Below are 57,194 nucleotides of genomic sequence, written 5' to 3'. Positions count from 1 at the left end.
GTTACGCACGATACCAGCGTTGATGTTAAACAGATCAGAACGATCCATGCCTGGTTTACGCGCAACACCAGCAGAAATCAGTACTACGTCTGCATCTACCAGCGCAGGCGTTGGATCTTCACCGGCAAAACCTTTGATTTCAACAGCAGTCGGGATGTGGCTCAAGTCAACCGCAACACCCGGAGTAACCGGTGCGATATCATATAGAGACAGCTTTGAGCCCGCAGGCAGTTGAGTTTTTAACAGTAAGGCAAGAGCCTGGCCGATACCGCCAGCAGCACCAAGTACAGCAACTTTCATAATGAACTCCGTTATTTCTCGGATATGTGTGACATGGATCTAATTTGCGTGTGCGTCACATTACTGGAATGTCGCAACAATTTCAATTATCCCTTAGTCGTGGAACAAAAGAATTTCGAAATAACTGATAGCTCACAAAAGAACAATGACTCGATTGCACATTTTAAGCCGATGATAATGACACTGAGTCTACTGCTTAGTGAATGTTTATTCAGCCAATTTGATTGTATGTTGACAATTTGTTTAAAAATATTCAAAATGGGCCTGTTTTTTTGAATAAAGAATAATAATATTATGCAGACGACCAAGAATCAGGATGACCTTGTTAGAGTTTTTAAGTCGATTTTAAAAGAAGAGCGCTTTGGCTCTCAAAGTGAAATCGTCATCGCCTTGCAAGCTGAAGGCTTTGGTAATATTAACCAATCAAAAGTATCACGCATGCTCAGCAAGTTCGGCGCCGTTCGGACTCGCAACGCTAAACAAGAGATGGTGTATTGCTTACCCGCCGAATTAGGCGTGCCAACCGCAGGCAGCCCATTAAAAAACTTAGTGCTGGATGTTGACCATAACCAAGCCATGATTGTAGTGCGAACCAGCCCTGGCGCAGCACAACTGATTGCCCGCTTATTGGATTCTATCGGTAAGCCAGAAGGGATTTTGGGAACGATTGCAGGTGATGATACGATTTTTATTTGCCCATCAAGCATCCAAGATATCGCCGACACCTTAGAAACCATCAAATCTTTATTCAATTATGCCGAATAAATAAAGCACTTAATGCCTTGGCATTAAGTGCTTTATCAAAATGTAACTCTTACAACTCAACTTGGTCAGTCACAACAATTTACTCATCGAACTGCAGCATGAAATCTAAAGCGGGTACGAAGAAAGATGAACCCGTTAATGCCTTAGTAAAATGCATTAAATGATCATGATTACCTTCGCCATCACCAAATATCATACTGTGTAGCATTTTTTCAAAATGTTCGGGTGTACGACAGCAAGCAATAAACATCAACCCCTGCTCTTTAAGCGATCCGTAGGGCATGCTCTGACGTAGGATTTCCATTGAGTTTCCGTCAGCATCTTTAAGATTCACCCGTTTTATATGGCTGGTGAGTGGCTTATCCTTGGATTCATATTCGATATTATCTTGTTTAGTGCGCGCGAATATATCTTCTTGTTTTTTAATCGGTAAGCGGTTCCACTTACTTAAGTTATGGGCATATTTTTGTACGTGAACATAACTGCCGCCCTTAAATCCAGCATCCTCATCACCCACCAGTGTGACTTCTTGACGATGGCGTCCCTTTGGGTTTTCAGTACCATCGACAAAACCTGTCAGATCGCGACTATCCATAAATCTAAAGCCGCGTTCTTCGTCCACTAATTCCACCAAATCTTCAAACATTTGGCTAATTTCATTGGCGACTAAATGCAGAATATCGTAACGGTCACAGCGAATATGTACATACAAATCATATTCGATTGCAGGTGCATCAAGACTCCCAGCTTGTATCGCAGGAAAAGGCCTTAACATTTTAGGGCGGGCATCGGTATAGAGGCTATCCCAGTAATTAGCGCCGATACCGACAAAACCATTAAATGCACTGTCAGAATACTGATCTGTCAGTTCGTAAATATACTGCGCTACGTTGGCAAGGCAGGGACGTAACTGCGACTCCACATTATCATTTGCATTAAACATCAAGTAGATACTATGTAAGTTTCCCTCTGCACACACACCTAACTGTTCACGCGGCATATTTTGAATATCCATTTGGTTGTGACCTTGTTCTAAATTCATTTTCGGTAATATTATCCGCAACTTTCCCTAAAAATGACATTAACTAACGCACACTTTACTCGAGTTTATTAATGATAATGCTCATAACTAAGCGTTGTTGTGCTCAAGCTCATTGAAAAATGATGCAGCGCATAAATTTCGCTAGCGAGTCTACCCCAATACAGCAAGCAAAGCTCACTAACGCCATGATATTTATTTAAACTAATATCCTGCAGCATGACCATCTTTACGACTCTCGGATGCGCCGCGGTAAACACCGGTTTCTGCATTAAAGCCAATCGCTTGATAACCACCGAAATCCCCTAAAGTATCACGCAATACATGCCCTTTTTTAATGAGTTCACGGCGCGTTTCAACAGGAAAGCCTGACTCTAGGCTCACATAACCGCCATCGGTCATCACCTCACCGGTAGGCTCAGTAGAACCAGTATGCAAAATCCGAGGCGCATCGCCCGCTTCTTGTAGGTTCATTTTAAAATCAATGAGATTTATTAAAATTTGTGCATGCATTTGTGGCTGCGTTGCACCGCCCATAACCCCAAAACTAAGCCAAGGCTTACCTGCTTTAGTCACAAACGCGGGAATAATCGTTTGAAAAGGTCGCTTACCTGGCGCATAGGTATTGAACCGCCCCTCGGTTAAATCAAACATTTGCCCACGGTCTTGCAGTACAAAACCAAGGTCGGCTGGCGTCATTCCCGAGCCCATACCGCGGTAATTACTCTGGATAAGTGACACCATATTGCCGTCTTTATCTGCCGTGGTGAGGTAAACCGTATCTCCGTGCTGTAGGGCTGGATTACCTGCATCAACACTTTTGGCGGCTTTATTCGTGTCGATTAATTTAGCTCGCTCATAGTTGTAGTGTTGTGATATCAACTCGGTAACAGGGACTCTATTAAAGGCCATATCAGCATAGAATTTAGCTCTGTCGGCAAAAGCCAGTTTTTTAGCCTCTACAAATAAGTGCACATATTCAGGGCTGTTAAAGCCCATAGCAGCGACATCAAAGGGTTCCATGGTTTTTAAAATTTGCAGGGCGGCAATACCTTGTCCATTGGGGGGTAATTCCCACACATCATAACCACGATAATTAACCGAAACAGGCTCAACCCATTCACTGGTGTGACTGGCTAAATCTTCATAGCTTAAATAGCCCCCTTGTGACGCCATATATTTATCAATACTTTTAGCGATATCACCTTTATAAAATGCATCACGCCCACCCTTAGCAATTTTCTCATAGGTGTTTGCTAACGCGGGATTTTTAAAGATTTCACCTACCGCTGGCATCTTACCCGTTGGCATATAGGTTTCTTTAAATCCTGGGAATTTAGCCAGCTTTTTAGCACTGCTATCAAGATAATAAGCAATGAGCTCTGATACCGGAAAACCATTGCGGGCGTAACCAATCGCGGGGGCAAGATTATCCGCCATAGGTAATTTACCAAACTTATTATGCAACTCATACCAACCATCAACCGCACCGGGAACCGACACAGGCAAAGGGCCAAGTGGCGGTAAATAGTCGAGCCCGAGGGATTTAAGCTTTTCTAAGCTCAATGATTTGGGGCTACGACCTGAAGCATTAAGACCATAAAGACGTTTATCTTTCGCACTCCAAACGATGGCAAATAAGTCACCACCTACACCCGAGCCTGTGGGCTCAACCAAGCCTAACATGGCATTAGCTGCAATCGCAGCATCTACCGCGCTGCCACCTTGCTTGAGTATATCAATCGCCACTTGAGTCGCTAATGGCTGGCTCGTCGCCGCCATTCCATGTGTGGCATACACTTCTGATCGGGTTGCAAATGCTTTACCCGTAATCCTATCCATGGCCATTACTCCTGAAGATGATACCGCTGTTGCCACGATAACGAGGGTATAAATTGAATTTATTATTTTTAACATAACACCTCCTAAATAAGAGGATTAAAGTAACAAGGCTGAGCAAAAATATCATCAAGCAATAGCACTTAAACTCAAGTTAAACGTAAGTAAAAATGTCTCACTCTCGCTCACGTATCCGATGCTGGAGCGGTCTATAGCCTTGCCTAACATAGGTTAAATTGCGGCTGGGCTCTGCATTTTAAGCAAGTTTGCGTATACAATAGCGTAATATTTTGAACCCTTAGCCACAGGATGCCCCATGCCTTGGATCCAACTCCGTGTAAATACCAATAGCGATGATGCTGAAACCATTAGTGATTTACTGATGGAAGCCGGCTCAGTCTCTATTACCTTTGAAGATGGTAAAGACACACCGATTTTTGAACCTAAACTGGGTGAAACCCCGCTATGGCGTGATACCGTGGTTGTGGCGTTATTCGATGCAGAAACTGACCTAACACCAACCATAGCCATGCTAAAAACCTTACCTTTCCTCGGTGAAAACTTCAGCCACAAGGTAGAGCAAATCGAAGATAAAGACTGGGTACGCGAATGGATGGATAACTTCCACCCTATTCTCTTCGGCACACGTTTATGGATCTGCCCAAGCTGGCGCGAAATCCCTGATCCAACCGCAGTAAATGTGATCCTCGATCCCGGTCTTGCCTTTGGCACTGGCACACACCCCACTACGGCACTGTGTTTAGAGTGGTTAGATAGCTTAGATTTACGTGATGAAGAAGTCATCGATTTTGGCTGTGGCTCTGGCATTTTAGCCGTAGCGGCACTAAAACTGGGCGCGAAAAAAGTTACCGGTATTGATATCGACTATCAAGCCATTGACGCCTCACGCGCCAATGCTGAGCGTAATGATGTCGCAGACAAGCTGGCACTCTACTTACCAGAAGATCAGCCCGCTGATCTTAAGGCCGATGTGCTAGTCGCGAACATACTGGCAGGCCCACTGCGCGAATTGGCGCCTTTAATCGCCGAACGCGTTAAAAGTGGTGGTAAATTGGCCCTTTCTGGTCTGCTAAAAGAACAAGCCCAAGAAGTCTCTGACTTTTATAGCCAATGGTTCGATATGGACGAAGCGGCTCACAAAGAAGATTGGAGTCGCTTGACAGGCACGCGCAAATAGCGCTAAAGGGTGGCGCAACGTGCGCCACCGTTGACTTCCCACAATATAGCCTCTGACTTCTTGACGATTAAATGTCAAGAAATAAAATTGCCTCTAGGTCATTTATTGACCTTTGCATCGCCAACAAAAAGGGCTACTATAGCGCCCCTTTGAAGAGCAAGGTGAAACATAAAATGCAGATTGGACCCTATCAACTGAAAAATCAGCTGATCGTGGCACCAATGGCAGGTGTCACCGACCAAGCCTTTCGTAATCTTTGTCTTCGTTATGGCGCTGCCTTAGCGGTTTCTGAGATGCTTTCATCCAATCCCGATGTTTGGGATACGGATAAAAGCCGCCAGCGCATGACGCATTCTGGTGAAGAAGGTATTCGCTCAGTGCAAATAGCCGGAGCCGATCCTGATTTAATGGCGCAAGCTGCGTTGTTCAATGTTGAACAAGGCGCTCACATCATTGATATCAATATGGGTTGCCCCGCAAAAAAAGTGAATAAAAAGCTGGCTGGCTCAGCGCTGATGCAAAACCCGCCGCTGGTAAAAGAAATTTTACAAGCCGTGGTCGCCGCAGTGAATGTACCCGTCACGTTAAAGATTCGCACCGGTTGGGAGCCAGAACACAAGAATGGTGTTCAAATCGCCCAGATTGCAGAGGATTGTGGCATCGCTTCGCTCGCCGTTCACGGCCGCACGAGGCAATGTATGTACAGAGGCAATGCCGAGTACGACACCATTAAAGCAATTAAACAGAATGTCTCGATTCCTGTCGTCGCCAATGGGGATATCGACAGTCCGGAAAAAGCCCGCTTTGTGCTGGAATACACCGGTGCCGATGCCTTGATGATAGGACGGGGTGCTCAAGGACGACCTTGGATTTTCAGAGAAATCCAGCACTACTTGGAAACGGGTAATAAGCTAGCGCCCATTGAGGTTGCCGAACAGCGTCAAGTGATGCTGGAACACCTCACCAAACTGTATGATTTGTATGGTGAATATAAGGGTATCCGCTTCGCCAGAAAACATATGGGATGGTACCTAGACCAAGAAGTTCAGCGCCAATTTAGGGCTGACTTTAATCGGCTGGAAACCGCTGCAGAACAGTATTCCCTCGTGGAATGTTATTTTGATGAATTAGTACAGAATTAATAAAGAGCAGAATAGAATGTTTGATCAGACAACTAACACAGAAGTTCACCAGCTTACCGTTGGCAAAATTGAAACCGCAAACGGCACTATCAAGCCCCAGTTATTACGTGATGCGGTCAAACGTGCCGTAACTAACTTCTTCGCACAGTTGGACGGTCAGGAAGCACAAGAAGTTTATGAAATGGTATTAAGCGAAGTGGAAGCACCTCTGCTAGACATCATCATGCAACACACTCGTGGCAACCAAACCCGCGCAGCAAACATGCTAGGTATCAACCGTGGTACTCTGCGTAAAAAATTAAAGAAATACGGCATGAATTAATCCGCAAGGATTAAGCTGTTGTATTGAAGAAGAAAAAGCCTGAAGTAATTCAGGCTTTTTTGCTATTTGATACGCACATATTTACACAACTATTTACACCGTCATCTACATCAGCAATGCCCTGCTCAATTACGCCATAAGCTATACCGCCAATAACACTCACTAGATTAAGCCGTTAGCTACGCCATCAAAATATCGCTTTTAAATAGAGTTAAATACCACTGTTACCGTGCCACTGAAAAGAGGCCCATCAACTCATCTACAAATAGCGATTACCTCACGATTGTTACAACACCTAACTGATGGTGGCTAAGTATTAAATTGCGACGTAATTAACACTTTATAGAGATAGAAATACGCTTTGCTTGCTTACCCATTAAGATGCAAATAACATGCATGTAAATAAATTGCCGTGTTGGAGCGTTTCTATGTCATCTGCTAATGCATCATCTGAGTTGTTCGTCTATGAAGAATCATCTAAATCTCAATCTTGGTTAGATAGAAAAGTCGGAGAACTAGTCGTCGAAGATTTCCGTCGTGCCCATGTATTTAGTCAATTTGGTATCGATTTTTGTTGCGGCGGTGGCAAATTATTATCTGTCGCCTGTGAACGCGCTGGCGCTGATACTAAAGCCGTTATAGCAGCATTAAACTCTGCATCCCTTACTAACGGTAAAGAAGATGAGTCGAATCATTTGCCGCTTGCAGAATTGATTGATTTTATCGAATCAACCCATCATCAATACATACGCGCCAAAGGGCCTTTGTTGATTGAATACTCAGAAAAAATGGTGAGAGCTCATGGTAAAGAGCATGACGAAATTATTCCTTTCGCAGGTTTAGTACGCGCGTTAATTGAAGACTTAATGCCGCATTTAATGAAGGAAGAAAAAATATTATTTCCTGCCATTCGCGCACTCAGCCAAGGTGAGCAAGTGAACGGCTGTTTTGGGCATATCAGCAATCCAATTAATGCTATGCAGCATGAGCATGAGGAAGCTGGGGCCATTTTGGAACAACTACATCAATTAACCAACGACTTTACGCCACCACCACACGCCTGCACTACATGGCGCGTTTGTTATGCCACACTTGCAGAGTTTGAGGCTGACTTACACAGGCATATTCATTTAGAAAGTAATATTTTATTCCCTAAAGCACTCGTTCTAGCGCAATAAAATTGATAACGAGAAATGGATAAGCACATTTTTGTGGTTATCCATACTCTCAACTTTGCTTTAGATAACCACTACAGGATAATTATCGATACGGCTCCTTCTGATCTATAGCCGTAATTCACAGTTCTAATACATAAAATAAATGATGTTTGAAGCACTTAATGTAAAAGAAAAAAATACACTACTAAGAAAAAAGAACTGAGAGCTCCGATAACAACGGGATAAATAAGATAGGCATCCTGTGACCTTGCTGCACGTATATAACATAATTGAGCAAGAAAATAATTGTAGGTAAACATCATCATTAAAATAATAACGCCATTACTAAAACGTAGTGTATTCATATTAAGAGAGATGACAGCAAGTAACAGCAAATTCAGCAGAATAAGATAAAGAAAGACTTTTTGCAGTTTATCTGAGCCGTTACGATTAACAGATGCAGCCATTACATGCCCCTATGTTTTCGCCCGTAATTTAATCGCATCGACCAATCGTTGGACATCAATATTGTTATCTGATATCCAGCGAGCGCCTAAAAACTTTAATAGCCCCTTAACCGGTTGTTCTCGAGTCACTTCACATAACACACGAATATCATCAAGTTCGATATAGAATGTCATTCCAATCGTGAGAGCTTCATTGCTCAAAATACCTACACCACTAATACTCACGTCTTTTATATTAGCGGTGCCAAATGAAGTAAAAACGAACCAACGAGTCGTAGATAAATTAACGGTTAAACCGTCACAAGCTAATGCCAATGGCGACCTTTTATTATGCCTCAGACTAAATCGCTGGTGAATTCGACGATTATCAAATTCAATATGTTGGTAGTCTGCAGCAAATTCATCCTCACCATTTGAATGCAAAAACTCTTCATGCAGATTCATAGTCATCCCTAACAAATGAGTTTAACTAATTTAACGAGTTAATCACTGCCTGCTGCGTAATTTCATTTACTGTAATACTCTTTTGGGTCGCATGCTCTGGCGGGCCAATCATACCTCTTAATAGCTGCTCTGCGGAAGAGGTTAAAATTAACGCTTCTATACGACGATTTGCCGCTGCTGCAGTATCAGTCGTGATATAAGGGATTTGATCTGCCATTCCGGTGACTTGAATGACTTGGTCGCGTTTTACACCACCACGTTCAAGTACTCTACGCGCCAATAAAGCCCTTTCACTCGACAACTCCCAATTGGTAAACAAATCTCCCGCATAGGGCGTCGAATCAGTATGCCCAGAAATAACCATACTATTAGTAATCAGCTTTAAAAGAGGCCCCAAAGATAACAGTAATTCCTCAAAATAAGGCTGCATTTTTGCACTACCGCGGGTAAACATAAATTGGTTAACATTGTCATGAATTAAAATACGGATCCCTTGGGGGACAACAGTCACAGCGATATTATCGGCCATACTTGAGCTTTGTACGACTTTATCTAGCTCTCGAGCTAATACCGTTAATTGTGCTTGAGTATCAAACTGTCCAGAGATCAATGCCCCTTCTTCGTGCCCTTCAGACTCCCCGCCTCGAAATGTAGGTTGAGAAGGAATGATAGGCGGCGCTAGGGACGTAGTATTACTCTCTAAATCAATCATAGAAGATGACTGACTTAGTTCGAATGGATTGATTGGCCCCGAAGGATTCATATCGCCACGCAGATACTGCACTATCATAGTACGTTCTTTTTGGTCAGCAATCTGCATAATCCACAGCACCATAAACAATGCCATCATTGCAAGAGTAAAGTCAGCAAAAGCGACTTTCCACGCGCCACCATGACCATGATTACGCTTGCCGCGTTTACGCCGCTTAATAATAACTGGCTCATTGTTGTGGAGCATCAGCTTTTTTGTCCTTCCATCCAACGTTCCAGTTCAATAAATGAAGGACGGTTTTCACTTTGTATTTGTTTTCGTCCCGCATCAATCGCCATCATTGGAGGCTTACCTTTTGAAAAGGTCACTAATATTGCTGCAATACAACGTAGTTGGGCCGACTTGCGGTCAACTAAATGCTCTAGTGCCTTTGACATGGGATCAAAAAAACAATAACAGGCAAAAATACCAATAAATGTTCCCACTAATGCTGCGGCAACTTTAACGCCAATCATAGTAATTGGACCGTCGATATTAGACATAGTAATAATAATACCGAGCACTGCGGCTAAAATACCAAAACCAGGCATCGCTTCGCCCACTTTACTAAATGCTTCAGATGGCCGTAATCGGTCCTCCTCAATACGATGGATTTCCTCTTCTAATATGTGCTCTAAATCATGGGGAGATATTTTACCTATCGATTGCACGCGCAAATTATCGATTAAGAATTGTAGAACATGTGGCTGAGCAAGCATTGCTGGATACATGAGAAAAATAGAACTCTGTGTCGGGTTCTCTAAATGTTCATCAAGCACTTTTAGACCCTGTGATTGGATCTGCGCCATTAATATTCCCATTAAAGGAAATAGTTGGGGATAGAATTCGGGATCTTCCTTACCTTTCTGAAACAATTCTTTTAATTGCTCAAACATTTCTTTCAAAACAGATTGTGGATTAGCAATAATTAATGCCCCCACGCCAGCACCCGCAATGATTAAAATCTCAGCAGGTTGCCATAATGCAGCTAAAGCACCGCCAGCCCAAACATATCCACCAAATACAGATGCTAAAATAATTAACAGCCCAACTAGTTTACTCATTACGATCTTCTCACTTTTAAACTTTAGCGCTGCAATATTGTTTTTAACTGTGAAATAGCTGATTTATGCAATTGGCAAATACGCGTTTCTGTTAATCCCAATGCCATCGCAATTTCTTTTAAATTCAGTTCATGATGATAGTAAAGCGACAGAATTAGCTGTTCTCTTTCATTTAATTTCGAAATAACTTTCATCAGGGTTTTTTTGATGAGTAATTGTTCAACATCATTACTTCTATCTACGGGCTGCTCACCGCCCAACAACAGCTCGTCCAAACTTTTCATCGACTCAGACTGTGTTGAATATAAGCGTTCTCGATATTCTTCGGCGCCCAGCCCTAACGCGCTAGCAACCTCAGCATCACTGGGTTCACGCCCCATTTCTCGGCTCAAACGTCTAACAACATCATTGAGCTCGTGGGCTTGTTGCCTTACGGGCCTTGGACGCCAATCTTGGCGCCTCAACTCATCCAATATCGCACCGCGAATACGCTGCCCGGCAAAAGAAATAAATCCATTATCCAGCTCGCCAGGGTAACGACGAGACGACTCCAGCAAGGCCATCATGCCTATTTGCTCCATATCCTCGAGCGCCAACATAACGCCGCAATGGCTGCGCATTTGCGATACGACACGTTTAATCAATGGTAAATATTGCCGAATAATCTGTTGTTCAGATTGGCGTTCATCGACTGGATAGTCAGAGGCTTGTTGGTATGCCAGTTGGCCTGCTGTCGTCATAATGGTTACTGAATAACCATACGGGTAAAAAGCACTTCGTCGATATCCGATGGCAACTGATTATCTGATAGCACTTTTATCATTAATATCAATGCCTCGGCCTGCAGACTATCGAGTTGATCGAGACTATTTAACTCCGCAAATGTTTTGCGTGAAAACATTTTCATCATTGCGTTACGCAGCAATGCATCTGAGTCAACTAAAACCGTTTGCATACCGGGATTACGGCTTTTTAATGACATTTCTAACAACATATAATGCGGATATTTATCCCCAGGGATCGAGATAACAAACTTTTCTAGTGGGTAATATTTCGGCACAGGTACAGGCTCGACTTCCGGTTCAGAAGCGAACAATTTTGTTAACGTCCAATCCGCATTATTACTTCCAACCCAAAAGGCGCCCGCGGTAGAACTAATCAGTACCAGTACAGCAACGATAATTTTTACTAACTGAGATTTTGCAATTGCCATGAAACGACTCCGGCGTTAAGCCAACAAATCTAATTGAGATTTCTCTCTATGTGCTGTATCCACTACTTGTTCAGCTGTAGTTTCTGCTGCAATTGATGAGGAAAATAGCGCAGTTTCCTGCTGCTTTTGTTGTGCATCCCCTTGGCCAATATCAACGTCTATTTGGCCGCCATGGTCCATCGCTAAATCAACTCTAAGGCGTTCTAATCCGTTGAGTAAAGCATCACGAATGGCTGGGTTTACCGCATGCATTTGTACCTGTAAACGGTCGCCCTCTAAGCGAATATTAAGCTCTATCTTCCCTAACTCGGGCGGATCTAGTCTTAATTCAGCCCGTTTAATATGCTGATCGACTTGAAAACGAAGGTGTTCTCTTAAGGGAGTTAGGATCTCCTGCGTTTGCTGTGCCAAGGGAGCTGCAGGCGTTAACGATACCGGCCCCCATTGCGTTGTACTTGCCGCTTGCGGCGCCGCAGCTTGGGGTAATCCAATGGCATTAATATCCTTCACTTCATGTCCTCTAAATTCGGAGAAAACACGTTGAAATAACGAGGGATCTGATTTAAGCAGCGGTGCATCGTCATTAAAAGAAGCCAACATAAAGTCGGGTGAAAATGTGCTACTGGTTTTTGATGACTCTGTATTAATGCTCGTAGTCTGAGGAATTCCTCCCGCTAGCATTGTCGATGAAGTCATTGCAGATGCTTGCCCTAAAGCAAATCCTGCACCTAAGGCTTCTCTTGGAGTCTCAGTGCTCGTTGGCAACATAAAAGACGTAAAGTTTTGCACCGTAGGCACTAGATTAACCGTTTTAGTTGCAGTAATAGCGGCAGCCGTCAAAGGCAACGTTCCTGTGGAGTGACTTGTGGCAGTTAAGCTACTTGGGGCAGTTAAGCTGCTTGCGGTAGCCAAGCCACTGATCGTAGTTAAGCTATTTTCAGCATCAAGGTTTATACTATCAGCCCCCATAACGGCGCGATTCAATAACGACAACGGCAGGCTTTGCGATGCTGTGGCAAAAGATATACCACCTAACATATCAACTGTAACCGCTTGGTTTAGAAGGGTGTCATTGTCGCCAGCCCCATCAAAAACACAGTGCTCAGCCGTTGGGTTACACTGTACTTCCTCTAAAGGTTTTTGAGTCGAGGCCGAATCAACAGCAAGTGCGACAGAGGTAAATGACGCAGATTTATCCTGATCAACTGCACTTGTTACTTTAGCTGTCGAGTGGGTATTTGCCCCCACTGGACGAGTTGAAAGAAGATCAGCGATCATCCAAAGCTCCACTCACTTGCGTTAATTGATAGGCCGCTAAGCCTGCTTGTTGTTCCTTAAAACGGCTCATCTCTGTCGCTAATTCATCACGAGCTAATATCAACTCTTGTAGCACTTGAGCATGAATACACTTTAATGCGTCGCGAGCAGATTGTTGCTCGGTATCGTTAGTCTTGCCTGCTTGTTGCAGCGCTTTGACCAAAGCGATATTCACTTTTCGGACGTTGTCCCAATCTTGAGTATCTGCATATTGGCGTAAAGCACTGCCAAAACGCGCCCACTGTTTAATTGAGATTGGTCCATCCTTCTCTAACATTCGTTATTACCTGAGTTACGGGCACCAAAGCTTCAGCACTGTTTTCCACACTGGCGCTCACCAGTTGTCGGCTACAAAAGTCATAAAGACGATGTAAACTCAGCGCCACTTCACCGCCATTTTCAAGGTCGAGCATCGAATCCAAGCCATGTACTATGTTAAGGCACTTATGAATACTCATCCCTTTGGCTTCAAAGCGTTGATATTCCATATGGCCAGCAGCTCGTTCTAGTTCTTCCAATAAGCCTTCAAGTAACATACGTACCATATCGTGGGGCGTTGCCGCAGCGACTTGTGCATCTAACGCCGTTTGTTTATAAGCATTAAATGGATCGTACTCGTTTAACATTGATGATAATTTCCTAGTTAAATAACCCGCTCGCTGCACTAAATTGATTAATCGTCGCTTCCATTGCCGTAAATTGCGTCAAATAAATCTGATATCGCTGAGTCATTTGATAATTGTGACGGTCCATACTGTCATTCACACTTTTAATTTGTTTGTTTATGGTTTCTTGTTTGGTATCAATATAGCCATTGAACTGTGTAAACGGTTTTAAAGTTTTTTCTATGTTACTGATATAACTATCTTTACCAGTAAACATTGCCTGTACTTTTTCGGGATCCGCTTTAAAACTATCAGTCAGTTTCGCATCGTCAATTTTAAGCTTGCCATCACGGCCCATCTCAATACCAATATCAGATAAACGCATGCCGTTTGGTGCACTGGCAAATACTGAATCACGCAACTTAGTCTGTAATAAACGAATCGAAGTATCACCTTTCAACACACCAATCTGCGCTTGACTGACTGCAGGTGTTTTATCGTCTTTATCTTTATCCGCGGTGTCACTGCCGGAGGTACTCACGCCTACAGAGCGAGTCAATTGATTGATTTGTGTCATTAAAGAATTAAAAGAATCGACAAAATCTTTAACCGCTGTCTTATTGGCTTCAAAATCTTCAGTCACTTTAATCATGCTGCTTTCGCCAGCTGCATGTACTTTGACTAATTCAAGACTCACGCCATCAACTACGTTTTCTAGGTAGTTGCTACTGCTGGTAATACTAATACCGTTTAACGTTAACTGTGCATCTTGCGCGGCGCGGCGTTCTGTCATGCCCCAATCGGCACCATCAAACTGCACTTGCAGCTTATTCGCTACGCCAGATTCCTTTGACGACAGCATAAATTCGATTTGATTACCGGTGCGCACCAATGATGCTTGTACGCCAGTATCACCCGCTTGCTTATTGATAACATCGCGTAGCTGCGATACGGAAATAGCCGCGCCACCATTAATCGTTGCTAAATCAATTTCTAAACGCTTTGCCGGGTCACTGCCTACTTGAATGCTAATGACGCCAGTTGCGGGTAGCATTTCGTTTTCAGTGGCGTAGGTTTTAGTCAGCTGATGCGCTTGTGCCAACTTCTGCACACTTAAATCGTAGTTACCTTTAGGTGCATCAGATTTCACTGTGGCAGTGGCATTATCACCCGACACAGTCGCCATTTTACCATTGGTGGCACCACCCATTTCACTGAGCTTAGTGGCCATCTTCTTCATGTTGGTTTCAAGCAACGTATAGGCATCTAGCTGTGTTTTGCTGGTCGTTAGTTTGCCTTTATAAAGCGTATCTTTACCCGCACGGTCTGCGCCAACCAATTGCTGAGCAAATTGTGCCGCACTCATACCTGAAATCATAACTACCTCCAATAAATTGAAAAGCAAAACACATGCCAAAATTAATTAGTTGTTTTTAAACAACATTTAATCTGCGACATGGTTAGCGTGAGCAATGCGCTTCCGTAGAAAGCTATTAAACGGAAACCTGCCTTCCACTGTGAAATGCTAAATCGCAACGTAGAGCTGCTGAGCTTAAGTGTTTTTAAAGCAATATAATAAAAATGCCAGTCAGCTTAGCTCACTGGCATTCACACTCATATTGGCTAGCTTAATGAGCGGCATTAAAAAGCTATATCAGCTTAGTGAAGACGCTCGCTAACATGAGCTTTAATTAACGTAACAGACCCATGACTAAACCCGTATTCTGGTTAGCAGAAGCCAGTACTGTCGTACCCGCTTGAACCAGTAATTGGTTGCGTGTCATGTTGGCAGACTCAACAGCAAAATCAGCATCCATAATACGGCCAGCTGCGGCTTTGGTATTTTCAGTTATGCTAGTAAGGTTAGAGGCGGTATGACCAAGACGGTTAATGTTGGCACCTAAATCTGAACGTGCAGTACCCACAGCTTTAAGAAGTGTATCAACTTCATCAAGTGCTAATCTTGCGTTAGCGCCCGTATCTAATTTAACAGTAGTTGCTATTGCTGCTGGAGTATCGAATTTAACCTCAAGTGTCTCGGTCTTATCAGAACCAATTTGGAAAGTAACACCTTTAGCAGTAGCTAGTTCTGTAAACAAGTCATTACCCGCATAGGTAGTTTTGCCTAAGATACGAGTGACTTCTAAACTTAGCTCCTGAAATTCCGCATCCAAAGCTGTCATATCATCAGTTGAGTTAACCCCGTTCGCTGCTTGTGTGGCTAATTCTTTTTGACGGTTAGCAATGGTATTTATTTCTTCTAAGGCGCCATCTGCCGTTTGCAACATAGAAGTCGCATCAGAAATGTTACGAGAGGCTGTTTCCATGCCACGCACGTTGGCATTCATGCGGTTAGCAATTTGTAGACCTGCAGCATCATCAGATGCACTGTTGATACGCAGACCAGTAGATAAACGCTCCATAGCGTTGGTCAGTAGGTTGTTACTTTTGTTAACGGCACCTTGTGCAACGATTGACGCGTAGTTTGTGTGAACACCTAACATATTAATTCTCCAAAAATATTAAATAACTTGATTAGACCTGATTACAGGGATAACTAATTAAAGCGGCAGCTTCTGCTGATAACTGAAACGATATTTGAAAAAATATGTCATTTGCCCAACTAAATATAAAACTGAGCATAAAGCTTTAAAGCAAAATGTTAAATAAGCTCGTAAAAACAGTTACTAATGATTATGAACACTCGTTTAACCACCGATACAAAAATGCCAGTGGACTTAGCCCACTGGCATCAAGATGCAATATGCCACTTCAATAATAACAATGCGCTTAGATTATTGCGCAGTCGCGCAATAACCACTCACACCAACAAGGCGCTTACCTGTTCACGGTTTGCATTGCTTTGTGCTAGTAGCGAGATCATTTGGTAAGCAAAAGGCGTAGGTTGCATAAATTTATGCAAATACTGCAAATCTTCTTTCGGCAGACTGACAGCATTTAATTGCTTAGCCTTTGCGAGCAATAATCGATGCGAGGCTTGAATAGCTTCGATTTGCAGTGCAATTTTTTTAGCCACTTTGGCTATTTTAGCGAGTGTTATTTTTAACATATCAATATCAGTGAAGCGCCACTCGCGCGGATCTTGCCAGCTAAAGATTTCTTCTAGATGAATATTACGTGGCTCACCTGCGGGCAAGCGTTGCCCTTCACCCACCATTAATATGCCTTTATTAAGCGCTAACCAGCGCTCTGATGTCACACTGAATACCGTTTCATGGCTAATGGAGTGATCAATACTTATCTCTAGTTGCGCTAAAACAGGCTCAATAACCTGCTGTAGTGCTAAGCGATTTTGATTAGCGGGTAAGTATAAATGCAGTGTTTTTTTAGGCCCATAAAGGGTGATGTGCTCATCACGGTTTTTGCTGGCTGTTAAGTCAACCCGCCTAAATCTGAACTGGTGAGTGGTAGCCGGTTGTGACACTGAAACTAAGTTAAAATGATGATCTAATAATATTTTACCTTGGTAAGTCGGTTGAATTTGCAGTAACTCTTGTCGATATTGCTCTGCCTGTTCAATCGCTTCTGTTGGCGTAGCCGTTTTATTAAACAGGCAGCTTTGCAGTTGTCGATGCAACAAACTCAGCAACTCTTTCGCGCTGAGTAAACTCTTTAATACGACTTGTGAGGCACTGATATTGTGCTGTTCTTGCGTCACTTTAGCCCAGCGCCCATAGGTTTCTAACCTATGTTTGGGAATGGGCCGCGCTTTTGCGTCGCCACGGGGTGAAACAGCAAGTGGCGCCACATAATGTGATGTGACGGTTTGGCTTTGACGTAATTGAGTGAGTGACTCTCCAATCCCTTTAATCATTTTACTGCTACCTAGATGACTTACATATGATTAAAAAGGGACAGCTGGCTAATCTGTACAAATGTTTGCTGGGTGATCTTTAAGGCGGTTAACTTGACATTAAACTCAGCAGTCGCCGCGGCATAATCCAACTCCTGCGTTTCACCAATCACTTGCTTACTAAAAAGTATCATTTCTTCATGGGAGCTTTTTACTAGTGACAGGTTATTTTGTTTACCACCAAAATCCGTGATGGCTGCACCGATACTGTCTAAGGTCTCGTTCAAAGTCGTTTGCATTGCCCCTGCCGCAGTACTAAAAGCGCCGTCAGTAGGTGATAAACTGGGATCTTTTAATACGGTAATATAATCCATCGCTTGATTTAAAATATCTTGGCTCGCATTGGAAAATAGCACAGCTTCAGCAGTGACATTAGCCGTCGTCCACGAAGAGCTAGAGGTTTGTACACTGCGTTGGCTGGCATCACCTTGGTAAATATATTTGCCGCTAGCATCTTTAACTACTGGAACTTTATCAACGGCATTACCTGAAAATAGATAATTACCTGATTCATCTTGGGCATTAATATTATCAACCAACCCCTTTAATAGCTCTTCCATTTCAGAGGCATAGGCTTTTCTATCCTCTGCAGAAAGATTTGAACTATTGGTTGCAATACTGATTTCTCGCATCCGGTGCTGAGTCTCAACCATGCTAGATAAATAAGTTTCAGAGCGCCCCATGCTGGTGCTTAACGCATCAATATTTTTAACATATTGATTAACTAGCGCCAGATCTCGCTGATTATCCATCACCCTAACCACACCAATAGGGTCATCTGATGGGGCTAGGATTGATACTCTTTTTGACATCATTTGATTCAAACGTGCCACATCATAGGTAGTATTTTGTAAGCTGTTTAAATTATTGGTATATAAATTTTGCATGGTAACGCGCATAAATAAAATCCTTAAAAGCTACTTAGCATAACTTGAAACAGCTGATCCGCAGTAGAAATCACTTTGGCATTTGCCATATATGACTGCTGATAAATAATCAGGTTAATTCCCTCTTCATCGGGGCTAACGCCACTGGTACTGGCCCATTGGGATTGCGCATCATTTTGTAAATCAATACTGGTTTTAGCAAAAGAAATAGCTTGGCGTGATGCTGAACCTAATTGACCTACCTTGCTCGAAAACGATTCAGAGAAACTAGTGTTGCTACCTAAGCTGGTAAAATTAAGTTCTTTACTCGCAAGTTGGACTAAATCTTTAAGATTCGTGTTATCCCCTTGGCTACCATCTTTACCAAAGGCCAATTTGTCAGGCGTAAACCCAGCCGTTATAGATAAACTTCCGCCAGGATTATTTGCATCAAAAGTAAATAAATCTTGCGTGGGCGTTGCCCCATTTAAATCCGTACCGGCAGCCAGAATAGTATTAAACTCAGTCGCAAGCATAACGGCTAGCTCATCAATATAGGCTTGAGAGCCTTCCAGTTGAGTATCACGATAGTTAAGCAGTGCACCCAAACTTCCACCCGCTGCCATATCAACAGTAAACTGACTCTGACCAAAGGTAATCGATACCAGATTATTTTTAGGATTGGTAGGATCGGGAGCGCTGGTAAGCTTAGCCGCTGTATTGCCGGTTAATAATGGTTCGCCCCTAGCCAAAGAGATATTCACCATACCCTGACTATCTTCAACCACGCGAATATCGACAATGGCAGCTAAGGCATCAATCGCCGCATCTCGGCCATCTTGTAGCGCTGGCGGGATAGTCCCTGTGACACTTGCCGCTTGAATATCGCGGTTAAAGTTGGCGATAATCGCCAGCTGCGAGGTCACTTCTTTTGCAGACGCGCCTAATTGGCCATTAATTTGGCTACGTTGTGAGTCGATGTTGTCGTTAATGGCATTCACTCTTTGCGTGAGCGCTTTAGCCTCATTAAGCACACCTTGTCGATAGGCAATAAGGTTTGGTTGCTCCATGGAGGAGTTTAATGCCGCAAATAATTGATCTAACCCTTGTGATACATTATTGCCTTCGGCGCCAAATACCTGCTCAGCTTGACGTAAATAACTGCTCTGCACTTTAGAAAAACCAACCGCACTCGTGGTTTGCCATAATTGAGCGACTTCATACTGATCAGAAATTCGGCGTACGCCATCAACAAAAACGCCTGCGCCACCACCGTAAGCTCCGCCACCGACCGAACTTAACATCACTTGTTGGCGTGAATAGCCATCAACCATAGCAGTAGCAACATTATTTGAAGTCGCATTCAATGCGGCCATACTTGCCAGCAGGCCAGACTTACCAATGTTCAACATGCTCATTTAAAATCCTTGCCGATGGGCCGCAAAATAAGTGCTGGCTGCATCGCTGTAGTTGTCATCTGTTGAGGATCAAAGGCGACCGGATCTTTAGCTGACTGAAATGAGCGTGATAATTGCTTAGTCATTACCTCAGCTAAACCCATGCCGTTAACTTTACTCAATCGACTCGCGAGCTCTGCATCGTGAAGGTCTTGGTATATGCCGTCATTACTTTTAGAGGTTAAAGGGCTATCTTCATCGGACATAGCGTCGGTGGCCGAGCGCATTTGTTTCAGTACCGTCTGTAAGAATTGTGCCTCAAACTGTTGGCTCACTAATTTAAGTGCGCCCTGCTCGCCGTTGGCTTTAATCAGATCTTCGGCATTAAGTTTATTTAAATAGCCGCCAGTATTTTCAACTTTCATTAGATCACCACCAAATCAGCTTCTAAGGAACCCGCTTCTGCTAACGCTTCTAGAATCGCCATCAAATCCATTGGGGTTGCGCCTAAACTATTTACCGCCCTCACAATGGCTTCTATTGAGGTCCCTTCAGGCCAGACAAACATACGTTTATTACCTTGTTCAACCATGACTTGACTGTCATTTGTCACTACGGTTTGACCTGCGGCATTGCCTAAATAAGCCCCATTTGGTTGGCTTACATTTTGCTGTTCTACGATTGTGACCGTCAAATTGCCGTGGCTCACAGCAGCTTTACGCACAACTACATCGCCACCCAGTACAACGGTTCCGGTGCGGCTATTAAACACGATCCGAGGTGAACGTCGACCTTGATCGATTTTCAGCTCTTCAAGCATTGACATGAACGTCACACGTTCACGATTTGATTTTGGTGCATGGATCAACACTTTTGCATGGTCTTGTGCACGGGCAATATCTGGCCCAAATAACTCATTTACGGCTCGTTCTATATTGCGGGCGGTTTTAAAGTTAGGATCTTTGAGGTTTAAAATAATGTCTTCGTTGTCACTAAAGTTACTTTTTATGTGGGCTTCAAGTAGAGCGCCATTAGGAATAGTGCCTACAGTGGGGACATTGACAGTGACTGACGAGCCATTACGCCCCGACGCTGAAATACCGCCCACAACTAAGTTTCCCTGCGCAACGGCGTAAACTTCACCATCAACAGCACGTAAAGGCGTCATCAGTAAAGTACCGCCCTGTAAGCTTTTAGCATCACCCAGTGATGACACTGTCACATCTAAAGACTGCCCAGGACTTGCCAGCGAGGTAATAGTGGCATGCACAGCAACGGCTGCAACGTTCTTTAGCTTAGGATCGGTTTTATCATCAATTTGCACGCCAAATTGCTTAAGCATGTTAACCACTGACTGGCTGGTAAATTTAACTTGAGAGCGATCTCCTGTACCATTTAAGCCCACAACTAAGCCATAACCCACGAGCTGGTTGTCTCGTAGACCTTGCACATCAACAATATCCATTAAATAACGGCTTTGATTTTGCTCTTGGGCTTGTAGGGAACAGCTAGCCAAAAGTAACAATAATAAACAACGTAGCATCAAAAAATCCTTGGCTAAAGCGGGAACCATGGGCTGTTAAAATAACGAGAAGCCCACCCCATAGCGTTACTGTCGGCAATAGCGCCTTGTCCACCGTAAATAATTCTGGCATCGGCAATACGTTGAGATGAGATAGTGTTGTCGTTACCAATATCATCGGTACGTATTATCCCAAGCAGACGTAAATACTCATCACCTTGATTCAAGCGCAACCATTTTTCACCACGGATCAATACCGTACCATTAGGTAATACCTTAGAAACCGTGACCGTAATTGAGCCTGATAACTGGTTTTGCTGAGTACTTGAGCCAGCACCATTAAACCCACGTGAAAAAGAGGTTTTACCATCCGCTTTAGTACTATTGTCACCAAAGTTGCCCGCAAGACCCAAACCCATATCACTCTCTTTATTGGTTTTGGTGTCAGCTTTTTTGCTCGAGTAGGTTTTTTCATCTAATGCGACAGTTAAAATATCGCCTTCACGATAAGCACGTTTATCCTTAAATAACGTCAGCATAAAACCCGGACGATATACGCTGCCGTCTTTCGCATCTGGCAAACTGTAGTCAATCTCAGGTGGTGCCCATTCTTTAGTCCCAGGCTTAGTCTCTGAAGGTGGAATATGAGACATGCAACCGGATAAAAATACAAAACATAAAAGCCATAACCAACGCATTATTGCCTCTCTATAACGATTGATTAAGGAATTTGAGCATGTCATCGGAGGCTGAAACGACCTTTGCATTCATCTCGTACGCTCTTTGCGTAGAAATCATTTCAACCATTTCTTCAACCACGTTCACGTTTGCGCCTTCGAGCGCGCCTTGGCGTAAAGCGCCTAAGGCTTGATCGCCTGCCACACCTTCAACCGCAACACCCGAGGCTGCTGTTTCACGATAAAGGTTATCACCACGCGCTTCCAATCCGGCTGGGTTGGTAAAGTTAATCAGTGTAATTTGACCTAAATCTTGAGGATCTGCCTCACCCGCCATTTTTGCAGTCACCACACCGTCGCTTGCAATGGTCACGGTTAATGCATCTTCAGGGATGACAATATTAGGCACTAAAGGCAAGCCCTGAGACGTCACCATCATACCTTCGCTACTGCGATAGAATTGACCATCACGGGTATAAGCCAGATCACCACTTGGTTCCTCTACTTGAAAAAAACCATGGCCTTCAATCGCTAAATCTAATTGCTGACTGGTGTTTTGCATATCACCAGTGGTGAATATTTTTTGCGTGCCGACAACGCGTGTACCCGCACCTAACTGTAATCCTGATGGCAGGGTATTTAAGGCGTCAACCTGCCCACCGGGCTGGCGTTGGACCTGATAGAAAAGATCGTTAAACGCAACACGGTCACGTTTAAAACCAGTGGTATTAACGTTTGCCAAGTTGTTGGCAATCGTAGTCATTTTAGTATCTTGTGCTGCGAGACCGGTTTTACTCACCCATAAAGCTGATTGCATACCAATAATCCTTAAACATTGCCAAGCAGACGATTACCAGACTCAGCTAATTTTTCTGCACTTTTCATTAATTTAACTTGAATTTCAAATTGACGACTTAAATCCATGGATGCAATAAGCTCAGACACTGCTTGCACATTACTCGACTCAAGGAAACCACTATCAACCAAAACATCTTCATTCTGCGCCATGACTTGACCATCACGGCTATAGAGCAAGCCATCAGGGCCTTTTTGCATTAACGCTAAATCTGGATTGACGAGCTTTAATCGACCCACTTCCTCAATAATTCCACCTTCTGAAGGTAAAATACTGACGGTACCATCCTCACCAATGAAGAGATCTTTATGCTCAGGTAACTGCATAGGACCATCGATACCTAATACCTGCCGACCATCAACCGTTAACATCCCCTCGGCATTGGTGACCATAGCACCTGAGCGGGTATACGCTTCACCGCCATCGACTGCGACGCTAAATAAACCCCGATCTCGAATCGCTAAATCCAACGTACGGCCAGTAGGATTAAGCACCCCACTTTGATGACTGAAACCACTGTTTTCTGTCTGCGCCATGACCCGCGTATTCAAGCTATTACCTTGAGCGGCTAAAGGCACCGCATTCACGCGCTCAAGATCGGCTTTAAAGCCTGCGGTATCAGCATTAGCTAAGTTGTTAGCACGAATACTTTGCGCTTCAAGAATACGAACAGCGCCGCTAGCGGCGGTATAAAGCATCTTATCCATATTAATGCCCCTGCTTAAATCGCATTCAGTAGTGCTTGCTGCATGGTAGAGTTAACATCAAGCACTTTGGCGTTAGATTGATAATTACGCTGTGCTGTCATGAGGTTAACCATTTCGGCCGTTGTATCCACGTTCGAGCCTTCTAAATATCCGCCCGTAACTGTGCCCATAGTGCCGGTTGCTGGTGCGCCCGTAATTGCTTGACCAGCGGTATTAGTGGCAACCCACGCATTATTACTCACCGCTGATAAACCGTTTGGATTACTGAAGTTTGCAAGCACTACCTGACCTTGTAATTGGTCTTGGCCGTTAGTATATGTGCCATAAAGCATGCCGTTATCATCTAAACGCACACCTTTTAACTCACCAGAGGTGTAACCATCTTGAGATAAACTAGAGTTGTTATATTTAGCCGCATACTGGGTGCTTTTATCAAAATCGATATCAAATTTCAGATTGGTGGCACCATTTGACAACGTGAGGTCGAGTGATTGCTTAGTGGTAGCTGGATTTAACACACCATTGGTATCGAATGTCAGTTGAGTGGTATCTGGCAGGACAGCACCATCAAGGGTGTAGTTTACCGTCCATTCATTAGCCGCTGTTTTGACATAATATTGAGTCACAACGTGTTCTGCACCCAATGAGTCATACACGCTACTGGTTCCAATAGAATGGTAAGTATTAATATCTTTAGGATCAAAAGCGACGGCGATAGGTTCAACTCTCGCATCTAAGTTAGAAACCAAGCCGACTTTAGTGGTTGATTTAGCAGGTAATGAACCCGTCCGCACCTGTAAATCACCCACATTACCCGCTTGTAATTGTCCCGTTGCATTAACAGAATAACCCTGTAAACGACTACCGACTGGGTCAGTAATAAAGCCTTCGCTGTCTTTGTGGAACATCCCTGCTCTGGCGTACATAGCGCCGCCATCCGATCCTTTTAGCACAAAAAAGCCTTCGCCTTGAATACCCATATCCAGCTGACGGCCGGTATAAGTTAAGCTACCACCTTGAGAGAAGTTCTGCGTTGTTGACATCACGCCAACACCACCGGCCTGACCGCCGTTATAAATAGAAGCAAACTCACTGCGACCACCACGAAAACCATTAGTTGATGCGTTGGCAATATTGTTACTAATGGTATTGAGGTCTTGGGTTGTCGCCTGCAATCCACTTAAAGCTATGTTAAATGACATGTTAATATCCTATAAAAATAAGTTACGAAACTTCAGAAATATTCAGTACCGAGACAACGCCCACGCCATGGCCCATTTCGGCCATCATCATGCCTGATGCACTCGAAAAGTGGATTCTCTCTATGGGAGCCTTAATATACGTTGGCGCAACGAGCGTATTCTCACCCACTGTTGCTTTGGCTTTTAGCTCATATTTTCCAGCCGTTAAGCCAAATGCTTGCGGGTCAACGGTAAAGCGAATATCGCCCACACCTTGAGCGCCCAGTTGTATTGTGTGAACCACTTGACCTTGTGCATCCACAATATCCAAATCTAATGCTTCTACGGCGTTTTCTAGATAAATCTTGCCCTCGACGGCTTCATTATCGAGCTGAAGTTCAGACACTGGCACCATAGCGTTCTTGCCGATTAATGATGCTGATTGCACGATCCCCAAATTCTCCATCATGATCATTTGGTTCGATTGGTTTGCACGCATCCCTTCTAAGCTTTCGACCTGCGAGAATTGCGCTAACTGTGAAATATATTCGGCACTATTAAGCGGCTTAGTGGGGTCTTGATTCTTAATTTGCGCAATCATTAACGTCATAAATTCGTTCTTTAATGATGCTGCATCATTAGCGGGAGCATTTAATGCACCTGCTGGATTCTGAACGGCATTGGTACCAGTGCGAGGCAATTCCATGCTACTTATTCCCTAGTTGCAATAAACCTTGCTGCATAGAACGCGCACGATTCATAATTTCTACACTTGTGTCAAATGAACGACTTGCGGCCATCATGTCAGCCATTTCTTCAATCGTGTTGACGTTAGAATAAGCAACATAACCCTGTTCATTAGCAAAGGGATGATTTGGCTCATAACGCATATCTAATGGGGCATCGGCCTGCACTATGTCACTCACTTCAACAGAAGCGCCAATCGCGCCTTGTTGTGTTGAATCATAAATCGTTGCAAATACCGGCTTTAATGCGCGGTATGCCTCATCTGGAGTGGCCGCGGCTGTGCCTGCGTTTGCGAGATTACTGGCAACCGTATTCAAACGAATGGTTTGGGCGTTCATACCTGCGCCCGCGATTTGATAGATATCACCAAATGACATATAAGCTCCTAACGTCCTTCAATGGCAGACTTTAGACCTGCTATTTTCATATTTAAAAATGTCAAACTCGTTTGATAATCCATCGCATTTTGTGAATATCTCGCCTGTTCTTTACCAAGCTCTACGGTATTATTATCCGCAGAATTTTGGTAAGGCATGCGATAAGCAAGGTCGTACTGTTGATCCATCGGCATGCCAGCCTCGACGTGTTGCATCGCAGCTTTGAAATCGAGATCTCTGGCTTTATATCCAGGAGTTTCGGCGTTAACTAGATTGCTCGCTAATACCTTGCTTCTCTCCACTCTAAAATCGAGCGCTTGAGGATGTATTCCTAATGCTTTATCAAGGTTGATAGCCATCTCAACTCCTAGTAATGTATGTCCAATAAAATCGATGGCTTACACGCTTACAATTAGCATGCCAATATATTTATCATTATAAAACAGTTGGTTAAATGAAAACGCTATTTATGAACGGAAAGGCATTTTCCCTCACCCTCTTTTTGAGCATAGGGTTACTTCCGCTCAATGTGCAGGCAAAGGGGCAGAACACGGCAACCGCTCAAATATCTCAACAAATGACCAGCGCGCTTACCGCTGAAATCAGTCAATGGCAACAGTCGCAAGAAATAAAAAAGATCAGTAAAAAAATCTCATTACAAGTCCCTTCAAATGCCCATAAATTTAAAGCCTGTAGTACCACACTAAAAATCGACGCGCCGAAGGGCCTCCCTTTTGGTAGAGTTCAACGTAAGGTCAGTTGCACATCTGAAGGCTGGTCGCTCTATGTCCGCGCGAAAGTTTCCCTTAGCGCCTACATACCGGTAGCCAATAAAACGCTCGATAGAGATGACATTGTTACAGCAGAAAATCTGCAGTGGAAAATGCTGCCATTGACCGCTTCCGATCAAGATATCATTACCGATGATAAGCATATTTTAGGGCAGGCTGTTGCTCGAAAAATCAGAAAAAACAAACCAATAAGAACACAAAATTTAAGTATTCCTTTGTTAGTCAACATAGGAGATCAGGTGATTATTGAGGCGGTAAGCAATACTTTTTATGCCAATATGATAGGTATTGCGATGGATGCGGGTAAAAAAGGGGAGGCGATCAGAGTTAAAAATAGCAGCTCAGGCAAAATTATTACGGCTTATCCTATAGCTAAAGGTCGAGTTGAGACGCGCTTTTAAATGAAAAACAGATGTGCCATGAAATAAATGAAAAATTTATTTCAGAAAAATGTCATTTAAGTCGCTTTTATCTAGTATCAAACCATTTATGACGGTGAACATCTATGGAAATTAATAAAATTAGTAGTGCAGTGAACACTGAGTTCAATACCAACAAAAGTGTGACTGCGCACAAAAAGAACAGTGACACGGAAACGCAATCTGTATCAAAACAGCAAGATATAAGTAATGATTGGAAACTGTTAGCGCAAGCTCAACAAACATTGCAGAGTGTTTCTGACGTTGATATGGACAAAGTAGCCAGTATTCGCAACGCGCTAAGCAATGGCAGTTTTGAAATAATGTTAGATAAAATAGCGGATAAAATACTGACGCAGCATGGAAAATAATCTAATCAATAAACGCGAACTGGTTCAAAGTTTGATTCGTGATATTCGCCAAGATCTGGATGGATACGGCCAGTTAAAGGCAATGCTCAAATACCAGCGCGAACTCATGCAACGTCGAGATAATGATGCACTCATTATCCATAACGAACGTCAAACCGCGCTATGCGATAAGTTATCCTTAAGAGCGAAACAGCGCAGCGAAAATCTTGCTACTCTGGGTTTCAATAATGACAATAGTGGCATGAAACGCTTAATTACTGCGCTGCCAGATCACCTAAGACCGCAAATAAAAACCTCATGGGATAATTTGCAGCTATTAGTCAAAGATAGCCAAGCGGCTAATGAAACCAATGGTAAGCTACTGGTATTACAGCAAGAAACCATTAACCGCATCCTTAATAACGATGTGCAGCATACTGAAATTGATTATGGCGCTAATCGGTAATTTGCTCGCATGATGTCGTGTTATAGAATCACGTCATCAGTGTGAGCGCAGTCAAAGTGGGCGCTCAGTATTTATACATTTTTCTTTTTGTAATAAAAACCTGCCATATCATCAAGAACTGATTGGTCTCGCCGGGCCACTCGCGCTTCATTCTGCAAATGAGTTTGCTTTTCAAACCATCTAAGACCTTGTTGACGCCCTAATTGCTTTTGCCACAACCTATCAATACGTAATTGCTCTTGCTGAAGAAACTCACTTTTTTGAGCTAACTTCACCTGCATAGGCTCTAGCACCTGCACCATACCGCAAGCATTTTTCCAGAGTAAAACATTTGTCCCTTCTTTAGTGCCTCGATAAGCGGAAATCATCTGCGATAATGCTTGATGCTGCTGCTGATTTAGCTGCACATTTAAGTGGGAATCTTGTCGTTTTTGCCCTAGCTGTGCTAATTTTTTTTCAGCTTGAATGCATAATTTAGACAGATGATGCTGACTCATATCCCATCACTCCCATCAACTGTTCTAATTGGGCTAGGCTCTCGGCAAGATTAATTTTGCTTTGGGTCGTTTGGCGTAAAAATTTGGCCATTTCAGGATATACCCGCACCGCAAGATCCATTTCTGGATCTTGACCCGCTTGATAGCCTCCCAGAGGCAATAAATCCCTGACTTCATTGTAACGGCTTAAAATATGTCTAAAAATCTGGCTTTGCTCAATACTGCTAGAACTTGCTACCTGCATGGCTAAGCGACTCACAGAGGCATTAATATCAATAGCAGGGAAATGCCCTTGCTCGGCTAATTTACGGCTGAGAATAATGTGTCCATCTAAAATCGCTCTGGCAGCATCGGCCACAGGATCCTGTTGATCATCGCCCTCGGCTAAGACGGTATAAAAAGCGGTGAGTGTTCCCGTGGGATGCTCACCATTACCGGCCATCTCGACAAGTCTAGGCAGTTGTGCAAATGCCGAAGGTGGATACCCTTTGGTCGCGGGCGGTTCACCTAAACTCAGTGCTATTTCACGCTGCGCCTGAGCATAACGCGTCAATGAATCAACCAATAGCAACACTTGTTTACCTTGGTCTCTAAACGCGCACGCAATCGCATGTGAAAGCCGCATAGCACGCAATCGCATTAGCGGTGTGGTATCTGCGGGGGCTGCAATAATCACGGCACGCTTACGCCCTTCTTCACCGAGAGTTTCTTCAATAAACTCGCGAACTTCACGGCCACGCTCACCAATCAAACCTACGACAACAACATCGGCCTCAGTGAAGCGAGTCATCATGCCGAGCAATACGCTTTTACCCACACCAGAGCCGGCAAATAGCCCTAACCGTTGCCCTCTGCCAATCGGCAATAAGCTATTAATGGCACGAATACCCACATCCAGTGGCTGACGAATAGGTTGGCGTAACAAAGGGTTATAACTGGTGTGGGATTGCTGAACTAGTGTTACATCGGTTAACTCGCCTAATGAATCCAATGGCTGCCCAAGCCCATCCAGCACACGACCAAGCAAACCATCACCAATAGCAATAGTTTGTTCTGCCGTGATGGGCAGCACCCTTGCCCCAGGCATTAAACCTTGAGTGGGTTCAATCGGCATTAAGCACAGTACGTCTTTATAAAAGCCAACGACTTCCGCTTCAATTAAACGGCCATTACGCCCTTCAATTTGACAACGGTCACCCATACCCAGCTGGCATCCAACGGCTTCAAGTAAGAGACCATTGACCCTAATAAGTCGTCCGTATACCCGAGCTACCGGAACTTGCGGCCAATTGTCTCGAAATAGATCAGGCTCCAATATCAGCCTCATTCAATTTTGTTTCTACCATCTTCATACAGGCATCGAGCCGAGTTTCAACTGAAGCATCAGCATCGGATTTATCGCTCACAATGCGGCAACTACCGGCTGAAATACTACTGTCGGCAATAAGATTCCAGCCCCTGATTTTATCCTCTGAGAGCTCTTTTAATTTAACCACGGCGCTCGGTTCTAAATGGATTTTTACATCCTTTTGGTCATCGGGTAGCGCGCTGAGGGTTTCTTCGACTAATTTTAAAATTTGTTGCGGCTGGAGTGTTAACTCGCAGCGAATCACTTGTTGTGAAACGCGGCGCACTAAATCTAGGATCAAGCTTTGCTGCTCACGAACCTGCTTCGTATGCCCTTCTTCTAATAGCTCTCTTAATGCACCGAGCGGTACAATCAAGCTATTAAGTTGTTCATCAATAGAGGTTTTACCCGCTGATTGTCCATCGAGCTTACCTTGATGAAAACCGGCAGCATGTCCCGCTATACGCCCTTCCTCGATACCCGCTTGATAACCCGCATTTTTACCTTGAAGCACGCCTTCATCGTAGCCTTCATCAAATGCTTGCTGATAACTTTGAAAATCACTGCCAGCATTGATGCTTGAATCAACCGCTTCATGTAAAGTCGGAAAACGATAGCGACGAGCAAGATGCGGATTTAGGCGCCAACGAGAATATTTGTTTTCCATTAGACAACAACCTGCTCTTCAAATAACTGCAATTCAATTTCGCCTTCTTGCATTAATTGTTTCGCCAGTTCCATGATTTCTTTACGCGCACCACTCGCGCGGCTCACAGGAACCCCGCCTAGTGCATCAATTTGCGTTTCAATGGCAGATGACATCCGCTTAGGCAGTGCATTTAACAGTGAATCTTTGAGCTCAAGGTCAATGCCTTTTAATGCCAGCGACAAGGTTTCTGGCGGTACTTGCCCTAACAGAGTTTGCAAGGTCTCTTGCTTTTGACGTCCAAGAATAATGAAATCGAACATATTGTCGGTCACATCGATAGCCATTTGCTTATCATGCAGCTTGATCATTTCCATCAGCTGCTCACGATCGCCCTCAAAACGGTTAAGAATATCTGCAACCTGTTTTATGCCTGCAACTTGAGTGTGGCTTTTTTCCATAGCCATCAGCATGCAGCGTTCAACCAACTGTCGTAACTCTTCAACCACATGACGATCTAATTCGCCAAGCTGGGCAATACGTACCAGCACATCATCTTGGCTTTCTAGTGGTAACATTTTCAGTATCTTAGCCGCACTTTCTGGCGGTAATAACCCCAACAATACCGCTTGTAACTGACAATGTTCGTGAGTGATTTCGCGGGCGAGTAATTGAGGGTCAACCCATTCGAGACGCTTAACCAGCACAATAATCTCATCACCATAAATGCTGTCGATAAGGCTTTTAGAAACGCGATCGCCTAATGCAATATCAAGCGTCTTTTGTAAGTAAGATCTCGATGCTCTGGCAATACCAGACTGTTCTTTATAACGCTGAAAAAATCGGCTCAATACCGCTTCGGCTTCTTGCTGAGTAATACTCGATAAGCGAGCCATTTTATGACTTAAGTGCTGCACATCGTTACGATCCAAGTGCGCCATAACCATAGCGGCACCTTCCTCGCCCATACTCAACAACAACATGGCCGCTTGGGCATAATTGTCCATTTTAATTTCGATTGAATTATTCACCGTCTTTATCGCCTATCCAATGTGCTATTACTTCTGCAACGCGCGCGGGTTCTTTATTGGCTAACATCGCTAAATGCTCCATTTTTACCGTCAATGGCGATCCTGGTTCAGGTAAACCTTGGCTACCTAACCAGTCAGCACTCGGTAGCTGTTGTGCTTCCGCTGCCGCATGAACTGATCCTTCGACAGCACCGATAGTACCTAACGCGACAGGTTCAATCCGTGGCGCCATGACTTGAGCTGTACGGGTTAAGTGTTTAACCAGCGGGCGCAATACAAATAGAATCAGTCCGATGCCTAAGATGCCACCAATGAGATAGCGTAAATAGGATTGATAGTGCTCAGCTTGCCACCAAGGCGACGGTGTAATTTCAGGGACGACAGTAGGCGTAAATTCAAACGCATTAATGGTGAAGGAGTCCCCTCTTGCTGCCGAGAAACCAATGGCATCTTTCACCATGTTGCCAAACTTAACCAGTTGCGCTTCATCATTAAAACCACCTTGACCAGCGGCACTGTTAATCAGCACCGACACAGACAGGTTTTCGAGCTGCATTTGTTGATAACGTACGTGGCGAACAGAGCGACCAACATCATATTGACGACTCTCTTCTTGCTTTAAATTATTCGTTTTATCATCGGCCGCGACTGGACCTGCTTCAGGTGGCTTATTACTTAACGCGCCAGGGATCCCTGCGGCAATAGTGTTACTCGTTCCATCGACACTTGTGCGTTCTTGAGTCACGACACTTTGAGGGTCGAGTGATTCCTTGGTTTCTTCAACCTGATTAAAATTCACTTTTGCCGTCAATCGTACTTGGAAGTTTTCTTGCCCAAGAACAGGCTCAAGCATCGAAGACGCATTGGCGACTAAATTATGCTCAAGTTCACGAGTGTATTGTAATTGCTTGTTTCTTGACTGGCTCAGATCTTGATTACCAGAGATGTTTTCACTTAAGTAGCGCCCATCTTGATCAACAACCTTGATATTACCTACCGTGAGTCCCGTTACACTGCCAGCCACCAAATTAACAATCGCTTCTACCTGCGATTCTGTAAGGCTCGTATTGGGGTCTAACTGCAGCATCACCGAGGCGGTTGGTAACTCAGGCTCCTGACGAATAAACAAACTTGTTTTCGGTATCGCTAAGTGAACTCTCGCGGCACGAACTGACTTCAATGACATAATGGTTCTAGCGAGTTCACCTTCTAAACTATGGCGATACTTAGCTTGTTCCATAAATTGGCTAGTACCAAGGGCGGTATTCTCTAACTCTTCCATGCCTGAAGGCACTTTCGCTTTGACTCCCTTTGCCGCTAATAGCATACGGGCGTTGCCCACTTGCTCTTCGGCAACCAATACCGCACCACTACTGGCATCAAGACGGTAATCAATCCCTTCTGCGTCTAATACAGTGAGCACCTGAGAAGTATCAACATTCTCTTGGTTACCATATAGAGGACGATAACCGGCGGTTGAGGTCCACAACATCAATACAATCACACTCGCAACTATTACTGCCAATAGTGCTAACGCAATGACCTGGCGATCTCCGCGGGTAAACTGATGCCATTTTTGAGTCATACCCGCCATAAACCCTGACGAAGACTCGGTCCTAATACCCTGACCAGATTGAACAAAAGTGGTAGACATTCACACTATTCCTTAGACAGGCATCTTTATTACATCGTCAAATGCTTGCACAAGACGATTACGGATTTGAAGCATAGTTGCGAATGACAAACTGGCCTTTTGCGAAGCCACCATAGCACCTACGAGATCATCACTCTTGCCACTATCGACAGCAGCCATCAACATAGAAGATTGATTTTGATCTTGGTTAACTGCCGACACTTTACTCTTCATAAGGGCAGTAAATGACCCATAAGCCATACCATTATCAGTAGGGTTTGGCGTAATATTAATTGCCCCTTTAGCGACTTCTCGTTGAAGGCTTAAGGTTTCCATTAACATATTTGAGCTAACAATCGCTCCATTAGACATATAAAATTCCTGTTACTTGCAGTATTTTCTAAGCAGCACGACCCGCTAGTTGTAATAACATTTCAATATCGATACCCGCATCCCGCATTTGCACAAGTCGATATCTTAGGGCTCTAGTGGTCATACCTAACGCTTCAGCACTCAGCGTTCGCTGACCATTAAAACGCTTAAGGACATCAATGATATATTGGAACTCGGCATGCTGTTTCGAAGCCTTGAGCCCTTCAGTTGAGCCTACTCTCTCGATCTCAAGGATTTCTTCTTGGGGGGTTAGCCCAAGCTCAACAGCTTGAATAGCCAGCCCCCGACGCATCACTAAAGCCCGTTGAATACAATTTTCTAGTTCTCGCACATTGCCAGGCCAATCATAGGAAATGAGTGCTTGCTCTGCATGGTCACTAAAATAGCATTCACTCTGGCTATCGGTCTGACGGTACAAATTTAAGAAATGTTCAGCTAGGGGTAAGATGTCAGCTTTACGGTCTCTTAAAGGTGAAATTTTTAACGGTAGAACATCTAAACGATAAAATAAATCCTCTCTAAAGTGCCCAAGATCAACTGCCTGTCTTAAGTCGCGATTAGTCGATGCTATAATCCTTATATCTAAAGAGATCATATTATTACCGCCCAATCGTTCAACCTCACGCTCCTGTAAAACTCGGAGTAATTTAGCCTGTAACGGCAGCGGCATTTCACCTATTTCATCCAACAATAGAGTGCCGCCATTAGCCTGTTCAAATTTCCCTGCTCTATCACAAATAGCTCCCGTAAAGGCGCCTTTTACATGACCAAATAAGACAGATTCAAGAATACTTTCAGGAATTGCGGCGCAGTTGATCGCAATGAACGGCTTGTGCGCTCGTGAAGAATGGCGATGAATATAGCGAGCCAATGGCTCTTTACCAGTTCCACTTTCACCCAGTAATAAGACACTGGCTTCAGTTGTTGCTGCGCGATGAGCCAGCATTAATAATTGCCGACTAACAGATGCCGACACAATCAAACTGGAATCAGGTAACTCTAATCGATGCAATCGTTGAATAGAGGCTAATAGCTGCTCAGTTTCCACCGGGATGAGTAAATAATCTTGAACACCGGCACGCATGGCCGCAGCAGCCAACTCGCCCTGTTCTGGCGCTAATAATGCGAGAATATTACGACAAGAAAAGCGCGCAAGATAAGATTTTACATCGCAAGGCTTACAATTGGATAAGTTAACGATCGTGAGCCAAGGAGAACCCATAGCATCGTTCCACAGACAAAAATCGTCACGCGTAATGATACATGCAAGCTCCGCAGAGATGTTTAATCCTTCAATCCGAATACTTAAACCACTCACGCACCTATTTCCTTTCGTTGCCCACACATAACATCACGCCTTTAAATAGATTTAGGCAAATATCAACATTCGTTTATATAAAGTTGATGAATCCCATTTATTAAATAGAAGTCATTATAAAAACAACAAACACGGAAGCGGCCACAGGAAGTAATACTTCCGCGACAGCATTCAAGCTAGAATGGAGTTCCATCTTAATTTAAACAGGCGTTTAATTATTGCAATAAACTGAGAGCTGCTATTTTAACCACATATAACCGCTCCATTAAAACAATAGACGCTCAAGTGTGATCTAGCGCTACTTTTAAATAAAAATAAAAATACAATATCAAAATGGCGTAAAACAGAAAAACTAACACTCCAATAAATAAGTGCCGACCGCTAATTAGAAACATTGATAATTTAAAACAGACTTATACCAAATATAATTACACAATGACATATCCCAATGATAAAAACAAAAAAACACCATATAACATAACATATTGTTTTAAAACGTCTTTGTTTAGCACAACCTAAACAACAAAAAACCAAAACCAATAGAATCAATAAGTTAAAAAATCCAAGTAAGTGTGAATTTACGTTTCCTTTTGCTAATTTTTAGCTTGTCAATAATAAGCCGTCCGTCAAAATAGCATCTAAATAACTATTTTTTGACACTTTGATTTATGAAAATCCTGTTTTTGAATTAAATTCAGTTAAAATAAAGTAACATTTTTCATACAACAAAATCTATTTACAATTTAATTGGTCGGTATCTACGCATTTATGATAATTATTATTGAACATTTGATACTTATTACCTTATCATTCCCACCGTTTTAAACTAGGCAATTTCTATTAGTCATTACCAAGAAAGTATTCACTACCTGAATTAACAAGGTCACCCAATACTTATCTATAAGTAAAATGCCAGTATCACAACGCGCACTTATCTGCGACGTTGGCATACATGAGAATTGTTTTGCCAAACAATACACCACTGCAACTTACTCGACAAACGAATGCCTTAATAGGAAAATTAAATGAAAATAACCGCTAAAGCTAGGCTTATAAAATCCAGTTCTAATGAACAAATTAGGCCTATAATGCTGGTACAAGAAAAACTAGCAAGAACACGGTTATTACAGCAACTTGCTTTATTACATCGCCCGTTAATTGATGCTATTAATCACATTTTGGCGCCGCTTTTAAGGCAAGGGCACCCTGCTATTTATACCTCGAGCTTAGTTGAAGCTAGACAACCTATTACCCCTGAACATTATTATTCATGGTTCATTTTAAAGCATCAGCAAACGATATTAGGGTATTGGCGCATTGACCGTTGTACGCTCGATCAATTAGCCAGTTACTACTACGGCAGTCAATCAACCCCATTAAGCTCACCTTTAAGAGGCCCAAGTCAGTCTGAATTTAGGCTTGCTAAAAAACTATTACTTTCTGTCGTCAATGAGCTTCCTAGAAGCGCCATCGATAGCAGCAACCTTGAAGTAGAGCTAGTAAAAAGTCAGATGGAGCTCAATGCATCTGCTGTGTGGTCGTTTAATTTCACTAATGAGCCACAAACGCCTCCTATGCAGTTTTGTTTGACAGAACAATTACTAGGGTATTTGGCTGAACAACCTAAAGCATCCGAAGTCAGTGCTGATTTACCCGCTAAATTAGCTATCTGGCTCAAAAATCTTCCCGTTAAAATTCAACTGACGTTAGGCCAACATAGCATTCCGGTACAGTGTTTAAGTCAATTGAAAGTGGGAGATATTTTACCGATTAACTTATACCCAAAAACACAACTCTCCATAGGCAACACACCTCTGTTTCATGCATCTGTGCATACTCATGAGGGGCAGATGGTCGCAAAATTAACTCAAGATATATATCAACTCGAGGACTAGAACATTGGCTGAGCAACCTATTTTATCGGATAACGATTTTTTATTAGACGACGATATTTTCTCTGAAGAGAATTTTTCAAAACCCGATACCCATAATCATAAACTGAAAAATAATAACTTTTTTCAGCAACTCCCTGTCCAAGTCACCTTAGAACTTGCCAGTGCAGAAATGTCTTTGGGCGAGTTAAATCGTATGGGTGAGGGCGATGTTATCGCATTAGATCGTATGGTAGGTGAACCACTTGATATCAGAGTCAATGGCGCATTATTGGGCCGAGGTGAAGTTGTTGAAGTGGCTGGGCGATATGGCGTGCGTTTATTAGAAATAGAAAACGTCAACTTAGGTGGGGCAAGCCACGAATGATCTTTCGGCTATTGTTACTGTCGCTATTATTAATGACTCCTCAGGCACTCGCATCAGAAGGGCTAACCTTATTTACGCTCGATGGCGCTCAAGATAGTCAAGCAGTTAACATTAAGCTCGAAATTTTAGCCCTCATGACAGCCATAGGCTTTTTACCTGTGATGTTGATGATGGTCACCAGTTTTACGAGAATTATTATTGTACTTGCCATTCTTAGACAAGCACTGGGATTACAACAAAGCCCGCCTAATCGGGTGCTTGTTGGCATTGCATTAGTGCTGACTATTTTTATTATGCGCCCAGTAGGAGATAAAATTTATAAGGAAGCTTACTTACCCTATGACCAAGGGAAAATTGAATTAATGGAAGCCGTGAACATTGGTAAAGTTCCGTTAACTCAATTTATGCTCGCCCAAACCAGAGAAACCGATCTTGAGCAAATGCTAAAAATTGCCAATGAACCGACCACTCTAAAGGCTGCTGAAGTGCCCTTTTTTGTGCTTATGCCCGCATTTGTTTTGAGTGAGCTCAAAACGGCTTTTCAAATTGGCTTTTTACTCTTCTTACCTTTTCTAGTGATCGATCTCGTGGTCGCGAGTGTTTTAATGTCAATGGGGATGATGATGCTATCGCCGTTGATTATTTCACTGCCATTTAAGTTAATGATTTTTGTCCTCGTGGATGGTTGGGCTATGACTGTTAGCACTTTAACCGCTAGTTTCGGGTAACTGCCATGGACGTCAATGAACTGACTTCGCTTTTTGCCGACTCCATGTTTCTGGTGATCATGATGGTCTCAACCCTTGTCGCTCCGGGGCTCATTGTCGGGCTTATCGTTGCGGTATTTCAGGCCGCCACACAAGTTAACGAACAAACATTAAGCTTTTTACCCAGACTTATCATTACCTTACTCATGGTGCTTTTTTCAGGCACATGGATTATCCAACAGCTAAGTGATTTGTTTGACCGATTATTTATGAACATTCCTCATATTATCGGTTGATATGCTGTCACTAACCTCAACAGAAATCAGCATGTTTATTGGCAGCCTATGGTGGCCTTTTTGTCGGATCATGGGTGCCTTTATGGTGATGCCATTATTGGGGAACGCCTATGTTCCCGTCATAGTACGCATCTGTCTGGCCTTGAGTATTGCGGGGCTTATGGCACCTATGCTACCGCCTGTTCCTACTATAGATGCAGTATCGTTAGGTTCTTTATTTTTAGCTGTTGAACAGTTACTGATCGGATTTATGCTCGCGCTCTTTTTAACGCTTTTAATCCATGTGATGACAATGCTTGGCAACATCATGTCCATGCAAATGGGTTTAGCCATGGCGGTAATGAACGATCCGGCTAATGGCGACACCAACCCAATCTTAAGTGAGTGGTTACAAATCTTTGGCACCTTGATATTTCTCGCTCTCGATGGTCACTTAGTCGCACTGAATATTATTGTCGATAGTTTCCGCCTATGGCCGATAGGAAATGGCATTCTTGACCTGCCCATGATGGGATTAATTAGCCGAATGGGCTGGCTTTTTGCAGCATCTTTCATGCTCGCCATTCCAGCAGTGCTTGCCATGTTAATGGTTAATATTACCTTTGGCGTATTAAGCCGTGCAGCGCCCTCATTAAACATTTTTTCACTCGGATTTCCAATGACACTGCTAATGGGCCTAGTTTGTGTATTGCTGTCACTTAGCGGCATACCTAGTCGCTATAGTGATCTTTGTTTAGATGCCTTAACGGCTATGTACCAGTTTATCGGTGGGATTACATGAGTACACCTAAGCAAGATAAAACAGAGAAAGCAACACCCCAAAAACAGCGTAAAGCGAGAAAAGAAGGCCAGGTCCCACGCTCTAAGGATCTCGCCTCAGCGGCACTGATTATGGGCTGCTCAATCATGTTGACCAGTAACGCCGATTGGTTTGCCACTAAAGCCAGCGGCTTAGCAAAATACAATATGCTGCTTACCCGTGCAGAGTTAGACCAGCCGGATATGATGGTGCGCCACCTAGGGGCAAGCTTAGTTGAAATGCTCAGTCTGCTAAGTCCGCTATTTATTATGGTGGCACTATTAGCTGCTATCGCAGGCGCACTGCCGGGTGGCCCAATATTCAATTTTGGCAATGCTAGTTTTAAGTACAGTCGCATTGATCCTATTCCAGGGATCGGAAGAATATTTTCCACTAAATCACTAGTAGAGTTGTTCAAATCCACCTTAAAAATCGTGCTGCTTATCGGAATTATGTTGGTGTTCTTGAACGATAATCTATTGACGTTGCTCAGTTACAACCAACGACCCATCGATGAAGCCGTTCGGGATGGTATTGATTTACTCTCGCAAGGTATGCTTTACCTTGGAACTGGGCTGCTAGTTATCGCATTTATTGACGTACCGTATCAATACTGGAGCCATAACAAAGAATTACGTATGTCTCGTCAAGAAGTTAAAGATGAACACACCCAACAAGAAGGTAAGCCCGAGATTAAAGCCAAAATTCGTCAGTTACAGCAGCGAATGGCCCAATCCCGTGCCTCTATCACTATACCTAAAGCCGATGTTCTCTTAGTTAATCCCACTCATTATGCGGTGGCATTGAAATACAACCCAGACTTGGCCGATGCGCCGTATGTGTTAACCAAAGGCACCGAAGAGCTGGCGCTGTATATGCGTGAGTTGGCAAAGAAACATAATATTGAAATTATTGATATTCCGCCGCTGACTCGGGCAATTTATCATTCAACCCAGGTTGACCAGCAAATACCCAGCGCACTTTTTATCGCTATCGCACATGTACTGAGTTATGTCATGCAGATCAAAGCGGCTCGTAAAGGGTTACAACAGAAACCCGCCCCTTTACCCCATTTTTTTATTCCACCTAATTTACGTCACGATTAAAGGATCGTTTAATCTATGAATTGGCTTTCACGCACCTTTGCAGGTAACTACAGCTATATTGGTATTCCAGTGATGCTGCTCGCTATTCTAGCCATGGTGATTTTGCCATTGCCTGCATGGCTACTGGATATTTTGTTTACCTTTAACATCGTGCTGGCAGTCATGGTCTTGCTGGTAAGTGTGTCTATTAGGCGGCCGTTAGAGTTTTCTGTATTCCCTACCTTATTGCTACTCGCAACCTTAATGCGCCTAACCTTGAACGTCGCATCAACACGGGTAGTGTTGATCGAAGGCCATGAAGGAGGGGACGCTGCCGGTAAAGTTATTCAAGCATTCGGTGAAGTCGTTATTGGCGGAAACTATGTTGTTGGCGCTGTTATCTTCTTAATCTTGATGATTATTAACTTTGTAGTAATCACTAAAGGTGGCGAGCGCATCTCCGAAGTATCAGCACGTTTTACATTAGATGCTCTACCCGGCAAACAAATGGCAATCGATGCGGATCTTAATGCGGGAACACTGACGCACGAACAAGCTAGTCAACGTCGACAAGATGTAGCTAGAGAAGCCGATTTCTATGGTTCTATGGACGGTGCTTCAAAGTTTGTTAGAGGCGATGCCATTGCTGGACTATTAATTTTAGCCATCAACATTATTGGCGGGATCAGCATCGGTATCTTCATGCATGATCTCAGTGCGGCAGAAGCCTTTAAAACCTATGCGTTATTAGCCATTGGTGATGGTCTCGTCGCACAAGTCCCATCATTGCTACTGGCCACCGCTGCGGCAATTATTGTTACACGAGTATCTGACGCAGAAGAAATGCCGACTCAATTGAGTCGCCAGTTACTCGCCAACCCTAGAACGTTAGCGACTGCCGCCGTCGTGATGACAATCTTGGGTATTACCCCAGGAATGCCCGCTTTAGTCTTCTTATCTTTTGCAATATTACTGGGTTTTGCCGCATGGAAACAAAATCAAAATAAAACATATCTCCCAGAGGACAAAACAGAAGAACTAATAGAAAACAGTCTCACAGAGCCCTCAGCCCCGAGCTGGGAGTCGCTCCCGTTTACCGATATTATCGAAGTCAGATTAGGCTATAGATTGGTGCACTTAGTTGAAAAAACTAAAGGGGCTGAATTACAAAAACGTCTGACAGGGATCAGGCGCACACTCTCAGAGCAAGTCGGATTTCTATTATCGGAAGTCAGAGTGCGCGATAACTTAGCGTTAGCGCCACATGCATACCAAATAAACTTTATGGGGACCCAAGTTGCGATTGCCGAACTCGAACCAGATCTTTTATTAGCGATAAAAAGTGGCCCTGTATATGGCAAAATTGATGGTATTTTAACTAAAGAACCCGCTTATCAAATGGATGCCATTTGGATCGCGCCAGATTTAAAAGCAAAGGCACTCAACTTAGGTTATTCCGTCGTCGATAATGCCACTATCATTGCGACTCATGTCAGTAAACTGCTACGAGAATCACTGCCAGAATTGTTGCAACATGATGATATTATGCAACTCACTGACAGGTTAAGTAAGCAGGCGCCAAAGCTTGCAGAATCTCTCAGTACAAGCTTAACAACGATACAATTACTTAAAGTTTTCCGTCTGTTACTTAAAGAACAAGTGCCACTCAAAGACATACGTACCATAGCCACCACGCTGCTGGAATGCAGTGAACAAACGAAAGATCCCGTCTTACTCGCTGCCGATGTACGCTGTGCTTTGCGCAACAGTATATTGCACCAAATTGCGGGTAGTAGCTCACAGTTAAACGTGTTAACTCTGACTCCAGAGTTAGAGCAAACCTTAATGACTGCGCTAAATCAGTCACAACAGCAAGGCAAAGTGGCGCTGGATAGCTTCCCCATTGAGCCAAACTTGCTCGCACAACTGCAACAAAGAATGCCCCAATTGCTGGCAGAAACAAAAGAGAAAGGCTACAACCCTATCCTGCTTGTATCGCCGCAGCTCAGACCTTTCTTAGCGCGTTATGCACTCGCCTTCTCACGAGGACTCCATGTTTTATCCTACAATGAAGTCCCTGAAACAAAAGAACTGATGATTGCAGGACAACTCGGCTAGTCCACCGTATCGTTATCGGTAAATATAAATCACTCGAGGCGCTAAGCGCCTCGAGTGATTTTGCAGAGACCATAATAAACCTGCAAAGCAGCAAATGGTGCTATGCCATGCTTAGTATCGCTTTATTAGGGCGTGTTGACGTTTCAGGGTTATTTTGCAGCGAGTTGGCTGGCTTTTATGTAAGGCAAAGCCCGTGCAGTGTAGTTCTTCTACATAAACGGGCGATAACGCAGCAGAAACGCCAGCCAAACGCTGCCCGAAGGGTTCGTCTGGCAAGCTCTTGCTCTTTGTCACTCGTCATTTGAGTAGAATAACTACACGTCACTCCTCGTTTCGTGATCACGAGCTTGCCAGAGCGAACAAAATTTCATCTCGAAACGTCAACACGCCCTAGTGACTGCTGCATTTCAACAGCGAGCTTTAACCAAACCTGTGGCCTCCTAAGTCTGGCCTTTCGATTATCGACATGCTACAACAAGTCATGTGTCGCTGACGGAAAAGCTGCCATGACATTTCAATCATTTGCACTCGATGATATTGCCGATTTACATGAATCGGCCCAAGTAGAATTTAAACTCGCCGGTGGCCGTGACGGTCAAGGTCAGTTACCCGAAGATATTTGGGCAACCTACAGTTCCTTTGCCAACACATTAGGTGGTGAAATTATCTTAGGCGTACGTGAGGAACGCGGCCATTTCAGTATTGAAGGCATCCCTAATCCCCTGCCCGTTTTGCAAGAGTTTTGGGAGATACTCGATAATCCTAGCCGCACCAGTCACAATATCTTAGCGGTTTCAGATGTACAGATTATTGAAATTATGAATAAAAAGCTTATTCGTATCCGTGTACCGCCAGCGCCAGAACAGCTAAAACCTATTTATGTAGGTGGGGATCCCTATACAGGAAGTTATTTTCGGGTGGGGGATGCCGACATGCATGCGAGTCGTCGGCAGGTCAATCTAATGCAACGCCGCGCCCATCTCTGCATGAAACAACTCAAAGCGCGTTAATTTACACAGCTACAATCTGACTAAACTTATTATAAGCCTGCGATAGCCTTACACTCAGCCTCACAATCCTGCTAATAAATAGCCCCCCATGGCGGCAATCGCGGCGCCCGTAATACGCATTAAGTTGCGTTGGCCTGTCAGCCACTGCATCCCAAGACCTATCATTACGCCACCTAAATGAATGACCGCAGTACCCAATAAAAATCCTAGGGCATACAGGACTGGACTTGCCAATTCTGGCATTTCTGCGCCATGGGCATGACCGTGAAAAATAGCAAATACACCCACAAAAGCCATGGCAAATAACAGCGGAATTTGACGGTCAAAGGCGATAGCAAGCCCAAGTAGCAGCACAGATAAAGCGATACCTATTTCAACGAAAGGAACAGCAATGCCGTATAAACCTAATATTCCACCCACCAACATAAAGACCACAAAGGCGAGTGGCACAGTCCAAATAGCGCGACCACCAAGCTGGGTACTCAACATGCCCACACTCAACATCGCCAGCAAATGATCAAAGCCCAATACGGGATGATTAAACCCTGACATAAAGCCGCCGCCCGAATGAATTTCATGGGCCGATACTGGCGCAATCCAACATAAGCTGAGCAGTAATAACAAACTGATACGCGCCATAAAATAGCCTTAGTCAGTGACTCTAATGATAGATACTAAGCTATCTGAATATCAGTACAGAGCGCCTAGAGTGCTTCAATTTATGCTTAACTTTAATACAAATATAGCGCTAAAACCTTGATCTCAATCACCCTTAGATTGGCAAAGATACAGACTCAATAATCTACACTGAACTATCTTGCATCAATCGCTAGCACTCTTGTCAAAGCATCAAGAGAGGTAATTTCTAAATGTGGTAATAAAGCTGCGATAGGTAACGAATCGATTCGACCAAAACTGGGGTTCAACCACACAGATTGACACCCAGCAAGCCGCGCGCCGCGAACATCGGCATTCATACTATCGCCCACATGGAGTAAATGCTTGCTCGCAATATTTAATCGCGAGCAAGCCAATTCGAACATGTCTTTGGCAGGTTTCATCTGCACGCCATTGCCAGGATGAAGCACAAATTCAAAAGCATCGCCTAAACCAATCCGCTCAGCATCCACATTACCATTGGTGATGCCGACCAATCTAAAATGCTCTGACAAGCGCTTGAGTAATAACAGCACTTCATCAGACACTCGAAAATGGCTGCGGTGAAAATAAAAACACGCTAACCCTTGCTCGGCGCCGCGCTCGGCATCCATAACCGAATAACCTAACTGTATTAGGCCTTGGCGTAGCGTAGCCAAACGGGCTGCACTGGTGTCGTGGGCAAGTTCGCGATGTTGCTGCAGGAGTTGTAGTTTTAAGCTGCGCCAATCATGGTTTTGCCATACTCGCGACAAAGGAAACGCTTGCTGTAAAAATGTCGCCAGCTCAGCTTCGGCATTTAGAATATGCGGGAGATTATCGTATAAGGTATCATCGAGATCGAAACTTATCGCTTGAATATCTTGGGGTCTAAGATAGCAACGCATTATTTATCCTGTGTTTTTTTCGCTCTAGGATGAGCGTTATCATACACCTTAGCTAAGTGTTGGAAATCCAAACTGGTATAAATTTGTGTGGTCGCTAGGTTGGCATGACCCAATAATTCTTGCACCGCCCGCAGATCGGCGCTCGCTTCTAACATGTGAGTGGCAAAGGAATGACGCAGTTTATGTGGATGAACTCGCACCGACAATGCCTGCTCTTGACCCCATTTTGCCATCCGCGCCTGAATACTGCGATGGGATAAACGCTTACCTTTTTCAGTCACAAATAAGGCGTTATCTTCACAAGGAATTTGTTTTCGACAATTAAGCCAAGCCTGCAGTGCATCAATCGCCAAACGCCCGACGGGGACGATACGCTCTTTATTACCTTTACCTAAAACTCGCACTTCTTTCACGTCGTATTGCACACTAGCTACATTAAGCGCCGCAAGTTCAGCTAAACGCAGGCCACTGGAATAAAACAACTCCATCATGGCTTTATCTCGCAGACTTAGGGGATCTGTGCCTTCAATGTCCAGCAAATGAGTAATGGCATCGATATCGATATTTTTCGGCAGCGGTTTAGCTTGTTTCGGCGCACTTAGACCTTTGGCAGGATTAAGCTCGATCACACCTTCGCGCAGTAGAAACTCACCCCATTGCTTTACCGCAGATAAACACAGAGAAAGGGATCGTGGGCTTAAACCTTGGCGATGTAATTTGGCTAATACTTGCTGCCAATGCTCACGGCTCACATTAAGTAGATGCACACTTTCAGGTAAAAGTGCACTGCCACGATTGAGCTCATAAAGGTAATTACGCACTGTATAGGCAGACAACTGCTTCTCAGTACTCAAATAGCGTTCAAAGGTTTGTAACCATTGAGTATTAAGCGCCAACACTGCACCTGCTTGCGTACTCATCTCGGTTTCCTCATCGGTTTACTATCAAAGCGGCTGTGAGCAATTGTCACCCTATCGCCATTACAGCTTAGCGAGCATATGCGCCAGTAAACGCCGTAATTGTTCCAGTAGCATGTTATCTATATCAGGATGAAAATGAGTCACATCTTGGCTGGCAATCGCAAAAATGACGGGGTTATCTTCGGATAATCTAGTCAGTGCCACCGAGCCAACTTCACTACCAAATAAACGTTTGGCTTCTTGCTGTGTTAAGCGGCCAAAATAGTGACCTTTATGCAGCCTTTGATCCCATATTGCCTTCATATCAGCATCAAGAACGCTGATTAAACGCACATGACTAAAGTTAAACTGCATTTTCAAACTATCTGCTAAGACTTCCTTGAGTGAGATCAAATCAGCACAATTTAGTAACTTAAAGGATAGTTCGGTATTGAATTGATAAATTTTTTCGTTACGCGTCGCCATGGTTAACAGACTCGTGATCTCTTCTTCCAACTGGCTTACTCGCTGGCGCAACATTTCTTGGCGACGTTCTACTAAGGATATCGCGCCACGCTCCATGTGCGGTAAACGCATCGCCAGCAGCAGTTCAGGGTAACGATTAAAAAAGCTAGGATTATCGAGTAGATACTCACGAATTATCAACTCATCGAAGGGCACATTGGTCTGCGGCATCAAAGGCTCGGTCATAACTGAATTTGTCCATCGTAAACATGCTGTGCAGGACCCGTCATCCACAAAGGTTTACCCTCACCTTCCCAGTTGATGTTTAACGTGCCACCGGGTAAATCAACCTGAACTTGTTGTCCGAGCTTGCCTTGGATTTGGCCCACAACCACAGCAGCACAAGCACCCGTGCCACAAGCTAAGGTTTCAGCTGCACCGCGTTCATACACCCGCAGCTTAATATGGCCTGAATTTACCACTTGCATAAAACCGACATTGACACCGCGCGGGAAACGCTCATGTTTGGTTAACATAGCGCCAATTTCAGCCACAGGGGCGCTCGCCACATCTTCAACATCGAGCACACAATGTGGATTACCCATCGACACAACACCACATAAAAAAGTTTGTAGTGGTGTTTGCAGTAGATAGGTTTTTTCGGGTTTCTTGGCCTTAAAAGGAATTTGGCTCGGTTCGAGAATCGGCACACCCATATTTACGGTAACCGTTCCATCACGCTCCAAACGCAGTGTCATTTTGCCAGATGAGGTACTAACACGGATTTTATTCTTATTGGTCAGCCCCTTATTACGTACAAAACGGGCAAAACAACGCGCGCCATTACCACACTGCTCGACTTCACTGCCGTCAGCATTAAAAATACGATAATGAAAATCTAAATCAGGATCATAGGGCGGCTCAACTAAAAGAAGTTGGTCAAAACCGATGCCAAAGTTACGGTCGGCTAGACGGCGGATTTGCTCTGGCGAAAAAAACACGTTTTGTGTGATCCCATCGACCACCATAAAATCATTGCCGAGGCCGTGCATCTTAGTGAATTGGATCAAGATACTTATCCTTTAAGCCAAGGCGCGGCTCATAAACTATGAATCCAAACGCCTGAATCAATATATTTTTCTAGTTTACGGCAGGAGTTGCTCACCTTGCCAGAGCTGCGATAACTTTTCTCGCTCGCGCACAAGATAAGCGCGCTCACCATCAACCATAATCTCGGCCGCACGGGGACGCGTATTGTAGTTAGAAGCCATCGCGAAACCATAGGCACCACTGGAGCGTACAGCAAGCAAATCACCGGCCGCTAATGCGAGTTTGCGATCTTTACCTAAAAAGTCACCGGTTTCGCACACAGGACCCACAATATCAAAATCATAGGCTTGTGAGTCTCTTGGCACTACGGGAATAATTTTTTGCCATGCACTGTAGAGTGCTGGGCGGATCAAGTCATTCATCGCGCCATCGACAATCGCAAAACGCTTGTCACTGTTTTCTTTAAGGTAAAGTACCTGAGTAACAAAAATCCCCGCATTAGCGGCTATTGCACGGCCCGGCTCGAAGATCAGCTTCAGTTGACGGTCGCCCAAACGCGCCAATATGGCGGCGGCATACACATCAGGGTGCGGCGGGGTTTCATCATCATAAGTCACGCCTAAACCGCCACCGACATCGAAATGCTCAATAACAATACCTTGCTCTGCAAGGCGATCGATTAATGCCAGCATACGATCCATAGCATCAAGGAATGGTTGAATTTCAGTCAGTTGCGAGCCGATATGGCAATCTACACCTTTAACATGCAGATGAGGTAAAACACGGGCACGGGCGAAAACAATTTCAGCCTCGTCCATAGCAATACCGAATTTGTTTTCTTTAAGACCAGTCGAAATATAAGGATGTGTGCCTGCATCAACATCAGGATTTATCCGCAGGGATACTGGGGCGATTTTACCCAAACGGCCCGCGACTTGATTTAACTGCTCAAGCTCGGCGCTTGATTCAACGTTAAAACAGTAAATACCCAGATTAAGTGCTTGCTCCATTTCAGCAACGGTTTTACCTACGCCAGAGAACACCACTTTAGCAGGATCGCCACCGGCTTCGATGACGCGGGCAAGTTCGCCGCCAGAAACAATATCAAAACCACTGCCTAAACGTGCCAACACATTCAATACCGCAAGGTTAGCGTTGGCTTTCACTGCGTAGCAAATAAGATGCGGATGATCTGCCACCGCATTATTAAAGGCATGCCAATGGCGCTCAAGGGTCGCGCGCGAATAAATATACAGCGGCGTGCCATAAGTTTTAGCTAATTCAGCAACCTGGCAGCCTTCGGCATACAAGGCATTATCTTGGTATAGAAAGTGATCCACTGTCTGATTCCTTACTGCGCATTATCGCTGCGATAGTGATTGTTATTGTTGTATTTTTTGTGCTTTTATCGCTCTAATTTCGGCCTTAATCTCTTCGGCTTCAGACTCAGCTTTAGGCACTTCGACTTTTTTAGGCTGATTCACCTCAGTGGCGGGGGCTCGATAGAGCGGGCCTGTCTGACCACATGCTGTAATGAATAGGCTACCAAGCAATAACAATAAAAACAGTCTCATTTTTCTCAACATCTGTGCATCTGATGGCTAATGGCCTTATAATCGCATCCATCTTGACGAAAGCAAAGGACAGAAATGCATGGCCATGACAGATACAGAATTTCACCAGCTCGCTGATGACATGTTCCAAGCGATAGAGAATGCAATTGAAACTGCGATTGATGAGCAAGATGCCGATGTCGATATCGATGCCAGTGGCAACGTATTGCAATTAGAGTTTGTTGATGGCTCAAAGATTGTGATCAACAAGCAAGAACCTTTACACGAGATTTGGTTAGCCACACGCTTTGGTGGATACCATTTTGGTTTTGTAGAGGGTAAATGGATTGACGGGCGTAATGGCAGCGAATTTATGCCATTCGTACAAGACTCTATCCAGCGCCAAGGCGGAATTAAACTCAGTTTCTAATCAAAACGGTTTATAACGCAAAACAAAAATGGGAGCTAAGGCTCCCATTGTTTATTCCCCATCTATTCTCAACCAACTGTATGCCCATTTATTTAAAAGTAGGATTAAAATTCAGTATCTTGATCGGCAATATCCATACCAAAAGGTGCCACCGTTAACTCGCCCATGACTCGCACTAGATGGAAAAATTGTGGAATATTAAATCGTGCACGTGAAGCATAATGCTCGTCAAATACATAGTGATGACTCACCTTATTGACTAACTCGCCCATATTGGATCCCGCCTGAACATAATGACTTAACTGGTTTTCTTCATCAAGAATAAACACATCCAAGTTATCGGTCCGTTGGCGCAGAAAATACTGAATAGTGCCTTTCGCGGCATAGGTCTGCACCACCTTCGGCATGCTCGAAAAGGGATCATCACCCAATTCAGGGCGCGGCAATTGCACTAGGTGACTACGGGATAGCTGTTGATAAAAAGATTTTGCATCACTCAAGTCCTGATAGGCCATACCTAATGGATTAAAAAAGATCCCATAACGAGTATGACGTATCTGCAATGGCTGCACTAAGGTACTCGATTGCTGCACTTGTTGGCACAAACGTACTGTTTGCTTAAGTAAGGTTTTTACTGCCAGCTTAAGCTGTGGCCGTAATTTATGTGAACAGCTGATTACATCGATATCCACAGGTAAACTGGCACGCCTGAGTCCCGGCGTTACAAAGGCCAATGCCTGCAATATCGCGGTATCGCCTTCAAAGCGATGACATTGCCACTCACCCCAACTATTTAAACAAATTGCATCTAATGCACCGAGCATATTGGTTTTTTGACGTCCAAGTGCAAACACGTTCGCGTTCATCACATCGACCATCATTTCCTGTCCTAGCCATTCAATCGTGGGATCGCAGTCTAAATTGAGCATAAAAATTAATTTACGGAAGTGCCAAGGTTTACATAAATCCAACTTTGATACGCGCCAATCGTGGCCAATAAAATTAAGCAGCCGCTTTGAGGCTTCGGTAAGGCGTCGCGATTTGGCTTTACTCTGACCAAACTCATGCCATTTGGTTTCAGGTGTCGAAACCCCGTTTAAACAAGCCCAAATCATCAAGGTTGATGGCGCCTTACCTTTACATATCGCAGATTCACCTAATAGATTTTGTGGCTGTGGCCCTTGTCGATAAAGGTAGTACTCACGTACGCGGGAGCTTGACACCATAGTGACTTCAGACTCGGCAACTGAAGCGCTCCATAACAAATTAAGCTTAGCGATTTGATCTTCATCTTGGCTAAAATAGGTATGTAATTTACGAGTCAACATACCGAGTTCTTCAATCCGCAAATCTTCATTTAATGCATGCGCCGATGCGAAACGCAGTAAGGTTTGATAACTTGCCAATAATAGTTCGTTAAGCTGCTCGTTAAACCAATTGAGTTGACCACTGTGCCAATGTTCACAATCGTCTAGAGTCGCAATTAAGCTATCGGGCCACTGCCAGTCCTGTACTAACTGTTTTAATTTAGAATAGCGCCAATCTTTCCCCTCTTGAACGCGGCTCAAATACACACCACATTTCAGATAAAAACAGCGGCGTACAATCTCAAGTCGACGGGTATCATTCTGCTTAAGTAAATAGGTTTCAATGATCTCGTAAATAGAATAATAAGCATCATTTGAGGTTGAGAAATCTCCCGCTAAAGATCGCTGCCACAGTCGATCGCAAAGCAAGCTAGAATGAGGATAATCACTAGCATAAGCTTCAAGTAATAATACTTTAATCAAAGCTTTATGGGGTTTATCTAACCCTTTATAGAGTTGCCATAATGAAGCGCCAAAATATTCACTCGCAGGCAGTTCGTGTACATCGCCTAAAGATAACAGTGCGGGATTGAGTTTCGCATCTGGCCACCATGCAATCGTTTTACCCGCCAGACGAATTTGGCTACGATAAAACTCTTCAAGTAATAACCAGTGCTGAGTGCTACCACTGTGTTCATGGGCCATTGATAATTGGCAACCATGGATAGCCTGATCGCCACAAAACTGTTGCGGGTGAACTAAATAAAAATTAACCTCAAACTGATACTCGGCAAACCAAGCAGTCAACCTGTTGGTCTTAACCCTGATCAACGCCAGTTCTTCAGCACACAAATTGGCACGGTGAATCAGCCAAACATCCACATCACTCTTAGTGTTTTGGCCAAAACTGCCAGTGCTCCCCATAGCATAAACGCCTTCAAACGCATTAACGTCAGCCTGTTCAGTCATAAATGGCAGCGAAAATACGTCACAGGCTTGGGACTCTACCCCGCCAACAATATATTCGTTAATTCCACAGGGCGTATTGGGAGAACTATAACCAGGATACCTAAGGTTATTTTGATGAATTAGAAAGGGAATCAAGTGAAATAAGTGCTTTTGCAGAGGTGACAGCAACACTAAGGCACGCGCTATTCGCACTTTATTAAGCTTTTCGGCTATATCAGGAAATTGTATTTGCTGATCCATTCAAAAACACGGCGCATATGAAGAATGTGCTCATGTTAACACTTTTGTAAATTCGAGCAACCAAACGTGAGCCACGTCACACTTATGTTCAACTCAGAACCTCGCAGACTTCAAAGAATCAACACGGCTTCCTTACATAAACGATGTGCCAATGTTAGCATTGGCGCAACTATGATCTTTGATGGAAACTCAAGCATGTCTCAAAATCACATTCGTATTGCTACTCGTAAGAGCCCGCTAGCCATGTGGCAAGCTGAATTTGTTAAAGCTGAATTAGAGCGTATTCACCCAGGTATTGTGGTTGAACTACTGCCCATGAGCACCAAAGGCGATGTCATGTTAGACACGCCGTTAGCTAAAGTTGGCGGCAAAGGCTTATTTGTTAAAGAACTCGAAGTAGCCATATTAGAAGGTCAAGCCGATATCGCAGTGCATTCAATGAAAGATGTACCGGTCGATTTCCCTGAAGGCTTAGGACTTGAGATTATTTGTGAGCGCGAAGACCCACGTGATGCTTTTGTATCAAATTTATATAAAACTATCAGCGAATTACCACTAGGCGCTGTCGTTGGTACTTCAAGTTTACGTCGTCAATGCCAATTACGTGCAGCGCGCCCTGATATTGTGATTAGAGATTTACGTGGCAACGTAGGTACGCGTTTAGCCAAGCTTGATAACGGCGAATACGATGCCATTATTCTTGCTGCTGCAGGGCTTATTCGCCTCAAATTGTCAGCCAGAATTGCAAACTTTATCTCTCCAGAAGAATCATTACCCGCTAATGGCCAAGGTGCCGTTGGTATTGAGTGCCGCACTAATGATGAGCGTGTTAAAGCCCTACTTGCTCCATTAGAACATTTAGAAACGCGTTACCGCGTTATCGCTGAGCGCGCGATGAACACTCGTCTAGAAGGCGGTTGCCAAGTACCGATTGGTGCTTTTGCTGAGATTGTAGGTGATGAGATGACACTACGCGGTCTTGTCGGTAACCCTGATGGCAGCGAAATCATCGAAGGCGTGATTACCGGCCCCAAAACCGAATCGACACAATTAGGCATTGCCCTTGCTGAAGAACTCTTAAGCAAAGGCGCAAAAAGTATACTCGACGCCGTTTACGCTAAAGCTTAAGTCGATGAAAGTCTTACTGACGCGCCCTGAGGGGCGCAATCAGTCTATGGTTGATGCCTTGAATGAACGAGGCATCGCCCACTGGGTCACACCTCTATTGTGTGTTCAAGCAATGCCCCCTATCGTAACAAATACCGCGCACCCACTGGCCAACGCCGATATGATTATCTGCATCAGCGCCAATGCGGTAACCTTTGCTGACGACGCTTTAACCGCTGCAGATCCACAAACCCAAACATGGCCTCAAGCTCAATATTTCGCCGTAGGACATGCAACATGGGAAGCATTAGATAAACTCGATATTTGCGCCCTCGAAGCCCCAGATGATTGCCAGCAAACAGAGGGATTACTCACGCTCGCGCCGCTGCAACATATTCAAGATAAAAAGATTACTATTATTCGTGGTGTCGGAGGCCGTGAAGCCTTAGCGGAGCAATTAGCTAAGCGCGGCGCCAATGTACGCTATTGGGAAGTGTATCAACGAGCTTGCCCACCGCTAGATGGACGGCATATCACCCAGCAATGGCAACGCAGCGGGATAGATACTATTGTCATCACCAGCGGTGAAACTCTGGATAATTTGATTAATTTAGTGCCAAAAGAGTTATTTGCATGGCTGCGCTCATGTCATATCATAGTCCCAAGTCATCGAGTAGAAGCTCAAGCTCGCTCCTTTGGTATAACTCAAGTTACCAACGCCAATGCAGCCAACAACAAAGCCGTGCTAAACGCCCTTAAACTCTAAGCGCTATTTAGCCCGATTTAACTCGAATTTCGGCAGTAGCATGTTTTCAAGGACTGTTAAATGGATAACAACAAGCACGACACAAAAAACACCGAATCAGAAGCGACCCCTAATGTGATTGTGCCATCGGTAATGAGTGATGACACGTCCACAACTTCAACATCATCCGCTGAAACGCCAACAAGCAAAGCCAAAACACAAAGCACAGTATCCATTAGAAGCTCATGGGCAATTCGTTTGGGGGTTTTATTAGCACTAGGCTTAACAGTATGCTCCCTTGGTGGCGGCTTTATGTTGTATCAACAGATGCAACAACAGTTGTTGACGCAGAATGAGAAAAATCTCGCCTTGCAGGAGCAATTACAACAAGCACTGCTACAACCCAATCAACGTATTGGTCAACTTGAACAGCAACAGCTAAATGATGCTAAGACTTACCAAGAACTAGCTCAATTAACAGAAGAACAAAAGCAATTGCAGGACAGGATCAACAAACTCGCCCAGCGCAGCCCAACTCATTGGATGGCCTCAGAAGCCGAATATCTAGTGAACATGGCAGGTCGTAAACTATGGCTAGAGAAAGATCCCCGCACTGCGACTGATTTATTAAAATCGGCAGATGAAACCATCGCTGCAATGAACAATCCTGCGTTATTACCGATTCGTAAAGCACTGGCAAAAGATATCGCCGCAACAGCTAGCATAAAAACGACCGACATTGACGGTAGTGTATTAACCCTGGATACCTTAATTGAGCAACTCGATAAATTACCGCTTAATCGCTCCGATGTTGACGCCGATGCACCACAAGACACTGTGATTACTGGCAATTTAAGCGACTGGCAAAGCAATTTAGGTAAAACGTGGAAAGCATTAACTGAAGACTTTATCACTATCCGCCATAAAAACGCCGATGCGCCCGCCTTACTCGCACCGGAGCAGCAGTGGTATCTGGTTGAGAATATTCGTCATAAACTATTGCAATGCCAACTTGCGCTATATCGCTACGACAGAGCTTCATATCACCAATCGCTCATGATGGCACGCAAATGGATCCAAACCTACTTTGATATACAAGATCATAAAACGGTCGAAGCCATTGCTGAAATTGATAAATTAGCAACCTTAGAGCTTGACCCTATCACCGTAAAATCCTTTGCCGCAAAACCTCTGCTATTACAGCTCACAAGCTATGGTGAACTCACCTTATCAGAGGATACACCGCTATGATTAAAATATTAATTTTCTTAGTCATAGTGCTGATCGGTTTATGCATCAGCCCTTGGTTAGTCGGTAATACTGGGTATGTATATATTGCCGCTGGTGATTATCAAATAGAAACCAGTTTAGTCTTTGGAGTAGTGGCTTTAATTATATTTTATGCTGTATTTCAAATACTCGAATGGTTAGTGATTACCGCTATTAATCTAATGTTACGTAGCCGTTTTATCCCCCATCATTGGCGCCGACGCTCTGCCAAAAAACATACATTAATGGGCGCATTAGCACTGGCAGAAGAAGATTGGCCAGCAGCAGAACGAGCGATGATTAAAGGCGCTGACAACGGTGAGCTCCCTGCGCTTAATTTACTTGCCGCCGCACGTGCTGCACACTATCAACAAAAAATAGTCGAGCGTGACTACTATCTTAATCGCGCAGCCGCACAACCGCTGGCGGCAAACGCGGTTACAACCACGCGCACTCGATATCTTTTAAAACAAGGGGAATTAGCCTTAGCTCGTGTCGAACTCGACAAGTTATCGCCTACGAGTAAAAGCAAAATTCCAGTACTTAAACTTGCCCTTGAGTTATATCAAGCACAAGAAGATTGGGATGCGCTTAAACTACTGTTACCTATTTTGAAGAAACGCCAAATCCTTGATGATACTCAGCTAAATGAGCTTAATATCACCACTCATAGCGCGTTACTCCAAGCTGCAACGATTAAAGGTGAGGAGGCCTTAGAGCAATGTTGGCAATGGTTACCACGCAGTGAACGCAATCAGTCTGAATTTTTAGCGATTTATGCTACGGGTTTATGCCGCTTTAATCGTAAAGACCAAGCAATGAAACTACTCTCGAAAAAATTGCGCCACTCTCCAGAACCCACATTACTACAAGCTATCCCCGAGATAGCCACAGCTCAAGACTCCGAGATCCGTAAAGAGTTACTAAAATATGAAGTGACTCATGAACATAATGCAGACTACCAGATATGCTTAGCCAAGCTATATCAGCAAACGCGGGAAATGAAAGAAGCAAAAACTTGCTGGCAAAATGTTTGCCGGCTAGAACCGACAAAGGCATCTTGGTTAGCCTTAGCTCGGATCCAAGAACAGTTAGGCGAGCAAAGTAACGCCAATCAAAGTTATCGTCAGGCTGCTAATCTGTAATTCCCTTAATCAAGCTATAATCGGTGCCGTGATGTTATAAATAATGAATCACGGCATCAATATCGAACGATACGCTGCTAGCCCCCGAAAAACCCACCTATATTTGAGTGTAAAAAAATCATTTTTATAATTTATAAATCTCTAATTCAAGATTGATTTGTTATACATATGTTTCTTTATATAAGTTAGATACACTAAATACAGCCCACATTATAAGTTTAGCTACTACATCTAGTAACACCTTTACATTTTGACACTTTTATACCGTTACCTTACTAAAACCCATATAAATTAAACGATACAGTCGCGTCAAAAAATTGACTTACCCCACTCTATTAGCTAAAATTTCACCAATTGTATCGCGATCTAACATATTTGTTGGATTTATGCGTCGTGGATTAACACACTTGGCTGTTGGGAGCTTACTATGGGATCGGTAATTACATCAAAGAAAGGTTTGCTTAAGCTGGTAAATGGGCAAATTGATATCGAAGTTGATGGTTCAAAGCAACCCGCTAAGGATGGCGAACAACTCCCTAAAGGTGCTGTGCTCGATATTGGCGATAACGCGACCTATGAAATCACCTTCGATGATGGCACTAAGCTATCTAACGAGGTTGAACCCAATACAGTAGCCGCGGTAACTCCCACTGCAACTAATGAAGCAGCTTTAGATGAAATCCAAGCGTTACAAGATCTTATCGCATCAGGCGAAGACCCAACTAAAAGCCTACCAGAAACCGCAGCGGGAAATACACCTGGTCGTGACGGTAACTCAGGCTATGTCACTTTAGCCCGTGGTGGTAGTGAGATCATAGCAAGCTCAGGCTACTCAACCTCAGGTCAATCATTCGCTGCGACAGTTGCTAATACACCAGAACAAACTATTGCTACTGACTCCCCTTCAGTCCTTAATAATGACAGTAATATTGTCGACGAAGACACCATTGCCTCTGGCAATATTCTTGATAACGACAACGATGTCGATTCGATCTTAAGCGTTGTTAGTTTCGACATAAATGGAACAACCTACGCAGCTGGTACAGAGGTCACCCTCGAGGGAGGCTCATTAATATTAAACCCTGATGGCTCGTACACTTTCACACCTAATGAAAACTGGAATGGCCAAGTCCCGGTTATTACCTACACAACCAATACTGGTGCAAGCGCGACATTAACAATTAATATCACACCTATCGGCGATGCACCGATAATTGCTGGCGATGATGTCGGCGCGGTCACCGAAGATGCGAGCAACCCAACCTTAACCGACAGCGGCGCCTTAACCATTACCGATGCCGATGGCGGCCAAGCGGTATTCCAAGTGGGCAACGGTACGCCCAGTGTTGGCGCGCTGGGCACTTTAGCCATTGATGCAAGCGGCAACTGGATCTACAACGTCGCGAACGCGGACGTGCAGTATCTGGGCGAAGGCGAAACCAAGGTTGAAACCTTTGTGGTGTTAAGTGCCGATGGCA

At 44.0% G+C, this 57,194-nt stretch carries 63 protein-coding genes (1 of these 63 running past the window's edge); 22 read left to right on the top strand and 41 right to left on the bottom strand.

Annotated features, from left to right (window positions below; all coding sequences use genetic code 11):
* A protein-coding gene (mdh, locus tag ACRN9H_RS07905) for a malate dehydrogenase (RefSeq protein ID WP_263188738.1) crosses the window boundary here: on the bottom strand, positions 1–300 show its start. 636 nt of this gene lie to the left of the window's left edge; only the first 300 of its 936 coding nucleotides appear in the window; its start codon is at positions 298–300; its stop codon lies beyond the left edge, outside the window.
* Positions 301–594: 294 nt separating this feature from the next.
* On the opposite strand from mdh, the gene argR reads away from it, so the two are divergent.
* Positions 595–1,065 carry a transcriptional regulator ArgR gene (gene argR / locus ACRN9H_RS07900; protein WP_076498902.1) on the top strand — a complete coding sequence of 157 codons (471 nt, stop codon included), beginning with the start codon at positions 595–597 and terminating at the stop codon, positions 1,063–1,065.
* 79 nt (positions 1,066–1,144) lie between these two features.
* Here the strand turns inward: argR and ACRN9H_RS07895 are convergent, their stop codons facing one another.
* Together ACRN9H_RS07895 and ggt are read right to left on the bottom strand one after the other, a co-directional pair.
* Complete coding sequence (locus tag ACRN9H_RS07895; protein WP_107884190.1) at positions 1,145–2,080, bottom strand: Dyp-type peroxidase; 936 nt, start codon at positions 2,078–2,080, stop codon at positions 1,145–1,147.
* Between the two features lie 228 nt (positions 2,081–2,308).
* Positions 2,309–4,021, bottom strand: coding sequence for a gamma-glutamyltransferase (ggt, locus tag ACRN9H_RS07890; RefSeq protein ID WP_432313198.1), 1,713 nt, complete (start codon positions 4,019–4,021; stop codon positions 2,309–2,311).
* 238 nt (positions 4,022–4,259) lie between these two features.
* On the opposite strand from ggt, the gene prmA reads away from it, so the two are divergent.
* From prmA to ric, 4 genes are all read left to right on the top strand, one after another.
* Positions 4,260–5,141, top strand: coding sequence for a 50S ribosomal protein L11 methyltransferase (prmA, locus tag ACRN9H_RS07885; RefSeq protein WP_076498904.1), 882 nt, complete (start codon positions 4,260–4,262; stop codon positions 5,139–5,141).
* Positions 5,142–5,314: 173 nt separating this feature from the next.
* Complete coding sequence (gene dusB / locus ACRN9H_RS07880; RefSeq protein ID WP_432313197.1) at positions 5,315–6,283, top strand: tRNA dihydrouridine synthase DusB; 969 nt, start codon at positions 5,315–5,317, stop codon at positions 6,281–6,283.
* A 16-nt stretch (positions 6,284–6,299) separates the two neighbouring features.
* Positions 6,300–6,605: a DNA-binding transcriptional regulator Fis gene (gene fis, locus ACRN9H_RS07875; protein ID WP_006083371.1), complete on the top strand. Its 306-nt coding sequence runs from the start codon at positions 6,300–6,302 to the stop codon at positions 6,603–6,605.
* Positions 6,606–7,033: 428 nt separating this feature from the next.
* Complete coding sequence (ric, locus tag ACRN9H_RS07870) at positions 7,034–7,783, top strand: iron-sulfur cluster repair di-iron protein (RefSeq protein WP_432313196.1); 750 nt, start codon at positions 7,034–7,036, stop codon at positions 7,781–7,783.
* A gap of 158 nt (positions 7,784–7,941) precedes the next feature.
* On the opposite strand, the gene ACRN9H_RS07865 is transcribed toward ric, so the two are convergent.
* From ACRN9H_RS07865 to flgB, 23 genes are all read right to left on the bottom strand, one after another.
* Complete coding sequence (locus tag ACRN9H_RS07865; protein ID WP_432313195.1) at positions 7,942–8,229, bottom strand: hypothetical protein; 288 nt, start codon at positions 8,227–8,229, stop codon at positions 7,942–7,944.
* A gap of 9 nt (positions 8,230–8,238) precedes the next feature.
* Positions 8,239–8,673: a pilus assembly protein PilZ gene (locus ACRN9H_RS07860; RefSeq protein ID WP_432313194.1), complete on the bottom strand. Its 435-nt coding sequence runs from the start codon at positions 8,671–8,673 to the stop codon at positions 8,239–8,241.
* Between the two features lie 25 nt (positions 8,674–8,698).
* Positions 8,699–9,631 carry a flagellar motor protein MotB gene (locus tag ACRN9H_RS07855; protein WP_432313193.1) on the bottom strand — a complete coding sequence of 311 codons (933 nt, stop codon included), beginning with the start codon at positions 9,629–9,631 and terminating at the stop codon, positions 8,699–8,701.
* Entirely contained in the window at positions 9,631–10,488 is an 858-nt protein-coding gene (gene motA / locus ACRN9H_RS07850) for a flagellar motor stator protein MotA (RefSeq protein WP_432313192.1), read from the bottom strand. The genes ACRN9H_RS07855 and motA overlap by 1 nt, the downstream gene beginning before the upstream one ends.
* A 23-nt stretch (positions 10,489–10,511) precedes the next feature.
* Entirely contained in the window at positions 10,512–11,228 is a 717-nt protein-coding gene (locus tag ACRN9H_RS07845; RefSeq protein WP_076498919.1) for an RNA polymerase sigma factor FliA, read from the bottom strand.
* Positions 11,229–11,233: 5 nt separating this feature from the next.
* Positions 11,234–11,701, bottom strand: a complete 468-nt coding sequence (locus tag ACRN9H_RS07840) for a flagellar basal body-associated FliL family protein (protein ID WP_432313191.1) — start codon at positions 11,699–11,701, stop codon at positions 11,234–11,236.
* A gap of 15 nt (positions 11,702–11,716) precedes the next feature.
* The gene (locus tag ACRN9H_RS07835) at positions 11,717–12,979 is read right to left on the bottom strand and encodes a flagellar hook-length control protein FliK (protein ID WP_432313190.1); all 1,263 of its coding nucleotides are present in this window, start codon (positions 12,977–12,979) and stop codon (positions 11,717–11,719) included.
* Complete coding sequence (locus ACRN9H_RS07830) at positions 12,969–13,295, bottom strand: hypothetical protein (RefSeq protein ID WP_432313189.1); 327 nt, start codon at positions 13,293–13,295, stop codon at positions 12,969–12,971. Before ACRN9H_RS07830 ends, ACRN9H_RS07835 begins: the two co-directional genes overlap by 11 nt.
* Positions 13,264–13,644, bottom strand: coding sequence for a flagellar export chaperone FliS (gene fliS, locus ACRN9H_RS07825; RefSeq protein WP_432305936.1), 381 nt, complete (start codon positions 13,642–13,644; stop codon positions 13,264–13,266). The genes ACRN9H_RS07830 and fliS overlap by 32 nt, the downstream gene beginning before the upstream one ends.
* Positions 13,645–13,657: 13 nt before the next feature.
* Positions 13,658–15,001, bottom strand: a complete 1,344-nt coding sequence (gene fliD, locus ACRN9H_RS07820) for a flagellar filament capping protein FliD (protein ID WP_432313188.1) — start codon at positions 14,999–15,001, stop codon at positions 13,658–13,660.
* Between the two features lie 313 nt (positions 15,002–15,314).
* Positions 15,315–16,127 (bottom strand): flagellin, encoded by an 813-nt coding sequence (locus ACRN9H_RS07815; protein WP_432313187.1) that lies wholly within the window; start codon positions 16,125–16,127, stop codon positions 15,315–15,317.
* Between the two features lie 317 nt (positions 16,128–16,444).
* Entirely contained in the window at positions 16,445–17,458 is a 1,014-nt protein-coding gene (locus ACRN9H_RS07810; protein WP_432313186.1) for a hypothetical protein, read from the bottom strand.
* 20 nt (positions 17,459–17,478) lie between these two features.
* Positions 17,479–18,396 (bottom strand): flagellar hook-associated protein FlgL, encoded by a 918-nt coding sequence (flgL, locus tag ACRN9H_RS07805; protein ID WP_432313185.1) that lies wholly within the window; start codon positions 18,394–18,396, stop codon positions 17,479–17,481.
* Positions 18,397–18,407: 11 nt separating this feature from the next.
* On the bottom strand, positions 18,408–19,781 hold the full coding sequence (gene flgK / locus ACRN9H_RS07800) for a flagellar hook-associated protein FlgK (protein WP_432313184.1): 1,374 nt from the start codon (positions 19,779–19,781) through the stop codon (positions 18,408–18,410).
* A complete protein-coding gene (locus ACRN9H_RS07795) occupies positions 19,778–20,185 on the bottom strand; it encodes a rod-binding protein (RefSeq protein ID WP_076498945.1) in 408 nt (135 codons plus the stop codon). The genes flgK and ACRN9H_RS07795 overlap by 4 nt, the downstream gene beginning before the upstream one ends.
* Positions 20,185–21,303 (bottom strand): flagellar basal body P-ring protein FlgI, encoded by a 1,119-nt coding sequence (locus tag ACRN9H_RS07790; protein WP_432313183.1) that lies wholly within the window; start codon positions 21,301–21,303, stop codon positions 20,185–20,187. Before ACRN9H_RS07790 ends, ACRN9H_RS07795 begins: the two co-directional genes overlap by 1 nt.
* A 14-nt stretch (positions 21,304–21,317) precedes the next feature.
* Positions 21,318–21,980: a flagellar basal body L-ring protein FlgH gene (gene flgH, locus ACRN9H_RS07785; protein ID WP_432305928.1), complete on the bottom strand. Its 663-nt coding sequence runs from the start codon at positions 21,978–21,980 to the stop codon at positions 21,318–21,320.
* Between the two features lie 10 nt (positions 21,981–21,990).
* Positions 21,991–22,776, bottom strand: coding sequence for a flagellar basal-body rod protein FlgG (gene flgG, locus ACRN9H_RS07780; protein WP_432305927.1), 786 nt, complete (start codon positions 22,774–22,776; stop codon positions 21,991–21,993).
* An 11-nt stretch (positions 22,777–22,787) separates the two neighbouring features.
* Entirely contained in the window at positions 22,788–23,522 is a 735-nt protein-coding gene (locus ACRN9H_RS07775; RefSeq protein WP_432305926.1) for a flagellar basal body rod protein FlgF, read from the bottom strand.
* A 14-nt stretch (positions 23,523–23,536) separates the two neighbouring features.
* Positions 23,537–24,724, bottom strand: coding sequence for a flagellar hook protein FlgE (gene flgE, locus ACRN9H_RS07770; RefSeq protein ID WP_432313182.1), 1,188 nt, complete (start codon positions 24,722–24,724; stop codon positions 23,537–23,539).
* 22 nt (positions 24,725–24,746) lie between these two features.
* Positions 24,747–25,409, bottom strand: a complete 663-nt coding sequence (locus tag ACRN9H_RS07765; RefSeq protein WP_432313181.1) for a flagellar hook assembly protein FlgD — start codon at positions 25,407–25,409, stop codon at positions 24,747–24,749.
* Between the two features lies 1 nt (position 25,410).
* Positions 25,411–25,827 (bottom strand): flagellar basal body rod protein FlgC, encoded by a 417-nt coding sequence (gene flgC, locus ACRN9H_RS07760; RefSeq protein ID WP_432313180.1) that lies wholly within the window; start codon positions 25,825–25,827, stop codon positions 25,411–25,413.
* An 8-nt stretch (positions 25,828–25,835) separates the two neighbouring features.
* Complete coding sequence (gene flgB / locus ACRN9H_RS07755; RefSeq protein ID WP_432305922.1) at positions 25,836–26,186, bottom strand: flagellar basal body rod protein FlgB; 351 nt, start codon at positions 26,184–26,186, stop codon at positions 25,836–25,838.
* Positions 26,187–26,281: 95 nt separating this feature from the next.
* Between flgB and flgA the strand changes: the two genes are divergently transcribed.
* The 3 genes from flgA to ACRN9H_RS07740 all read left to right on the top strand — a co-directional run bounded on the left by flgA (position 26,282) and on the right by ACRN9H_RS07740 (position 27,853).
* The gene (gene flgA / locus ACRN9H_RS07750; protein ID WP_432313179.1) at positions 26,282–27,019 is read left to right on the top strand and encodes a flagellar basal body P-ring formation chaperone FlgA; all 738 of its coding nucleotides are present in this window, start codon (positions 26,282–26,284) and stop codon (positions 27,017–27,019) included.
* A gap of 104 nt (positions 27,020–27,123) precedes the next feature.
* Entirely contained in the window at positions 27,124–27,408 is a 285-nt protein-coding gene (gene flgM, locus ACRN9H_RS07745; protein ID WP_432313178.1) for a flagellar biosynthesis anti-sigma factor FlgM, read from the top strand.
* Positions 27,398–27,853 (top strand): flagellar protein FlgN, encoded by a 456-nt coding sequence (locus ACRN9H_RS07740; RefSeq protein ID WP_432313177.1) that lies wholly within the window; start codon positions 27,398–27,400, stop codon positions 27,851–27,853. Before flgM ends, ACRN9H_RS07740 begins: the two co-directional genes overlap by 11 nt.
* Positions 27,854–27,924: 71 nt before the next feature.
* On the opposite strand, the gene ACRN9H_RS07735 is transcribed toward ACRN9H_RS07740, so the two are convergent.
* Genes ACRN9H_RS07735 through ACRN9H_RS07705 form a run of 7 tightly spaced genes read right to left on the bottom strand, consistent with a single transcriptional unit; the run spans position 27,925 to position 34,719 of the window.
* Positions 27,925–28,350, bottom strand: a complete 426-nt coding sequence (locus tag ACRN9H_RS07735; RefSeq protein ID WP_432313176.1) for a hypothetical protein — start codon at positions 28,348–28,350, stop codon at positions 27,925–27,927.
* Positions 28,328–29,677 (bottom strand): FliI/YscN family ATPase, encoded by a 1,350-nt coding sequence (locus ACRN9H_RS07730; protein ID WP_432313175.1) that lies wholly within the window; start codon positions 29,675–29,677, stop codon positions 28,328–28,330. Before ACRN9H_RS07730 ends, ACRN9H_RS07735 begins: the two co-directional genes overlap by 23 nt.
* Positions 29,655–30,365 (bottom strand): flagellar assembly protein FliH, encoded by a 711-nt coding sequence (gene fliH / locus ACRN9H_RS07725; protein WP_432313174.1) that lies wholly within the window; start codon positions 30,363–30,365, stop codon positions 29,655–29,657. Before fliH ends, ACRN9H_RS07730 begins: the two co-directional genes overlap by 23 nt.
* Entirely contained in the window at positions 30,365–31,351 is a 987-nt protein-coding gene (locus tag ACRN9H_RS07720) for a flagellar motor switch protein FliG (RefSeq protein WP_432313271.1), read from the bottom strand. The genes fliH and ACRN9H_RS07720 overlap by 1 nt, the downstream gene beginning before the upstream one ends.
* 16 nt (positions 31,352–31,367) lie before the next feature.
* Complete coding sequence (gene fliF, locus ACRN9H_RS07715) at positions 31,368–33,029, bottom strand: flagellar basal-body MS-ring/collar protein FliF (protein ID WP_432313173.1); 1,662 nt, start codon at positions 33,027–33,029, stop codon at positions 31,368–31,370.
* 12 nt (positions 33,030–33,041) lie between these two features.
* Positions 33,042–33,380 (bottom strand): flagellar hook-basal body complex protein FliE, encoded by a 339-nt coding sequence (gene fliE / locus ACRN9H_RS07710; protein ID WP_432313172.1) that lies wholly within the window; start codon positions 33,378–33,380, stop codon positions 33,042–33,044.
* A 28-nt stretch (positions 33,381–33,408) separates the two neighbouring features.
* The gene (locus ACRN9H_RS07705; protein ID WP_432313171.1) at positions 33,409–34,719 is read right to left on the bottom strand and encodes a sigma-54 dependent transcriptional regulator; all 1,311 of its coding nucleotides are present in this window, start codon (positions 34,717–34,719) and stop codon (positions 33,409–33,411) included.
* A gap of 1,025 nt (positions 34,720–35,744) precedes the next feature.
* Here ACRN9H_RS07705 and ACRN9H_RS07700 point away from each other — a divergent pair.
* The 8 genes from ACRN9H_RS07700 (at position 35,745) to ACRN9H_RS07665 (ending at position 42,993) form a co-directional block, all read left to right on the top strand.
* Positions 35,745–36,614 (top strand): FliM/FliN family flagellar motor switch protein, encoded by an 870-nt coding sequence (locus tag ACRN9H_RS07700; protein WP_432313170.1) that lies wholly within the window; start codon positions 35,745–35,747, stop codon positions 36,612–36,614.
* Between the two features lie 4 nt (positions 36,615–36,618).
* Positions 36,619–36,978: a flagellar motor switch protein FliN gene (gene fliN, locus ACRN9H_RS07695; protein WP_076498996.1), complete on the top strand. Its 360-nt coding sequence runs from the start codon at positions 36,619–36,621 to the stop codon at positions 36,976–36,978.
* Positions 36,975–37,706 (top strand): flagellar type III secretion system pore protein FliP, encoded by a 732-nt coding sequence (gene fliP / locus ACRN9H_RS07690; protein WP_432305911.1) that lies wholly within the window; start codon positions 36,975–36,977, stop codon positions 37,704–37,706. The genes fliN and fliP overlap by 4 nt, the downstream gene beginning before the upstream one ends.
* A 5-nt stretch (positions 37,707–37,711) precedes the next feature.
* Positions 37,712–37,981 carry a flagellar biosynthesis protein FliQ gene (fliQ, locus tag ACRN9H_RS07685; RefSeq protein ID WP_076499001.1) on the top strand — a complete coding sequence of 90 codons (270 nt, stop codon included), beginning with the start codon at positions 37,712–37,714 and terminating at the stop codon, positions 37,979–37,981.
* A 1-nt stretch (position 37,982) separates the two neighbouring features.
* Positions 37,983–38,762, top strand: a complete 780-nt coding sequence (fliR, locus tag ACRN9H_RS07680; RefSeq protein ID WP_432313169.1) for a flagellar biosynthetic protein FliR — start codon at positions 37,983–37,985, stop codon at positions 38,760–38,762.
* Positions 38,759–39,886 (top strand): flagellar biosynthesis protein FlhB, encoded by a 1,128-nt coding sequence (gene flhB, locus ACRN9H_RS07675; RefSeq protein ID WP_432305909.1) that lies wholly within the window; start codon positions 38,759–38,761, stop codon positions 39,884–39,886. The genes fliR and flhB overlap by 4 nt, the downstream gene beginning before the upstream one ends.
* 15 nt (positions 39,887–39,901) lie before the next feature.
* Positions 39,902–41,983 (top strand): flagellar biosynthesis protein FlhA, encoded by a 2,082-nt coding sequence (flhA, locus tag ACRN9H_RS07670; RefSeq protein WP_432305908.1) that lies wholly within the window; start codon positions 39,902–39,904, stop codon positions 41,981–41,983.
* A gap of 506 nt (positions 41,984–42,489) precedes the next feature.
* The gene (locus tag ACRN9H_RS07665) at positions 42,490–42,993 is read left to right on the top strand and encodes an AlbA family DNA-binding domain-containing protein (RefSeq protein ID WP_432313168.1); all 504 of its coding nucleotides are present in this window, start codon (positions 42,490–42,492) and stop codon (positions 42,991–42,993) included.
* A gap of 60 nt (positions 42,994–43,053) precedes the next feature.
* Here ACRN9H_RS07665 and ACRN9H_RS07660 read toward each other — a convergent pair whose 3' ends face one another.
* The 7 genes from ACRN9H_RS07660 to lptM all read right to left on the bottom strand — a co-directional run bounded on the left by ACRN9H_RS07660 (position 43,054) and on the right by lptM (position 48,525).
* Entirely contained in the window at positions 43,054–43,632 is a 579-nt protein-coding gene (locus tag ACRN9H_RS07660; protein ID WP_432313167.1) for a HupE/UreJ family protein, read from the bottom strand.
* 173 nt (positions 43,633–43,805) lie between these two features.
* A complete protein-coding gene (locus ACRN9H_RS07655; protein ID WP_432313166.1) occupies positions 43,806–44,537 on the bottom strand; it encodes an HAD-IA family hydrolase in 732 nt (243 codons plus the stop codon).
* Complete coding sequence (gene xerC / locus ACRN9H_RS07650) at positions 44,537–45,457, bottom strand: tyrosine recombinase XerC (protein WP_432313165.1); 921 nt, start codon at positions 45,455–45,457, stop codon at positions 44,537–44,539. Before xerC ends, ACRN9H_RS07655 begins: the two co-directional genes overlap by 1 nt.
* Positions 45,458–45,517: 60 nt before the next feature.
* Positions 45,518–46,147 (bottom strand): DUF484 family protein, encoded by a 630-nt coding sequence (locus ACRN9H_RS07645; protein ID WP_432313164.1) that lies wholly within the window; start codon positions 46,145–46,147, stop codon positions 45,518–45,520.
* Positions 46,144–46,971, bottom strand: a complete 828-nt coding sequence (dapF, locus tag ACRN9H_RS07640; protein WP_263188752.1) for a diaminopimelate epimerase — start codon at positions 46,969–46,971, stop codon at positions 46,144–46,146. Before dapF ends, ACRN9H_RS07645 begins: the two co-directional genes overlap by 4 nt.
* Before the next feature lie 75 nt (positions 46,972–47,046).
* Positions 47,047–48,291, bottom strand: a complete 1,245-nt coding sequence (gene lysA / locus ACRN9H_RS07635; RefSeq protein ID WP_432313163.1) for a diaminopimelate decarboxylase — start codon at positions 48,289–48,291, stop codon at positions 47,047–47,049.
* A gap of 42 nt (positions 48,292–48,333) precedes the next feature.
* Positions 48,334–48,525 (bottom strand): LPS translocon maturation chaperone LptM, encoded by a 192-nt coding sequence (gene lptM / locus ACRN9H_RS07630; RefSeq protein WP_432313162.1) that lies wholly within the window; start codon positions 48,523–48,525, stop codon positions 48,334–48,336.
* Positions 48,526–48,604: 79 nt separating this feature from the next.
* On the opposite strand from lptM, the gene cyaY reads away from it, so the two are divergent.
* Positions 48,605–48,934 (top strand): iron donor protein CyaY, encoded by a 330-nt coding sequence (cyaY, locus tag ACRN9H_RS07625; protein WP_263188757.1) that lies wholly within the window; start codon positions 48,605–48,607, stop codon positions 48,932–48,934.
* A gap of 104 nt (positions 48,935–49,038) precedes the next feature.
* Here cyaY and ACRN9H_RS07620 read toward each other — a convergent pair whose 3' ends face one another.
* Positions 49,039–51,450 carry a class I adenylate cyclase gene (locus tag ACRN9H_RS07620; RefSeq protein ID WP_432313161.1) on the bottom strand — a complete coding sequence of 804 codons (2,412 nt, stop codon included), beginning with the start codon at positions 51,448–51,450 and terminating at the stop codon, positions 49,039–49,041.
* Between the two features lie 195 nt (positions 51,451–51,645).
* On the opposite strand from ACRN9H_RS07620, the gene hemC reads away from it, so the two are divergent.
* The 5 genes from hemC to ACRN9H_RS07595 form a co-directional block, all read left to right on the top strand.
* Positions 51,646–52,578 carry a hydroxymethylbilane synthase gene (gene hemC / locus ACRN9H_RS07615; protein WP_432313160.1) on the top strand — a complete coding sequence of 311 codons (933 nt, stop codon included), beginning with the start codon at positions 51,646–51,648 and terminating at the stop codon, positions 52,576–52,578.
* Between the two features lie 4 nt (positions 52,579–52,582).
* Positions 52,583–53,323 (top strand): uroporphyrinogen-III synthase, encoded by a 741-nt coding sequence (locus tag ACRN9H_RS07610; RefSeq protein WP_432313159.1) that lies wholly within the window; start codon positions 52,583–52,585, stop codon positions 53,321–53,323.
* Between the two features lie 60 nt (positions 53,324–53,383).
* Positions 53,384–54,553 carry a uroporphyrinogen-III C-methyltransferase gene (locus ACRN9H_RS07605; RefSeq protein ID WP_432313158.1) on the top strand — a complete coding sequence of 390 codons (1,170 nt, stop codon included), beginning with the start codon at positions 53,384–53,386 and terminating at the stop codon, positions 54,551–54,553.
* Positions 54,550–55,716: a heme biosynthesis HemY N-terminal domain-containing protein gene (locus ACRN9H_RS07600; protein WP_432313157.1), complete on the top strand. Its 1,167-nt coding sequence runs from the start codon at positions 54,550–54,552 to the stop codon at positions 55,714–55,716. Before ACRN9H_RS07605 ends, ACRN9H_RS07600 begins: the two co-directional genes overlap by 4 nt.
* 427 nt (positions 55,717–56,143) lie before the next feature.
* A partial coding sequence (locus tag ACRN9H_RS07595; protein WP_432313156.1) for a retention module-containing protein occupies positions 56,144–57,194 on the top strand: 1,051 nt, incomplete at its 3' end.

It is taken from the genome of Shewanella sp. MF08487 (assembly GCF_050848685.1).
GTDB classification, from domain to species: Bacteria; Pseudomonadota; Gammaproteobacteria; order Enterobacterales; family Shewanellaceae; genus Shewanella; species Shewanella glacialipiscicola.
The sequence above is the reverse complement of the archived record's forward strand: the minus strand, read 5'-3'. Positions and strand labels throughout refer to the sequence as shown.

Bases quoted from the DNA above. Each gene is read 5' to 3' on its own strand.
- ACRN9H_RS07645 (WP_432313164.1), bottom strand. From the start codon at position 46,147: ATGACCGAGCCTTTGATGCCGCAGACCAATGTGCCCTTCGATGAGTTG.
- ACRN9H_RS07620 (WP_432313161.1), bottom strand. From the start codon at position 51,450: ATGGATCAGCAAATACAATTTCCTGATATAGCCGAAAAGCTTAATAAA.
- cyaY (WP_263188757.1), top strand. From the start codon at position 48,605: ATGGCCATGACAGATACAGAATTTCACCAGCTCGCTGATGACATGTTC.
- fliD (WP_432313188.1), bottom strand. From the start codon at position 15,001: ATGATTTCAGGTATGAGTGCGGCACAATTTGCTCAGCAATTGGTTGGC.
- flgH (WP_432305928.1), bottom strand. From the start codon at position 21,980: ATGCGTTGGTTATGGCTTTTATGTTTTGTATTTTTATCCGGTTGCATG.
- ric (WP_432313196.1), top strand. From the start codon at position 7,034: ATGTCATCTGCTAATGCATCATCTGAGTTGTTCGTCTATGAAGAATCA.
- xerC (WP_432313165.1), bottom strand. From the start codon at position 45,457: ATGAGTACGCAAGCAGGTGCAGTGTTGGCGCTTAATACTCAATGGTTA.
- ACRN9H_RS07815 (WP_432313187.1), bottom strand. From the start codon at position 16,127: ATGTTAGGTGTTCACACAAACTACGCGTCAATCGTTGCACAAGGTGCC.
- ACRN9H_RS07840 (WP_432313191.1), bottom strand. From the start codon at position 11,701: ATGGCAATTGCAAAATCTCAGTTAGTAAAAATTATCGTTGCTGTACTG.
- ACRN9H_RS07735 (WP_432313176.1), bottom strand. From the start codon at position 28,350: ATGAGTCAGCATCATCTGTCTAAATTATGCATTCAAGCTGAAAAAAAA.
- flgM (WP_432313178.1), top strand. From the start codon at position 27,124: ATGGAAATTAATAAAATTAGTAGTGCAGTGAACACTGAGTTCAATACC.
- fliR (WP_432313169.1), top strand. From the start codon at position 37,983: ATGCTGTCACTAACCTCAACAGAAATCAGCATGTTTATTGGCAGCCTA.
- flgA (WP_432313179.1), top strand. From the start codon at position 26,282: ATGAAAACGCTATTTATGAACGGAAAGGCATTTTCCCTCACCCTCTTT.
- ACRN9H_RS07855 (WP_432313193.1), bottom strand. From the start codon at position 9,631: ATGCTCCACAACAATGAGCCAGTTATTATTAAGCGGCGTAAACGCGGC.
- ACRN9H_RS07600 (WP_432313157.1), top strand. From the start codon at position 54,550: ATGATTAAAATATTAATTTTCTTAGTCATAGTGCTGATCGGTTTATGC.
- ACRN9H_RS07665 (WP_432313168.1), top strand. From the start codon at position 42,490: ATGACATTTCAATCATTTGCACTCGATGATATTGCCGATTTACATGAA.
- flgK (WP_432313184.1), bottom strand. From the start codon at position 19,781: ATGAGCATGTTGAACATTGGTAAGTCTGGCCTGCTGGCAAGTATGGCC.
- fliQ (WP_076499001.1), top strand. From the start codon at position 37,712: ATGGACGTCAATGAACTGACTTCGCTTTTTGCCGACTCCATGTTTCTG.
- ACRN9H_RS07845 (WP_076498919.1), bottom strand. From the start codon at position 11,228: ATGACGACAGCAGGCCAACTGGCATACCAACAAGCCTCTGACTATCCA.
- flhA (WP_432305908.1), top strand. From the start codon at position 39,902: ATGAATTGGCTTTCACGCACCTTTGCAGGTAACTACAGCTATATTGGT.
- ACRN9H_RS07795 (WP_076498945.1), bottom strand. From the start codon at position 20,185: ATGAAAGTTGAAAATACTGGCGGCTATTTAAATAAACTTAATGCCGAA.
- ACRN9H_RS07895 (WP_107884190.1), bottom strand. From the start codon at position 2,080: ATGGATATTCAAAATATGCCGCGTGAACAGTTAGGTGTGTGTGCAGAG.
- motA (WP_432313192.1), bottom strand. From the start codon at position 10,488: ATGAGTAAACTAGTTGGGCTGTTAATTATTTTAGCATCTGTATTTGGT.
- ACRN9H_RS07765 (WP_432313181.1), bottom strand. From the start codon at position 25,409: ATGGAATTGCCTCGCACTGGTACCAATGCCGTTCAGAATCCAGCAGGT.
- ACRN9H_RS07605 (WP_432313158.1), top strand. From the start codon at position 53,384: ATGGATAACAACAAGCACGACACAAAAAACACCGAATCAGAAGCGACC.
- ACRN9H_RS07700 (WP_432313170.1), top strand. From the start codon at position 35,745: ATGAAAATAACCGCTAAAGCTAGGCTTATAAAATCCAGTTCTAATGAA.
- flhB (WP_432305909.1), top strand. From the start codon at position 38,759: ATGAGTACACCTAAGCAAGATAAAACAGAGAAAGCAACACCCCAAAAA.
- dusB (WP_432313197.1), top strand. From the start codon at position 5,315: ATGCAGATTGGACCCTATCAACTGAAAAATCAGCTGATCGTGGCACCA.
- ACRN9H_RS07655 (WP_432313166.1), bottom strand. From the start codon at position 44,537: ATGCGTTGCTATCTTAGACCCCAAGATATTCAAGCGATAAGTTTCGAT.
- ACRN9H_RS07610 (WP_432313159.1), top strand. From the start codon at position 52,583: ATGAAAGTCTTACTGACGCGCCCTGAGGGGCGCAATCAGTCTATGGTT.
- ACRN9H_RS07810 (WP_432313186.1), bottom strand. From the start codon at position 17,458: ATGATTAAAGGGATTGGAGAGTCACTCACTCAATTACGTCAAAGCCAA.
- ACRN9H_RS07775 (WP_432305926.1), bottom strand. From the start codon at position 23,522: ATGGATAAGATGCTTTATACCGCCGCTAGCGGCGCTGTTCGTATTCTT.
- ACRN9H_RS07720 (WP_432313271.1), bottom strand. From the start codon at position 31,351: ATGGACAATTATGCCCAAGCGGCCATGTTGTTGTTGAGTATGGGCGAG.
- flgL (WP_432313185.1), bottom strand. From the start codon at position 18,396: ATGCGCGTTACCATGCAAAATTTATATACCAATAATTTAAACAGCTTA.
- ACRN9H_RS07830 (WP_432313189.1), bottom strand. From the start codon at position 13,295: ATGTTAGAGAAGGATGGACCAATCTCAATTAAACAGTGGGCGCGTTTT.
- ACRN9H_RS07865 (WP_432313195.1), bottom strand. From the start codon at position 8,229: ATGGCTGCATCTGTTAATCGTAACGGCTCAGATAAACTGCAAAAAGTC.
- flgB (WP_432305922.1), bottom strand. From the start codon at position 26,186: ATGGCTATCAACCTTGATAAAGCATTAGGAATACATCCTCAAGCGCTC.
- fliH (WP_432313174.1), bottom strand. From the start codon at position 30,365: ATGGAAAACAAATATTCTCGTTGGCGCCTAAATCCGCATCTTGCTCGT.
- ACRN9H_RS07730 (WP_432313175.1), bottom strand. From the start codon at position 29,677: ATGAGGCTGATATTGGAGCCTGATCTATTTCGAGACAATTGGCCGCAA.
- ACRN9H_RS07740 (WP_432313177.1), top strand. From the start codon at position 27,398: ATGGAAAATAATCTAATCAATAAACGCGAACTGGTTCAAAGTTTGATT.
- hemC (WP_432313160.1), top strand. From the start codon at position 51,646: ATGTCTCAAAATCACATTCGTATTGCTACTCGTAAGAGCCCGCTAGCC.
- ACRN9H_RS07835 (WP_432313190.1), bottom strand. From the start codon at position 12,979: ATGATCGCTGATCTTCTTTCAACTCGTCCAGTGGGGGCAAATACCCAC.
- fliF (WP_432313173.1), bottom strand. From the start codon at position 33,029: ATGTCTACCACTTTTGTTCAATCTGGTCAGGGTATTAGGACCGAGTCT.
- flgC (WP_432313180.1), bottom strand. From the start codon at position 25,827: ATGTCATTTGGTGATATCTATCAAATCGCGGGCGCAGGTATGAACGCC.
- fliP (WP_432305911.1), top strand. From the start codon at position 36,975: ATGATCTTTCGGCTATTGTTACTGTCGCTATTATTAATGACTCCTCAG.
- fliE (WP_432313172.1), bottom strand. From the start codon at position 33,380: ATGTCTAATGGAGCGATTGTTAGCTCAAATATGTTAATGGAAACCTTA.
- ACRN9H_RS07660 (WP_432313167.1), bottom strand. From the start codon at position 43,632: ATGGCGCGTATCAGTTTGTTATTACTGCTCAGCTTATGTTGGATTGCG.
- flgE (WP_432313182.1), bottom strand. From the start codon at position 24,724: ATGTCATTTAACATAGCTTTAAGTGGATTGCAGGCGACAACCCAAGAC.
- ggt (WP_432313198.1), bottom strand. From the start codon at position 4,021: ATGTTAAAAATAATAAATTCAATTTATACCCTCGTTATCGTGGCAACA.
- ACRN9H_RS07790 (WP_432313183.1), bottom strand. From the start codon at position 21,303: ATGCTACGTTGTTTATTATTGTTACTTTTGGCTAGCTGTTCCCTACAA.
- flgG (WP_432305927.1), bottom strand. From the start codon at position 22,776: ATGCAATCAGCTTTATGGGTGAGTAAAACCGGTCTCGCAGCACAAGAT.
- lptM (WP_432313162.1), bottom strand. From the start codon at position 48,525: ATGAGACTGTTTTTATTGTTATTGCTTGGTAGCCTATTCATTACAGCA.
- fis (WP_006083371.1), top strand. From the start codon at position 6,300: ATGTTTGATCAGACAACTAACACAGAAGTTCACCAGCTTACCGTTGGC.
- argR (WP_076498902.1), top strand. From the start codon at position 595: ATGCAGACGACCAAGAATCAGGATGACCTTGTTAGAGTTTTTAAGTCG.
- fliS (WP_432305936.1), bottom strand. From the start codon at position 13,644: ATGTTAAACGAGTACGATCCATTTAATGCTTATAAACAAACGGCGTTA.
- prmA (WP_076498904.1), top strand. From the start codon at position 4,260: ATGCCTTGGATCCAACTCCGTGTAAATACCAATAGCGATGATGCTGAA.
- ACRN9H_RS07860 (WP_432313194.1), bottom strand. From the start codon at position 8,673: ATGAATCTGCATGAAGAGTTTTTGCATTCAAATGGTGAGGATGAATTT.